At 39.9% G+C, this 57,148-nt stretch carries 68 protein-coding genes, 1 rRNA gene, 1 pseudogene and 2 other annotated features (1 of these 72 cut by a window edge); of the genes and pseudogenes, 1 reads left to right on the top strand and 69 read right to left on the bottom strand.

Annotated elements, in window-relative coordinates:
• The 66 genes and pseudogenes from truA to RZN25_07060 all read right to left on the bottom strand — a co-directional run.
• Positions 1-305: the beginning of a tRNA pseudouridine(38-40) synthase TruA gene (truA, locus tag RZN25_07385; protein MEQ6376649.1), read on the bottom strand. The gene continues 436 nt to the left of window position 1, outside the view; only the first 305 of its 741 coding nucleotides appear in the window; the start codon lies at positions 303-305; its stop codon lies beyond the left edge, outside the window.
• A 13-nt stretch (positions 306-318) separates the two neighbouring features.
• Positions 319-1,110, bottom strand: coding sequence for an energy-coupling factor transporter transmembrane protein EcfT (locus RZN25_07380; GenBank protein MEQ6376648.1), 792 nt, complete (start codon positions 1,108-1,110; stop codon positions 319-321).
• Positions 1,107-1,976: an energy-coupling factor ABC transporter ATP-binding protein gene (locus RZN25_07375; GenBank protein ID MEQ6376647.1), complete on the bottom strand. Its 870-nt coding sequence runs from the start codon at positions 1,974-1,976 to the stop codon at positions 1,107-1,109. The genes RZN25_07380 and RZN25_07375 overlap by 4 nt, the downstream gene beginning before the upstream one ends.
• Entirely contained in the window at positions 1,952-2,791 is an 840-nt protein-coding gene (locus tag RZN25_07370) for an energy-coupling factor ABC transporter ATP-binding protein (protein ID MEQ6376646.1), read from the bottom strand. Before RZN25_07370 ends, RZN25_07375 begins: the two co-directional genes overlap by 25 nt.
• A gap of 225 nt (positions 2,792-3,016) precedes the next feature.
• Positions 3,017-3,379 carry a 50S ribosomal protein L17 gene (rplQ, locus tag RZN25_07365; protein MEQ6376645.1) on the bottom strand — a complete coding sequence of 121 codons (363 nt, stop codon included), beginning with the start codon at positions 3,377-3,379 and terminating at the stop codon, positions 3,017-3,019.
• 48 nt (positions 3,380-3,427) lie between these two features.
• Entirely contained in the window at positions 3,428-4,372 is a 945-nt protein-coding gene (locus RZN25_07360; protein MEQ6376644.1) for a DNA-directed RNA polymerase subunit alpha, read from the bottom strand.
• A 179-nt stretch (positions 4,373-4,551) separates the two neighbouring features.
• Complete coding sequence (gene rpsK / locus RZN25_07355; GenBank protein MEQ6376643.1) at positions 4,552-4,947, bottom strand: 30S ribosomal protein S11; 396 nt, start codon at positions 4,945-4,947, stop codon at positions 4,552-4,554.
• 20 nt (positions 4,948-4,967) lie between these two features.
• The gene (gene rpsM / locus RZN25_07350; protein ID MEQ6376642.1) at positions 4,968-5,333 is read right to left on the bottom strand and encodes a 30S ribosomal protein S13; all 366 of its coding nucleotides are present in this window, start codon (positions 5,331-5,333) and stop codon (positions 4,968-4,970) included.
• A gap of 29 nt (positions 5,334-5,362) precedes the next feature.
• Complete coding sequence (gene rpmJ / locus RZN25_07345; protein ID MEQ6376641.1) at positions 5,363-5,476, bottom strand: 50S ribosomal protein L36; 114 nt, start codon at positions 5,474-5,476, stop codon at positions 5,363-5,365.
• 30 nt (positions 5,477-5,506) lie between these two features.
• The gene (infA, locus tag RZN25_07340; protein MEQ6376640.1) at positions 5,507-5,725 is read right to left on the bottom strand and encodes a translation initiation factor IF-1; all 219 of its coding nucleotides are present in this window, start codon (positions 5,723-5,725) and stop codon (positions 5,507-5,509) included.
• A pseudogene (locus tag RZN25_07335) lies at positions 5,703-6,036 on the bottom strand (KOW domain-containing RNA-binding protein). Before RZN25_07335 ends, infA begins: the two are co-directional and overlap by 23 nt.
• Positions 6,037-6,052: 16 nt before the next feature.
• Positions 6,053-6,799 (bottom strand): type I methionyl aminopeptidase, encoded by a 747-nt coding sequence (gene map, locus RZN25_07330; protein MEQ6376639.1) that lies wholly within the window; start codon positions 6,797-6,799, stop codon positions 6,053-6,055.
• Positions 6,796-7,449 (bottom strand): adenylate kinase, encoded by a 654-nt coding sequence (locus RZN25_07325; GenBank protein MEQ6376638.1) that lies wholly within the window; start codon positions 7,447-7,449, stop codon positions 6,796-6,798. Before RZN25_07325 ends, map begins: the two co-directional genes overlap by 4 nt.
• 38 nt (positions 7,450-7,487) lie before the next feature.
• Entirely contained in the window at positions 7,488-8,783 is a 1,296-nt protein-coding gene (gene secY, locus RZN25_07320; GenBank protein ID MEQ6376637.1) for a preprotein translocase subunit SecY, read from the bottom strand.
• Complete coding sequence (rplO, locus tag RZN25_07315; protein ID MEQ6376636.1) at positions 8,783-9,223, bottom strand: 50S ribosomal protein L15; 441 nt, start codon at positions 9,221-9,223, stop codon at positions 8,783-8,785. Before rplO ends, secY begins: the two co-directional genes overlap by 1 nt.
• A gap of 30 nt (positions 9,224-9,253) precedes the next feature.
• Positions 9,254-9,436: a 50S ribosomal protein L30 gene (gene rpmD / locus RZN25_07310; protein ID MEQ6376635.1), complete on the bottom strand. Its 183-nt coding sequence runs from the start codon at positions 9,434-9,436 to the stop codon at positions 9,254-9,256.
• Between the two features lie 13 nt (positions 9,437-9,449).
• Positions 9,450-9,950: a 30S ribosomal protein S5 gene (gene rpsE / locus RZN25_07305; GenBank protein ID MEQ6376634.1), complete on the bottom strand. Its 501-nt coding sequence runs from the start codon at positions 9,948-9,950 to the stop codon at positions 9,450-9,452.
• A 20-nt stretch (positions 9,951-9,970) separates the two neighbouring features.
• Entirely contained in the window at positions 9,971-10,333 is a 363-nt protein-coding gene (gene rplR, locus RZN25_07300; protein ID MEQ6376633.1) for a 50S ribosomal protein L18, read from the bottom strand.
• Between the two features lie 32 nt (positions 10,334-10,365).
• Positions 10,366-10,902: a 50S ribosomal protein L6 gene (gene rplF, locus RZN25_07295; GenBank protein ID MEQ6376632.1), complete on the bottom strand. Its 537-nt coding sequence runs from the start codon at positions 10,900-10,902 to the stop codon at positions 10,366-10,368.
• A gap of 29 nt (positions 10,903-10,931) precedes the next feature.
• Positions 10,932-11,330, bottom strand: a complete 399-nt coding sequence (gene rpsH / locus RZN25_07290; protein ID MEQ6376631.1) for a 30S ribosomal protein S8 — start codon at positions 11,328-11,330, stop codon at positions 10,932-10,934.
• Between the two features lie 30 nt (positions 11,331-11,360).
• Positions 11,361-11,546: a type Z 30S ribosomal protein S14 gene (locus tag RZN25_07285; GenBank protein MEQ6376630.1), complete on the bottom strand. Its 186-nt coding sequence runs from the start codon at positions 11,544-11,546 to the stop codon at positions 11,361-11,363.
• Between the two features lie 30 nt (positions 11,547-11,576).
• Entirely contained in the window at positions 11,577-12,116 is a 540-nt protein-coding gene (gene rplE, locus RZN25_07280; protein MEQ6376629.1) for a 50S ribosomal protein L5, read from the bottom strand.
• A 26-nt stretch (positions 12,117-12,142) separates the two neighbouring features.
• Entirely contained in the window at positions 12,143-12,454 is a 312-nt protein-coding gene (gene rplX, locus RZN25_07275) for a 50S ribosomal protein L24 (GenBank protein MEQ6376628.1), read from the bottom strand.
• Between the two features lie 36 nt (positions 12,455-12,490).
• Positions 12,491-12,859, bottom strand: coding sequence for a 50S ribosomal protein L14 (rplN, locus tag RZN25_07270; protein MEQ6376627.1), 369 nt, complete (start codon positions 12,857-12,859; stop codon positions 12,491-12,493).
• A gap of 43 nt (positions 12,860-12,902) precedes the next feature.
• Complete coding sequence (gene rpsQ / locus RZN25_07265) at positions 12,903-13,166, bottom strand: 30S ribosomal protein S17 (GenBank protein MEQ6376626.1); 264 nt, start codon at positions 13,164-13,166, stop codon at positions 12,903-12,905.
• A 21-nt stretch (positions 13,167-13,187) separates the two neighbouring features.
• A complete protein-coding gene (rpmC, locus tag RZN25_07260) occupies positions 13,188-13,391 on the bottom strand; it encodes a 50S ribosomal protein L29 (GenBank protein ID MEQ6376625.1) in 204 nt (67 codons plus the stop codon).
• Positions 13,381-13,815 carry a 50S ribosomal protein L16 gene (rplP, locus tag RZN25_07255; protein ID MEQ6376624.1) on the bottom strand — a complete coding sequence of 145 codons (435 nt, stop codon included), beginning with the start codon at positions 13,813-13,815 and terminating at the stop codon, positions 13,381-13,383. The genes rpmC and rplP overlap by 11 nt, the downstream gene beginning before the upstream one ends.
• A gap of 18 nt (positions 13,816-13,833) precedes the next feature.
• The gene (gene rpsC, locus RZN25_07250; protein ID MEQ6376623.1) at positions 13,834-14,475 is read right to left on the bottom strand and encodes a 30S ribosomal protein S3; all 642 of its coding nucleotides are present in this window, start codon (positions 14,473-14,475) and stop codon (positions 13,834-13,836) included.
• A gap of 3 nt (positions 14,476-14,478) precedes the next feature.
• Positions 14,479-14,820 (bottom strand): 50S ribosomal protein L22, encoded by a 342-nt coding sequence (gene rplV, locus RZN25_07245; GenBank protein ID MEQ6376622.1) that lies wholly within the window; start codon positions 14,818-14,820, stop codon positions 14,479-14,481.
• 19 nt (positions 14,821-14,839) lie between these two features.
• Entirely contained in the window at positions 14,840-15,118 is a 279-nt protein-coding gene (gene rpsS / locus RZN25_07240) for a 30S ribosomal protein S19 (protein MEQ6376621.1), read from the bottom strand.
• Between the two features lie 58 nt (positions 15,119-15,176).
• A complete protein-coding gene (gene rplB, locus RZN25_07235; protein MEQ6376620.1) occupies positions 15,177-16,007 on the bottom strand; it encodes a 50S ribosomal protein L2 in 831 nt (276 codons plus the stop codon).
• A gap of 31 nt (positions 16,008-16,038) precedes the next feature.
• Positions 16,039-16,329, bottom strand: coding sequence for a 50S ribosomal protein L23 (rplW, locus tag RZN25_07230; GenBank protein ID MEQ6376619.1), 291 nt, complete (start codon positions 16,327-16,329; stop codon positions 16,039-16,041).
• Positions 16,329-16,949, bottom strand: a complete 621-nt coding sequence (rplD, locus tag RZN25_07225) for a 50S ribosomal protein L4 (protein MEQ6376618.1) — start codon at positions 16,947-16,949, stop codon at positions 16,329-16,331. Before rplD ends, rplW begins: the two co-directional genes overlap by 1 nt.
• Positions 16,950-16,976: 27 nt before the next feature.
• Positions 16,977-17,597 carry a 50S ribosomal protein L3 gene (gene rplC / locus RZN25_07220; protein ID MEQ6376617.1) on the bottom strand — a complete coding sequence of 207 codons (621 nt, stop codon included), beginning with the start codon at positions 17,595-17,597 and terminating at the stop codon, positions 16,977-16,979.
• A 28-nt stretch (positions 17,598-17,625) separates the two neighbouring features.
• Complete coding sequence (gene rpsJ, locus RZN25_07215; protein MEQ6376616.1) at positions 17,626-17,934, bottom strand: 30S ribosomal protein S10; 309 nt, start codon at positions 17,932-17,934, stop codon at positions 17,626-17,628.
• Between the two features lie 1,064 nt (positions 17,935-18,998).
• Positions 18,999-20,189 (bottom strand): elongation factor Tu, encoded by a 1,191-nt coding sequence (tuf, locus tag RZN25_07210; GenBank protein ID MEQ6376615.1) that lies wholly within the window; start codon positions 20,187-20,189, stop codon positions 18,999-19,001.
• A gap of 136 nt (positions 20,190-20,325) precedes the next feature.
• Positions 20,326-22,404 carry an elongation factor G gene (fusA, locus tag RZN25_07205; protein ID MEQ6376614.1) on the bottom strand — a complete coding sequence of 693 codons (2,079 nt, stop codon included), beginning with the start codon at positions 22,402-22,404 and terminating at the stop codon, positions 20,326-20,328.
• A gap of 45 nt (positions 22,405-22,449) precedes the next feature.
• Positions 22,450-22,920 carry a 30S ribosomal protein S7 gene (gene rpsG, locus RZN25_07200; GenBank protein MEQ6376613.1) on the bottom strand — a complete coding sequence of 157 codons (471 nt, stop codon included), beginning with the start codon at positions 22,918-22,920 and terminating at the stop codon, positions 22,450-22,452.
• Between the two features lie 39 nt (positions 22,921-22,959).
• Positions 22,960-23,376 carry a 30S ribosomal protein S12 gene (gene rpsL, locus RZN25_07195; GenBank protein ID MEQ6376612.1) on the bottom strand — a complete coding sequence of 139 codons (417 nt, stop codon included), beginning with the start codon at positions 23,374-23,376 and terminating at the stop codon, positions 22,960-22,962.
• 108 nt (positions 23,377-23,484) lie between these two features.
• Entirely contained in the window at positions 23,485-23,736 is a 252-nt protein-coding gene (locus tag RZN25_07190; GenBank protein ID MEQ6376611.1) for a 50S ribosomal protein L7ae-like protein, read from the bottom strand.
• Between the two features lie 139 nt (positions 23,737-23,875).
• Positions 23,876-27,493 (bottom strand): DNA-directed RNA polymerase subunit beta', encoded by a 3,618-nt coding sequence (gene rpoC / locus RZN25_07185; GenBank protein ID MEQ6376610.1) that lies wholly within the window; start codon positions 27,491-27,493, stop codon positions 23,876-23,878.
• A 74-nt stretch (positions 27,494-27,567) separates the two neighbouring features.
• Positions 27,568-31,098: a DNA-directed RNA polymerase subunit beta gene (gene rpoB / locus RZN25_07180; protein ID MEQ6376609.1), complete on the bottom strand. Its 3,531-nt coding sequence runs from the start codon at positions 31,096-31,098 to the stop codon at positions 27,568-27,570.
• 385 nt (positions 31,099-31,483) lie between these two features.
• Positions 31,484-32,089: a class I SAM-dependent methyltransferase gene (locus RZN25_07175; GenBank protein ID MEQ6376608.1), complete on the bottom strand. Its 606-nt coding sequence runs from the start codon at positions 32,087-32,089 to the stop codon at positions 31,484-31,486.
• Between the two features lie 305 nt (positions 32,090-32,394).
• A complete protein-coding gene (gene rplL / locus RZN25_07170; GenBank protein ID MEQ6376607.1) occupies positions 32,395-32,760 on the bottom strand; it encodes a 50S ribosomal protein L7/L12 in 366 nt (121 codons plus the stop codon).
• Between the two features lie 60 nt (positions 32,761-32,820).
• On the bottom strand, positions 32,821-33,321 hold the full coding sequence (rplJ, locus tag RZN25_07165; GenBank protein MEQ6376606.1) for a 50S ribosomal protein L10: 501 nt from the start codon (positions 33,319-33,321) through the stop codon (positions 32,821-32,823).
• A gap of 38 nt (positions 33,322-33,359) precedes the next feature.
• Positions 33,360-33,497: a sequence feature (ribosomal protein L10 leader region), on the bottom strand.
• Between the two features lie 49 nt (positions 33,498-33,546).
• Positions 33,547-34,245, bottom strand: a complete 699-nt coding sequence (gene rplA, locus RZN25_07160) for a 50S ribosomal protein L1 (protein MEQ6376605.1) — start codon at positions 34,243-34,245, stop codon at positions 33,547-33,549.
• A 114-nt stretch (positions 34,246-34,359) separates the two neighbouring features.
• On the bottom strand, positions 34,360-34,785 hold the full coding sequence (gene rplK, locus RZN25_07155; GenBank protein MEQ6376604.1) for a 50S ribosomal protein L11: 426 nt from the start codon (positions 34,783-34,785) through the stop codon (positions 34,360-34,362).
• A gap of 404 nt (positions 34,786-35,189) precedes the next feature.
• Positions 35,190-35,723 carry a transcription termination/antitermination protein NusG gene (gene nusG, locus RZN25_07150; protein ID MEQ6376603.1) on the bottom strand — a complete coding sequence of 178 codons (534 nt, stop codon included), beginning with the start codon at positions 35,721-35,723 and terminating at the stop codon, positions 35,190-35,192.
• Positions 35,724-35,867: 144 nt separating this feature from the next.
• A complete protein-coding gene (secE, locus tag RZN25_07145) occupies positions 35,868-36,050 on the bottom strand; it encodes a preprotein translocase subunit SecE (protein MEQ6376602.1) in 183 nt (60 codons plus the stop codon).
• 30 nt (positions 36,051-36,080) lie between these two features.
• On the bottom strand, positions 36,081-36,230 hold the full coding sequence (gene rpmG, locus RZN25_07140) for a 50S ribosomal protein L33 (GenBank protein ID MEQ6376601.1): 150 nt from the start codon (positions 36,228-36,230) through the stop codon (positions 36,081-36,083).
• Between the two features lie 80 nt (positions 36,231-36,310).
• Entirely contained in the window at positions 36,311-36,964 is a 654-nt protein-coding gene (gene sigH, locus RZN25_07135; protein ID MEQ6376600.1) for an RNA polymerase sporulation sigma factor SigH, read from the bottom strand.
• An 82-nt stretch (positions 36,965-37,046) separates the two neighbouring features.
• Positions 37,047-37,556, bottom strand: coding sequence for an NYN domain-containing protein (locus RZN25_07130; protein ID MEQ6376599.1), 510 nt, complete (start codon positions 37,554-37,556; stop codon positions 37,047-37,049).
• A 2-nt stretch (positions 37,557-37,558) separates the two neighbouring features.
• Positions 37,559-38,302 carry a 23S rRNA (guanosine(2251)-2'-O)-methyltransferase RlmB gene (gene rlmB / locus RZN25_07125; protein ID MEQ6376598.1) on the bottom strand — a complete coding sequence of 248 codons (744 nt, stop codon included), beginning with the start codon at positions 38,300-38,302 and terminating at the stop codon, positions 37,559-37,561.
• Complete coding sequence (locus tag RZN25_07120; protein ID MEQ6376597.1) at positions 38,299-38,697, bottom strand: Mini-ribonuclease 3; 399 nt, start codon at positions 38,695-38,697, stop codon at positions 38,299-38,301. Before RZN25_07120 ends, rlmB begins: the two co-directional genes overlap by 4 nt.
• Entirely contained in the window at positions 38,697-40,100 is a 1,404-nt protein-coding gene (gene cysS, locus RZN25_07115; GenBank protein MEQ6376596.1) for a cysteine--tRNA ligase, read from the bottom strand. The genes RZN25_07120 and cysS overlap by 1 nt, the downstream gene beginning before the upstream one ends.
• A complete protein-coding gene (gene cysE / locus RZN25_07110) occupies positions 40,090-40,749 on the bottom strand; it encodes a serine O-acetyltransferase (protein ID MEQ6376595.1) in 660 nt (219 codons plus the stop codon). The genes cysS and cysE overlap by 11 nt, the downstream gene beginning before the upstream one ends.
• 747 nt (positions 40,750-41,496) lie before the next feature.
• Positions 41,497-41,710: a binding site (T-box leader), on the bottom strand.
• A 43-nt stretch (positions 41,711-41,753) separates the two neighbouring features.
• On the bottom strand, positions 41,754-43,214 hold the full coding sequence (gltX, locus tag RZN25_07105) for a glutamate--tRNA ligase (GenBank protein ID MEQ6376594.1): 1,461 nt from the start codon (positions 43,212-43,214) through the stop codon (positions 41,754-41,756).
• Between the two features lie 18 nt (positions 43,215-43,232).
• A complete protein-coding gene (gene ispF / locus RZN25_07100; protein ID MEQ6376593.1) occupies positions 43,233-43,715 on the bottom strand; it encodes a 2-C-methyl-D-erythritol 2,4-cyclodiphosphate synthase in 483 nt (160 codons plus the stop codon).
• On the bottom strand, positions 43,715-44,407 hold the full coding sequence (gene ispD / locus RZN25_07095; GenBank protein ID MEQ6376592.1) for a 2-C-methyl-D-erythritol 4-phosphate cytidylyltransferase: 693 nt from the start codon (positions 44,405-44,407) through the stop codon (positions 43,715-43,717). Before ispD ends, ispF begins: the two co-directional genes overlap by 1 nt.
• Positions 44,408-44,652: 245 nt before the next feature.
• Positions 44,653-45,741 (bottom strand): PIN/TRAM domain-containing protein, encoded by a 1,089-nt coding sequence (locus RZN25_07090; protein MEQ6376591.1) that lies wholly within the window; start codon positions 45,739-45,741, stop codon positions 44,653-44,655.
• A gap of 221 nt (positions 45,742-45,962) precedes the next feature.
• Entirely contained in the window at positions 45,963-47,030 is a 1,068-nt protein-coding gene (disA, locus tag RZN25_07085; GenBank protein ID MEQ6376590.1) for a DNA integrity scanning diadenylate cyclase DisA, read from the bottom strand.
• Positions 47,031-47,034: 4 nt separating this feature from the next.
• Complete coding sequence (gene radA, locus RZN25_07080; GenBank protein MEQ6376589.1) at positions 47,035-48,411, bottom strand: DNA repair protein RadA; 1,377 nt, start codon at positions 48,409-48,411, stop codon at positions 47,035-47,037.
• 390 nt (positions 48,412-48,801) lie between these two features.
• On the bottom strand, positions 48,802-51,249 hold the full coding sequence (clpC, locus tag RZN25_07075; protein MEQ6376588.1) for an ATP-dependent protease ATP-binding subunit ClpC: 2,448 nt from the start codon (positions 51,247-51,249) through the stop codon (positions 48,802-48,804).
• A gap of 15 nt (positions 51,250-51,264) precedes the next feature.
• Positions 51,265-52,335 (bottom strand): protein arginine kinase, encoded by a 1,071-nt coding sequence (locus tag RZN25_07070; protein MEQ6376587.1) that lies wholly within the window; start codon positions 52,333-52,335, stop codon positions 51,265-51,267.
• A gap of 1 nt (position 52,336) precedes the next feature.
• Positions 52,337-52,879, bottom strand: a complete 543-nt coding sequence (locus RZN25_07065) for a UvrB/UvrC motif-containing protein (protein MEQ6376586.1) — start codon at positions 52,877-52,879, stop codon at positions 52,337-52,339.
• A gap of 25 nt (positions 52,880-52,904) precedes the next feature.
• Entirely contained in the window at positions 52,905-53,369 is a 465-nt protein-coding gene (locus tag RZN25_07060) for a CtsR family transcriptional regulator (GenBank protein ID MEQ6376585.1), read from the bottom strand.
• A gap of 394 nt (positions 53,370-53,763) precedes the next feature.
• On the opposite strand from RZN25_07060, the gene cspD reads away from it, so the two are divergent.
• Complete coding sequence (cspD, locus tag RZN25_07055) at positions 53,764-53,964, top strand: cold-shock protein CspD (GenBank protein MEQ6376584.1); 201 nt, start codon at positions 53,764-53,766, stop codon at positions 53,962-53,964.
• 269 nt (positions 53,965-54,233) lie between these two features.
• Here the strand turns inward: cspD and RZN25_07050 are convergent, their stop codons facing one another.
• The 3 genes from RZN25_07050 to rrf form a co-directional block, all read right to left on the bottom strand.
• A complete protein-coding gene (locus tag RZN25_07050; GenBank protein ID MEQ6376583.1) occupies positions 54,234-55,430 on the bottom strand; it encodes an MFS transporter in 1,197 nt (398 codons plus the stop codon).
• Positions 55,431-55,543: 113 nt separating this feature from the next.
• Positions 55,544-56,236: an MgtC/SapB family protein gene (locus RZN25_07045; protein MEQ6376582.1), complete on the bottom strand. Its 693-nt coding sequence runs from the start codon at positions 56,234-56,236 to the stop codon at positions 55,544-55,546.
• Positions 56,237-56,934: 698 nt separating this feature from the next.
• Positions 56,935-57,050, bottom strand: a 5S ribosomal RNA gene (rrf, locus tag RZN25_07040).
• Between the last annotated feature and the right edge of the window lie 98 nt (positions 57,051-57,148).

Genomic DNA, 57,148 nt, shown 5'->3' with positions numbered 1-57,148 from the left:
GCATGGAACCTATCGGAAACTTCTTCTACATCTAACACAACAATGTCTGGTGGCAACATAGATTGTAATGCACGAATCCACTTATCAGAGGAGATGTTTAATTTTGTATCAAAATGTATGACTTGTCCTTTGGCGTGTACTCCCGCATCTGTTCTCCCAGAAGCTGTAATACGTGTAAACTCCCCTTTATGAATCCTGGTTAGAACCTTTTCTATTTCCTCTTGAACAGTTCTACCATTAGGCTGAACCTGGTAACCAGAAAAGAAAGTTCCATCATAGGAGATCGTGAATTTCATTCTTTTCATACAAACCACCTGCTTATTTGCGCAATATAAGTAATGCAATAAATAAAATGACTAAACTTAGCATAGAGAGATAATCATTTCTCTTAAGAACAAGTTCACGTAAACTTGTTCTTCCTTCTCCTCCACGGTATCCGCGAGCTTCCATGGCCATCGCCAATTCCTCTGCCCTTTTAAATGCACTAACAAATAAGGGGATTAACAATGGTACAACAGCTCTTAGTCTTTCGCGAAATGGCCCTGAAGCCAAATCAACTCCTCTTGATGCCTGAGCATGAGAAATTTTTTCTGCTTCCTGCATTAAAGTAGGTATAAACCGCAGTGAGATAGACATCATTAAAGCCAGTTCGTGTACAGGAAATTTAATTTTCTTTAATGGCCGAAGCATGCTTTCTATTGCATCGGTAATTTCAATAGGAGTAGTTGTTAAGGTTAGCAAGGATGTCATTAAAATTAACAAGAAAAATCTTATAGAAATTCTAACTCCTTGATAAATGGCTTCATCATAAATTTTAAATCCAAATAGATTAAAAACCACATCCCCTTGCTTTGTAACAAGCAAATGAAGGATAAAAGTAAAGGCTATTAAAAACCAAACAGGCTTTAGTCCCTTTAGAATAAATGTCGGATGAATTTTCGTTAGAAAAGCCGCATATAAAGAAAAAATGGAAAGTAGTCCATAGGTATAGGCGTTATTAGCCATAAAAATGATGATAATGAAAAAGAATACAACTGAAATTTTAGTTCGTGGGTCTAACCTATGAATCCATGAATCACCAGGTACATATTGCCCTATTACTGTATTCATTGATTAGCCCTCCGTTCTACCACATCACGAAGCCAAACGGCTAGTTCATGAATCGAATATTTTTCAAAGTCAAATTCCACCTGAAAACGAGTTTCAACTAATCTTATAAAATCAATAACTTCTGGAACATCTAACCCTACTTCGCGTAAAAATTCTTTCCCTTTAAATAAATCCAGTGGTTTAGAAGTGGTCACCATTTGTCCTTGATTCATAATCAGAATCTCATCTGTATAAGTTAAAGCATCCTCCATACTGTGAGTCACTAAAACAGTCGTTAAGGATTGCTCCTTATGAAGCCGGGAGAACATTTCCATAATTTCAAAGTGTCCGCGTGGATCAAGACCTGCTGTTGGCTCATCTAGAACGAGTATTTTCGGTTTCATAGCAAGTACACCCGCAATTGCCACACGCCTCATTTGACCTCCACTTAAGTCGAAAGGTGAGCGATCTAATAAATCTTTTGATAAACCCACTGCTTCGATCGCTTCTAAAATTCGATTCTCTATTTGTTTCTCAGGTACTCCAAAATTCTTCGGCCCAAAGGCAATGTCCTTTTTAACGGTTTCTTCAAATAATTGATGCTCTGGATATTGAAAAACAACCCCAACACGTTGGCGAAGATCTTTTAAGTTTTTAGGTTTCTCATCTGCAGTTAAAACAAAATCCCCAATCTTAACTTGACCTTCCGTGGGTTTTAATAAACCATTCAAATGCTGAATAAGGGTTGATTTCCCAGAACCAGTATGGCCAATAATACCAAAGAAAGCTCCTGAGGGAATATGAAAGCTAACCTCATTTAAAGCCCTATGTTCAAAAGGTGTATTGGGTTGATACGTATATCCTACTTTGTCGAAGATAATGTCCATAGTTTTTCCACCAATTCCTCATGGTTTAACGGTTCTCCCTCAATAGTAACACCAATATTTCTCAATTCATCAGTAACTTTAGTTACAAAGGGAATATCTAGTCCAATTTCTTTTAATTCATTAGAACTGGAGAAGATCTCTCTTGGACTTCCCTCTAACCATTTTTCTCCCTGATTCATGACAATAACCCGATCTGCAAGCATTACTTCTTGAAGGTCATGGGTAATGGTGACTACCGCTAGTTCTTTCTCTTTACGTAGATTTTGAATCGTTGATAAGATTTCCTTTCGGCCTCTTGGATCAAGCATTGCAGTTGCTTCATCCAAAATAACAATTTCTGGTGCAACTGCCATGACACTAGCTATTGCCACACGTTGCTTTTGTCCACCCGACAGTCGATGTGGCTCATGATTAGCATAGGCTTCCATCCCTACAGCTTTTAAACTTTCTTCAATACGTTGAATCATATCCAGTCGTGGAACGCCACGATTTTCTAATCCGAAGGCTACGTCATCCTTTACAGTTGTACCTACGAATTGATTATCTGGGTTTTGAAATACCATTCCAACTTTAGAACGTATATCCCAAATTGTCTCCTCACTCACGGATAATCCCCCTACTTGGATAGAACCACTTTGGGGAAAAATGAGTCCATTCATAAGTTTAGCGATTGTCGATTTTCCTGATCCGTTATGACCAATAATGGCTACCCATTCCTTGGGTTGAATAGTAAAATTAACCCCTTTCAACACTAGAGGCTCGTCTGATCTATACTTGAATTCAACATCTTTAAATGAAACTAATGGCTTGTCCATACCTTTTTTGTCCCTTCTTTTACTATTTCCCGGGTAATGAACACCTTATTTTCTTACTATAATAACAGGGGAAATAAATTAGGAGCTAGCAAAAAGCAAATAGTCTAAACAACAAAATTATTGTCGTTTCATCTACACTATCCATCTAAAATTAACGAATGATACAAAAAAAGGGCTGGGATCAACCGTATGTTGGTGTCCTGCCCTTTTCGTGCTACCGGTCTATTATACAAGCTCTATAATCACCGTTTTTGCTCCGTCTCCACGACGTTCGCCTACTTTCAGGATACGTGTGTATCCACCTTGGCGGTCTTGATAACGTGGAGCGACATCTGAAAACAGCTTTTGAACCGCATCTTGGTCGCCCTCTTCATTAGCCTTTGCATTATATAGAAATGCAGCTGCTTGACGACGCGCATGCATGTCACCGCGTTTTCCGAGTGTAATCATTTTTTCAACAGTTGAGCGAAGTTCTTTTGCCTTTGCTTCTGTTGTTTCTACTCTCTCATGAATAATAAGGTCAGTTGCTAAACCACGAAGTAGTGCCATACGTGGTGCAGTACGACGACCTAATTTACGTTGTGCCATTTAAAGTCCCCTCCTTTGCTGAGCACTTTTCTATCATTCTAAAAGGTATTATTCTTCTTTGCGAAGTCCTAAGCCAAGCTCTTCAAGCTTGTGCTTAACCTCTTCCAAAGATTTGCGTCCGAGATTACGAACTTTCATCATATCCTCTTCGCTCTTATGAGCTAGCTCTTGAACCGTGTTAATTCCAGCACGCTTAAGGCAGTTGTATGAACGAACAGATAAGTCAAGTTCTTCAATGGTCATTTCAAGAACTTTTTCCTTCTGATCCTCTTCTTTTTCAACCATAATTTCAGCATTTTGAGCTTCATCAGTTAAACCAACAAAGATATTTAAATGCTCATTTAAAATTTTAGCTCCTAAGGATACAGCTTCTTTAGGCCGGATGCTACCGTCTGTCCATACGTCCAACGTTAGCTTATCAAAATTTGCAATTTGACCTACACGAGTATTTTCTACTTGGTAAGTCACTCGAGAAACCGGTGTGAAAATAGAGTCAATTGGAATAACTCCAATTGGTTGATCCTCTTTATTGTTTCCATCTGCTGGACGGTACCCGCGACCACGTTCTGCTGTAATACGCATACGAAGATTTGCATTACTAGAAAGGGTAGCAATGTGGAGATCCGGATTTAAAATTTCTACATCACTATCATGGGTAATGTCAGCAGCTGTAACGGTTCCTTCTCCCTGTACATCGATTTCTAAAGTTTTCTCCTCATCAGAGTAAATCTTTAAAGCCAGTTTCTTCAGATTCAAAATAATAGTTGTTACATCTTCAACTACGCCTTCTACTGTTGAAAACTCATGAAGAACCCCATCAATTTGAACTGTTGTTACTGCAGCACCAGGAAGTGAGGATAAAAGGATACGACGCAAGGAGTTTCCTAATGTTGTTCCATATCCACGTTCAAGTGGTTCGATAACGAACTTTCCAAAAAAAGCATTATCGTTAATCTCAATCATTTCAATTTTCGGCTTTTCAATTTCGATCATCCAATAAAACCCTCCTTTAAAACGTCGAAACCTCGATTAGAACTAGTCTAACCGAAATTCCTCAGGTAGGCAGATCCAAATTCTGCACGGTTATCAACCATTCGTTTGTGCGATCTCGTGCTGTATTAGCCTATCATAACCCATTATAGACAGGGGTGACAAATTCTATACGGTACGATTTATACGCGACGACGTTTTGGTGGGCGGCAACCATTATGAGGAACTGGTGTCACATCTTTAATGGCTGTTACTTCAAGACCTGCAGCTTGAAGAGCACGAATGGCTGCTTCACGACCTGCGCCTGGTCCTTTTACTGTTACTTCAAGTGTCTTTAACCCATGCTCCATAGAGCTTTTAGCAGCAGCTTCTGCAGCCATTTGAGCAGCGAATGGAGTGGATTTACGAGAACCTCTAAATCCAAGTGCTCCTGCACTACTCCATGCTAGCGCGTTACCTTGAACATCTGTAACAGTAACAATCGTATTGTTAAATGTAGAGCGAATATGAGCTATTCCAGACTCAATATTCTTTTTTACACGACGTTTACGAGCAGTTGCTTTTGTTTTACGTGCCATGAATTAACTTACCTCCTTTATTACTTCTTCTTGTTAGCTACCGTTCTACGAGGTCCCTTACGTGTACGAGAGTTGTTCTTTGTTTTCTGTCCACGAACTGGGAGTCCACGACGATGGCGGACACCACGGTATGATCCAATTTCAATTAGACGCTTAATATTAAGGGAAACTTCACGACGAAGGTCTCCTTCAACTGTATGCTTTTCTACCGCTTTACGAATGTTTCCTAGTTCGTCTTCTGTTAAGTCACGAACACGAGTATCTTCAGAAACACCTGCTTCAGCTAAAATTTGCTTTGCTGTAGCTTTTCCAATTCCATAAATGTACGTTAAAGAAATGACAACGCGCTTTTCACGCGGAATGTCAACACCTGCAATACGTGCCATTTAGTCGTACACCTCCTTTTAAATTACAATTATCCTTGTTTTTGTTTGTGTTTTGGATTCTCGCAAATTACCATTACTTTTCCTTTACGACGAATAACTTTACATTTTTCACACATTGGCTTTACTGATGGTCTTACCTTCATCATCCATACCTCCTTCGTTAGGAGAATTCCTTATTTATAACGATACGTAATACGACCTTTGCTTAAATCATAAGGAGAAAGTTCAACCGTGACTTTATCCCCAGGTAAAATACGAATGAAGTGCATACGAATCTTACCAGAAACATGGGCGAGCACGGTATGGCCGTTTTCAAGTTCTACCTTGAACATTGCGTTAGGCAGGGTTTCAACGACGGTGCCTTCCATTTCAATAACATCGTCTTTCGCCATTAAGTTGATCTCCTTTCTTCAACCGAAACATACTTCTCTACAAATTTTGATATTGCAAACCGGAGTTTTCCATTAGTAACGCGACCTGTTTCCAGAAGGCTATTCTCTACTTCTCTTGAGATATAATCAGTTAGTTCAACATGTTGAAGATTTTTACGCTTCGGCTTATCATACTTTCGTTTCTCTCCGTCAGCAAGCAGAACAAAACGGTTATCAATTATACTGATAATGACAGCATATTGATCTGCCTCTCTTCCTTGAACCACACGAACAATTTGACCTATTCGTGGACCCGACTCAGATTCACTCAACAATAATCACCTTCGCTTAGGCTTTTGTTAGAATTTCAAAACCTTCTTCTGTAATAGCTATAGTGTGTTCAAAATGTGCACACATTTTACCATCAACAGTAACGACCGTCCAGTTATCGGCTAGTGTTTTTACATAACGTTCGCCTGCATTAACCATCGGTTCAATTGCTAAAACCATTCCCGGTTTCAATCTTGGACCTTTATTTGGAGGTCCATAGTGCGGAATTTGAGGGTCCTCATGTAAGTCTTGCCCTACCCCGTGACCAACATACTCCCTTACGATTGAAAATCCTTCTGGTTCAACATAACTCTGTATCGCATGTGAAATATTTGAGAGCCTCATCCCCGGTTTCGCTTCAGCTAATCCTTTAAAAAGAGAAGCCTCCGTTACGTCTAGAAGTTTTTGAGTCTCTTCATCAATTTCACCAACTGCATATGTCCAAGCAGAATCTCCGTGATATCCATTATACTTAGCACCTATATCAATGCTAATAATGTCACCATCTTTTAGCTTTCTGCTGCCTGGTATACCATGCACAAGCTCCTCATTGACTGAAGCACAAATGCTGCCGCGAAAACCATTATACCCTTTGAAAGACGGAATTGCATCTCTTCCTCGAATAAATCGATCAGCAATAGCATCCAGTTCCTTTGTCGTTATCCCCGGTTGAATATGCTTTTTCAATTCTTGATGAGTAAGAGCAACAATCTCACCTGCTTTTCGCATAATCTCAATTTCTCGCGGCGTTTTCGTGATTATCATGACTGCAAGCCTCCAAGCTTTGCATTGATATCTTCATATACTTTGTCGATTCCTTGATATCCATCTATTGTAACCAAGCAACCTTTTTGAGTGTAATAGTTCAATAGTGGTTGGGATTGTTCTACATTCACTTCCAAGCGTTTACGAACGGTTTCAGGCTTATCATCTTCCCGTTGAATAAGGTCTGAACCATCACGGTCACACTTTCCTTCCACTTTTGGTGGATTAAATTCAACATGGTAGGTAGCACCGCAAGTTGGACAAATACGTCGACCTGTTAGGCGTTCTACCAATTTATCCATATCAACATCGATGTGTAGAACGAAATCCAATTTTTTATTTAAATCGGTTAAAATGTCATCTAGCGCTTCTGCCTGTGCAGTTGTTCGCGGGAATCCATCTAGTAAAAATCCTTTATTACAATCCTCTTTGCTCAAACGTTCTCGAACAATTCCAATTGTAACTTCATCAGGAACAAGCTCCCCTTGATCCATAAATGCTTTAGCTTTTAAACCAAGTTCTGTTCCTTCCTTGATTGCATTTCGGAACATATCTCCAGTTGAGATATGAGGGATTTGGTACTTTTTAACAATCTTTTCCGCTTGGGTTCCTTTTCCGGCCCCCGGAAGTCCCATAAGAATTAGATTCAAAACGTTCCCCTCGCTCTCATATTTCATAACGTACAGGACTATTGTTTAATAAACCCTTTATAATGACGCTTTACAAGCTGACTCTCAAGCTGCTTCATCGTTTCGAGTGCTACACCAATTACGATGAGTAAGCTAGTTCCCCCAATTTGAACAGCCGGTGGCAGATTAGCCACAGATGCCAAAATTATTGGCAATACAGATACTGCTGCTAGGAAAATCGAGCCTACGAATGTTAAGCGGTACATGACACGAGTCAGATAAGTTTCGGTGTTTTTTCCAGGACGAATTCCAGGAATATATCCACCCTGATTCTTTAAATTTTCCGCCATTTGCTCTGGATTAACCTGAACAAATGTATAGAAATAGGTAAATGCAATAATTAGTGCTACGTAGATCAGCATTCCTATAGGTTGTGAATAATCAAAGATATATTCAATAGTTGAACCTATTTCCGAATCAGCAAAAAATCCAGCGATCGTTCTTGGGGCAATCATAAAAGAAATCGCAAAGATAACTGGAATAACCCCTGCAGCATTTACTTTTAAAGGTAGATGCGTAGAGTGTCCTCCTACTGGTGAACGATTTACCAGACGCTTAGCATATTGGACAGGAATTTTACGTAATGCTTGTTGTATAAAGATAACTCCTACTATGACTGCTAAGATGACTAGTAATAGGATGGCAACAATTACAATATTTAAGAATAGCGCATCCCCTGGATCTTCAAAGAATTGCGCGTAGATCTGATTAGCTCCATTTGGAATGCCTGCCGCAATACCACCGAAAATAATGATAGATATTCCATTTCCTACTCCATGAGCAGTAATTTGTTCTCCAAGCCACATTAGAAATGCTGTTCCACTTGTTAGTACGACAGCAATAATCACATATGTGCCAACATTAGGATTCACAATCAATGTGTTATTGGTTAGTGCATTGAATCCAATGGACATTCCAATTGCCTGAACAAACGCAAGTACTATAGTTCCATAGCGGGTAAACTGAGCTAACTTTCGACGCCCAACTTCACCTTGCTTCTTCCATTCTGTAAACTTCGGCACAACATCCATTTGCAATAGCTGCATGATAATGGATGCGGTGATGTATGGCATAATCCCCATCGCAAATATGGAGAATTGTTGAAGTGCACCACCACCGAATGTATTCAAGAAGCCAAAAACGTTGCTTTCATTCATAAAATCGATCGCGCCTTTGTTGGTAAACGGAACAGGGATAAACGTTCCGATTCGGAAGATGACAAGCATGAGTAAAGTAAAAATGATCTTACGTCGAATGTCACCTACACGCATAAAATTGGAGATTGTACGGAACATTAAATCACCTCAGTTTGACCGCCCGCTACTTCGATCGCCTCTTTAGCGGAAGCAGAGAACTTATGAGCTTTAACAGTTAGTTTTTTCTCAAGGTTACCCTTGCCTAATACCTTAATACCTGCTTGAAGCTTACTAATAACACCTTGCTCCAATAGAAGCTCTGGAGTCACTTCAGTACCATCTTCAAAGCGGTTTAATGTTTCTAGGTTCACTACTGTGTATTCCTTACGATGAATATTTGTAAATCCACGCTTGGGTAATCGTTGGAATAACGGCATTTGACCCCCTTCAAACCCAGGGCGAACTCCTCCACCAGAACGTGAATTTTGACCATTATGTCCACGACCGGAAGTTTTACCGTTACCAGAACTCATTCCGCGTCCTACACGGTTACGTTCCTTGCGAGCACCTTCAGCTGGCTTTAATTCATGTAGTTTCATGCGAGCACCTCCTCTTAGTACTATTCGTTATTAAACTTCCTTTACCGATACAAGATGGGATACTTTTGTTACTTTGCCGCGTACGGCTGGAGTATCATCATGAACAACGGTTTGATGGATCTTGCGTAGTCCTAAAGACTGAACGGTTGCACGTTGGTTTTCAGGACGTCCAATTACGCTACGAGTGAGGGTAATTTCTAATTTTTTAGCCAATGTCATATCCCCCCTATCCTAACAATTCCTCTACTGACTTACCGCGAAGCTTCGCAACTTCTTCTACACGCTTAAGTTCTTTTAACCCATTAACGGTTGCGCGAACCATGTTAATTGGTGTGTTAGAACCTAAAGATTTAGAAAGAATGTCGCCTACTCCTGCTAACTCAAGTACCGCACGAACAGGTCCACCAGCAATTACTCCTGTACCCTCAGAAGCTGGTTTTAACAAAATGTTTCCTGCGCCATAAATTCCAACAACTTGGTGCGGAATTGTTGTACCAACAATCGGCACTGTAATTAAGTTTTTCTTCGCATCTTCAATTGCTTTTCTAATCGCATCTGGTACTTCCTGAGCTTTTCCTGTACCAAATCCAACATGACCATTTTTATCTCCAACAACCACTAGTGCAGCAAAGCGGAAACGACGTCCACCTTTTACAACCTTGGCTACACGGTTGACTGTCACTACGCGTTCTTCCAGTTCCAATTTATTTGGATCAATTTGAAGCATTATTGTCCCTCCTTTTACAATTAAAATTCAAGACCGTTTTCACGTGCAGAATCCGCTAGAGCCTGAATGCGGCCGTGGTAAAGGTATCCTCCACGATCGAATACGACTACTTTATGACCATTTTCGGTTGCACGCTTTGCGATCAATTCGCCCACTTTTTGAGCTGCTTCGATATTAGAAGTGCTCTCAAGATTAAATTCTTTATCAACAGTTGATGCACTTGCTAATGTCACACCATTTTGATCATCAATAAGCTGAGCATAGATGTGTTTATTTGAACGATAAACATTTAGGCGTGGACGTTCAGCAGTTCCGAACAACGTACGACGAACACGCAAATGTCTCTTTTTACGAGTAGCATTTTTATTTTGCTTTGTGATCATCTAGGTCACTCCTTTCTGTTCCCTAACGAACGTTATTTCGCGGTTTTACCTTCCTTACGACGTACATATTCACCCTCATAACGAATCCCTTTACCTTTATAAGGCTCTGGCGGACGAATTGCACGGATATTAGCGGCAACAGCACCCACTAATTCTTTATCGATCCCTTTAACAGTGATCTTTGTATTAGCAGGAACCTCTATTTCAATTCCTTCACGCTTTTCAATTTCAACTGGATGAGAGTACCCGGCACTCACAACAACTTTATCGCCTTGCTTTTGAGCGCGGTAACCTACACCGATAATTTCTAGGTTCTTTTGGAAGCCTTCAGAGACACCTTGAACCATATTTCCAATTATACTACGAGTAGTACCATGCAGGGCACGATGTTCTTTTTGATCACTTGGACGAGATACAGTCAGAATGTTATCTTCTACCTTGATCTCCATGTCAGGGTGGAACATACGAGTTAATTCACCCTTCGGTCCTTTTACAGTAACTGTAGTGCCGTCAATTTTAACTTCAACACCACTAGGAATTTCTAATTGTTTTAAACCTACGCGAGACATTCATTGCACCTCCTGTCTAAAAGACTTGATTACCAAATGTATGCAAGCACTTCGCCACCGACGGATTCGCGGCGTGCTTCTTTATCAGTTAATACACCTTTTGAAGTTGAAACTACTGCAATTCCAAGGCCGTTTAGTACACGTGGAAGCTCTTCTGCTTTTGCATATACACGAAGACCTGGTTTACTGATACGCTTCAACCCAGTAATAACGCGCTCGTTATTAGCACCGTACTTTAGAAAAATACGCAAGATTCCTTGTTTATTATCTTCAACGAATTCATAATCACGAATAAAACCTTCACGCTTTAAAATGTCAGCTAATTCCTTTTTCACCTTTGAAGCAGGAATTTCTAGCTTCTCGTGACGTACCATATTCGCATTACGTATTCTTGTTAGCATATCCGCAATTGGATCAGTCATAACCATTTTACAATTACCTCCTTCCCTAAACGGGGTTTACCAGCTTGCTTTTTTTACGCCAGGAATTTGTCCTTTATAGGCAAGTTCACGGAAACAAATACGGCAAAGCTTGAATTTACGAATTACAGAATGTGGACGACCACAACGTTCGCAGCGAGTATATTCACGCACTTGGAACTTTTGAGTTCGTTTTTGCTTTGCAATCATAGATTTTTTCGCCACTGTTTTACCTCCTTTAATGGCTCTGATTGGTTATTTTTGAAATGGCATACCAAACTGAGCTAGAAGTTCACGAGCTTCTTCATCGGTATTGGCAGTTGTTACAATAACAATGTCCATTCCGCGAATTTTACTTACTTTATCGTAATCTATTTCAGGGAAAATCAATTGTTCTTTCACACCTAGTGTGTAGTTACCACGTCCGTCAAAAGCTTTCTTAGAAATCCCACGGAAGTCACGTACACGTGGTAGAGATACGCTAACTAGCTTGTGGAAGAAGTCATACATTCGATCTCCTCTAAGTGTCACTTTTGCACCGATTGGCATACCTTCACGCAAACGGAATGTTGCAATTGATTTTTTCGCCTTAGTTACTACTGGCTTCTGTCCGGAAATAAGAGCAAGTTCTTCAACAGCGCTGTCTAGTGCTTTTGAATTTTGAACTGCATCACCCACACCCATATTGATAACGATCTTCTCAATTTTAGGTACTTCCATAACAGAGCTGTAATTAAATTTACTCATCATTGATGGTACGATTTCTTCTTGATATTGACGCTTAAGTTCGCTCATCAAGTAGCCCTCCTTTCGACGCTTGATTATTTATCTAACGGTTGACCTGATTTTTTCGCAATACGAACCTTCTTGCCGTCTTTCACTTCATATCCGACACGAGTTGGTTCGCCTGATTTAGGATCGATTGGCATTACATTGGATACATGAACTGGTGCTTCCTGGTTAAGGATACCGCCTTGAGGATTATCTTGTGAAGGCTTTGCGTGTTTCTTCACTAGATTAATACCTTCTACAAGAACACGGTCCTTTTTAGGGTAAGCCTCTAAGATGGTTCCTTGTTTTCCTTTGTCTTTACCAGAGATCACCATGACTTTGTCACCTTTTTTTACGTGCATGTTTGGTGCACCTCCTTACAAGGCTAATATGAAACTTTATAATACTTCTGGTGCTAATGATACGATTTTCATGAATTTAGCATCACGCAATTCACGGGCAACTGGTCCAAAGATACGTGTTCCACGTGGACTTTTGTCATCGCGGATAATTACAGCTGCATTTTCATCGAACTTGATATAAGAACCGTCAGTACGACGAACTCCACTCTTTGTACGAACAACAACAGCTTTAACGACATCACCTTTTTTGACAACGCCTCCTGGTGTTGCTTGTTTCACCGAACAGACGATAACGTCCCCAATATTAGCAGTTTTACGGCCAGAACCTCCGAGAACCTTAATAGTCAATACCTCACGAGCTCCAGAGTTATCTGCAACCTTTAAACGAGTTTCTTGTTGAATCATACCGCATTTACCTCCCTTCGGAATCGGTCCGAACAAATCTAAATTAGATAATTACAGCTTCTTCAACGACTTCGATCAGACGGAAACGCTTCGTCTTAGAAATAGGACGAGTTTCCATGATTTTTACGACATCACCTGTTTTAGCCTGATTTTGTTCGTCATGAGCCTTAAATTTCTTTGAATACTTTACACGTTTTCCATAAAGCTTATGGAATTTATATGTTTCTACTAGCACTGTAATGGTTTGATCCATTTTATCGGATACCACACGTCCGGTGTAAACTTTTCGATAGTTACGTTCACTCATTTGAGGGTAACCTCCTCTCATTTATCGGTTATTAACTCCAACTTCACGTTCACGAACGACTGTTTTCATACGTGCAATTGATTTACGTACTTCTCGAATACGAGCTGTATTTTCAAGTTGTCCAGTGGCTAACTGGAAACGAAGGTTAAAGAGTTCTTCTTTCAAAGACATGACCTTTTGTTCAATTTCGGCAGTGGTTAGTTCTCTGATTTCATTAGCCTTCATTTATTTCACCACCAATTTCTTCGCGTTTTACGAACTTAGTTTTTACTGGTAGCTTATGAGCTGCAAGGCGCAAAGCTTCGCGAGCTACTTCTTCAGGTACTCCAGCAATTTCAAACATGATTTTGCCCGGTTTAACAACAGCAACCCAACCTTCAGGTGCACCTTTACCGGATCCCATACGTACTTCTAATGGCTTTGCGGTGTAAGGCTTATCAGGGAAAATTTTGATCCAAACCTTACCGCCACGTTTCATATAACGAGTCATAGCAATACGCGCCGCCTCAATTTGACGACTTGTAATCCATGATGCGTCAAGTGCTTGTAATCCATATTCACCGAAAGCTACTTCAGTACCACCTTTCGCACGACCTTTCATGCGTCCACGATGTTGCTTACGATGTTTTACACGTTTTGGCATTAACATAATGCTTTTCCCCCTTCCTTAGTCTTTTTTCTTAGTTGGAAGGACTTCTCCACGGTAGATCCATACTTTAACACCAAGCTTACCATAAGTTGTGTCAGCTTCTGCAGTTCCATAATCGATATCTGCACGAAGTGTATGAAGTGGTACAGTTCCTTCGCTATAATGTTCTGCGCGAGCAATATCCGCTCCGCCTAAACGACCAGATACTTGAGTTTTAATTCCTTTTGCTCCTCCACGCATTGCACGTTGGATAGCTTGCTTTTGAGCACGACGGAATGAGATACGGTTTTCTAATTGACGAGCGATATTTTCAGCAACTAATTTTGCATCGATATCAGCTTTTTTCACTTCTACAATATTAATGTGAACACGCTTGCCTGATAAGTCACTTAGCGATTTACGAAGTGCTTCTACTTCGGAACCACCTTTACCAATTACCATACCTGGCTTTGCGGTGTGAACTGTTATATTTACACGGTTCGCAGCACGCTCGATTTCTACTTTAGAAAGTGCAGCGTCCTTCAAACGAGCTTCGATATATTCACGAATCTTAATGTCTTCATGAAGTAAATCAGCATAGTCTTTACCAGCATACCATTTTGATTCCCAATCACGAATAACACCGATTCTTAGACCGACAGGGTTTACTTTTTGACCCACTAACTATCCCTCCTTCTTTTCTGATACCACTAATGTGATGTGGCTAGTGCGCTTGTTAATTTGACTTGCACGTCCCATCGCACGTGGTCTGAAACGTTTCAATGTTGCTCCTTCATTTACATAAGCTTCCGTAACTACTAAGTTGTCAGTGTCCATTTCATAGTTATGCTCTGCGTTCGCGATAGCAGATTTTAACACCTTTTCAACGATTGGAGAAGCTGCTCGTTGAGTATGACGAAGAATCGCCAATGCCTCACCAACTTCTTTTCCTCGGATTAGATCAACAACTAAACGCGCTTTGCGAGGAGCAATACGAACGGATCTAGCAATAGATTTAGCTTGCATGGATTATGCCCCCTCTCACTTAACGTTTTGTTTTCTTGTCATCACCAGCGTGACCTTTGTAGGTGCGTGTTGGTGCGAATTCACCTAACTTATGTCCAACCATATCTTCTGTGATATATACAGGCACATGTTTGCGACCGTCATAAACAGCGATAGTGTGGCCAATAAAGTTCGGGAAAATAGTAGAACGACGAGACCAAGTTTTAATTAATTGTTTTTTATCATCTTCATTAAGTTTTTCAACCTTACTCATCAAATGATCGTCAACGAAAGGTCCCTTTTTAAGGCTTCGACCCATAGTTTAACCTCCTTTCGTGATTGCGAGACGGCTAGGCCGCCTTTCAATCCCAAAAATCTTATTTTTTACGACGACGTACAATAAACTTATCAGAAGCTTTGTTGCGTTTACGAGTCTTGTAACCAAGAGTTGGTTTACCCCATGGTGACATTGGCGATTTGCGTCCGATAGGCGCGCGTCCTTCACCACCACCGTGTGGGTGATCATTAGGGTTCATTACAGAACCACGAACAGTTGGACGGATACCATTCCAACGAGAACGTCCAGCTTTACCAACATTGATAAGCTCGTTATCAAGGTTACCAACTTGACCTACTGTTGCACGGCAAGTTCCAAGAACTAAACGAACTTCACCAGACACTAGACGAATAAGAACATATTTATCTTCACGTCCTAGAATTTGAGCTTGAGCTCCTGCAGAACGAACAAGCTGTCCTCCGCGTCCTGGTTTTAACTCAACGTTATGAATTACTGTACCTACAGGAATATTATTTAATGGAAGTGCGTTACCTACCTTGATATCAGCATTTTCTCCTGATTCAATGACATCTCCTACTCGAATTCCTTTCGGAGCTAAGATATAACGCTTTTCTCCATCAGAGTAATTAATTAGTGCAATGTTTGCAGTGCGGTTTGGATCGTACTCAATTGTAGCAACGCGGCCTGGTATTCCATCTTTGTCGCGTTTAAAGTCAATGATACGATATTGGCGCTTATGGCCACCGCCCTGATGACGAACCGTTAGTTTACCCTGGTTGTTACGTCCACCACGTTTATGCAATGGAGCAAGCAGAGATTTTTCCGGCTTATCAGTAGTGATTTCAGCGTAATCAGATACTGACATTCCTCTACGACCGTTAGAGGTTGGTTTATACTTTTTGATCGCCATCTCCAGTTCCCTCCTTCTCTAGATTAATAATTTATACACCTTCAAAAAATTCAAGTTCTTTGCTATCAGCACTTAGTTTAACAATGGCTTTCTTGCGATCTGAACGATACCCACCGTAACGTCCCATACGCTTGAATTTACCTTTGTAATTCATTGTGCTTACTTTCTCAACTTTTACATCAAAAATCGTTTCAACAGCATCTTTGATTTCAGTCTTGTTAGCCTTTGGACTTACTTCAAACGTATACTTTTTCTCTGCCATAAGGTCAGCAGAACGTTCGGTAATAACAGGGCGTTTTATGATATCACGTGGTCCTTTCATTATGCAAGCACCTCCCCTGCTTTTTCAGCTGCATCCTTCGTTAAGATAAGAGCGTCATGCGTAAGCAAATCAAGCACGTTTACTTCGCTTACGTTAAGTGCTTTTACATTTTGTAGATTGTTAGAAGAACGGATTACGTTCTCTTCACGATCAGTTGTAACGATTAATGCAGATTTTACATTCAATCCATTAAGAACACTTAGAATATCCTTAGTCTTTGGTGCCTCAATAGATAATCCTTCTAGTACATAAATAGCATCTTCTTTTACTTTGCTAGAAAGCGCAGATTTTAATGCTAGACGACGCACTTTTTTAGGTAGTTTATAGCTGTAGGTACGTGGCGATGGACCAAATACAGTTCCGCCCCCTACCCATTGTGGTGAACGAATGGAACCTTGACGAGCACGACCAGTACCTTTTTGGCGCCATGGCTTACGACCGCCGCCACTCACTTCCGCACGATTTTTAACAGCATGAGTGCCTTGACGCATTGACGCGCGTTGCATTAAGACAGCTTCATGTAATACATGTGTGTTTGGTTCAATACCAAATACGGATTCTGAAAGCTCAACATCTCCAACCTTCGCTCCGGTTTGGTTATATAGTGCTACTTTAGGCATGACATATCCTCCCTTCCTTAATGGTTATTAGCCTTTTACTGCACTCGTAATTTTAACGAATGATTTTTTAGCTCCTGGAACATTTCCTTTAATAAGAAGCAAATTGCGTTCCGTATCTACACTTACAACTTCAAGATTTTGAATTGTAATTTGTTCTCCACCCATTTGACCTGGTAGGTTTTTACCTTTAAATACGTGCATTGGATCTACAGCACCCATTGAACCAGGACGGCGGTGATAACGAGAACCATGAGACATTGGTCCACGAGATTGGTTGTGTCTCTTAATAGAGCCTTGGAAACCTTTCCCTTTAGAAGTTCCAGTTACATCAATTTTATCTCCAGCTTCAAAAATATCTACCTTAATTTCTTGCCCTACTTCTGCAGGACCTGAATTACGGAATTCACGAACGAAGCGCTTAGGGCTTGTGTTCGCCTTTTCAGCATGACCCTTTTCAGCTTTGTTTGATCTTACTTCTTTTTTCTCAGCAAAACCAAGCTGAATCGCTTCGTAGCCATCGTTTTCCGCAGTTTTAACTTGTAGTACAACGTTTGATTCTGCTTGCACTACTGTGACAGGGACTAATTCGCCCGCTTCTGTAAAGATCTGCGTCATGCCGATTTTACGACCTAAGATTCCTTTCGTCATCCGTTACACCTCCTAAATTGTTTTCAAATTATAATTTAATTTCAATATCCACACCGGATGGAAGATCCAAACGCATAAGTGAATCAACCGTTTGCGGCGTTGGATTCACAATGTCAATCAAACGCTTGTGTGTACGCATCTCGAATTGTTCACGAGAGTCCTTGTACTTATGCACTGCGCGTAGAATAGTGTATATAGTCTTTTCCGTTGGCAACGGAATTGGACCAGAAACGCTTGCACCTGAACGCTTTGCAGTATCCACAATCTTTTCAGCGGATTGATCAAGAATACGATGATCATACGCCTTTAAACGAATACGAATCTTTTCTTTTGCCATTATTTTCCCTCCTTTATCGCCTATTTTTTTAAACAGACATTCTCCGCGAAAATTTCCCTCACACACTCTGCCATGGCAAAGGGGCCGGGTGTGTCAGCAACCTTCCGCATCATCGCCTTTTATGACCAACATTAAATATTATATAGAAATCGATAGATGATTGCAACCTTTACTATAAAAAAATATACCTAGAAAGGTTTAACAATTGTTTTCTTCATTCCTAGTTGCCTGTAAAAGTCAAAAAGAACGGCAAGTAGTATTATAACGAGGATTATGCGTAAATTCAAGGGTATCCAATAATTGCCGTTTTTAATTCCAAATTCCCATTTATCATGATTGCCAAACAAAAACATATATATAGTAGAAACTTTTTGGGGTATATTTGGAGGGTTATTGTATGACAACTTGATTTTGTGAGTCGATTGATGGTCTGGCGGCACGCAAAGGTTCTTTGTAGCACTTAACTAAGTTAATTTTCACATATATGCACAAGATTAATAAAAACTTGCACATAACAGCTGATTTTTATCACATAGAAATCTTTCCCCATCACATAAAAAGAGATTTCATCACTCAATGAATTCGTTTGGCACGGATCCTTCTATAATGGCACTATACATAGAAATACCGTCACATAAAACAATCTTTTTATCACATAAATTTTTGTAACCGTCTCGTAAATCTATTTATCGTCACGCAATCATTGATAGCAGCACGCAAAAGTATGTAATTGCACATAAACTTAACCCAAGCAAAGTAATTCCTCTAAAACCAGAAACCTGTGATATAAATAAGAAAAGCGCAAGCGCCCTCGATCATCGACGTAAGGCGGTGAGGCCCACAGGATGTGGGTCACGTAGGCGTTGCCACACGATGTGGCGGTTTTAGCCTACGATCCTCCGAGATAAAGGAAACACGGTTCACGAAGTGAATCGATGTTGACTTATCGATGGAGAGGAGGGAACCGACTCTAGTCGATAGGGCGCTGGAGCTAGACATATTTTATACTTTCTTATCTTGTAAAAAAGAGGCAGCCCTATTGGCTACCCCTTTAAAATTAACAATTATTTTTGGATAGAAGCTACTACGCCAGCGCCTACTGTACGTCCACCTTCACGAATAGAAAACTTAGTTCCTTCTTCGATCGCGATTGGAGAAATAAGTTCAACACTCATTTCAATGTTATCTCCAGGCATTACCATTTCAACGCCTTCTGGAAGACTAACAACACCAGTTACATCAGTTGTACGGAAGTAGAACTGCGGACGGTAGTTAGAGAAGAATGGAGTATGACGTCCACCTTCTTCTTTAGATAGAACATAAACCTCAGCTTTGAAGTTAGTATGAGGTGTGATTGTTCCTGGCTTCGCAAGTACTTGACCGCGGTTGATGTCATCGCGAGCAACCCCACGAAGTAGAGCTCCAATGTTGTCACCAGCTTCAGCAAAGTCAAGAAGCTTACGGAACATTTCTACTCCAGTTACAATAGTCTTAGATGGAGCTTCAGCAAGACCGATGATCTCAACTTCGTCACCAACTTTAACTTTACCTCGCTCAACACGACCAGTAGCAACTGTTCCACGTCCAGTAATTGAGAATACATCCTCAACCGGCATCATGAATGGCTTGTCAGTGTCACGCTCTGGAGTTGGAATGTACTCATCAACAGCCTCCATAAGTTCGAAGATTTTAGCTTCGTACTCTTCATCACCTTGAAGAGCTTTAAGAGCAGAACCTTTGATTACTGGTACATCATCCCCAGGGAAGTCGTATTCAGTAAGTAGGTCACGCACTTCCATTTCTACCAATTCTAGAAGTTCTTCGTCATCTACCATGTCAGTTTTGTTTAAGAATACTACGATGTAAGGTACACCAACCTGACGAGAAAGTAGGATATGCTCACGAGTTTGTGGCATTGGGCCATCAGCAGCAGATACGACTAGGATAGCTCCGTCCATTTGAGCAGCACCAGTGATCATGTTTTTAACATAGTCAGCGTGTCCTGGGCAGTCAACGTGAGCATAGTGACGGCTGTCAGTTTCATACTCAACGTGTGCAGTAGCGATAGTAATACCACGCTCGCGCTCTTCTGGAGCACCATCGATTTGGTCATAAGCCATTGCAGTACCACGATTGTATTTCTTATGAAGCGCAGTGGTGATAGCAGCTGTTAGAGTTGTTTTACCATGGTCAACGTGTCCAATAGTACCAATGTTTACGTGGGCTTTGGAACGATCAAATTTTTCTTTTCCCATTTAGAAGTTCCTCCTTTAAAATAAACAAAAGTTTATGTGTAATTAAAATTATGTTAATACCCAAAGTTTAAAGGAGTTATCCTCTAAACTTCAAGCTTCTAACAAAAGTTATACTTGATCCTGCTTAAAAAATCAATTATTGTCCTGAATTTTTCTTGATGATTTCTTCAGAGATGGATTTTGGGACTTCTTCGTAATGATCAAAGTGCATTGTATATGTTCCACGACCTTGAGTGTTTGAACGAAGTGCAGTCGCATAACCAAACATTTCTGAAAGTGGCACAAAAGCATTAACTACTTGTGCATTACCACGGGATCCCATACCTTCCACACGTCCGCGACGTGAAGTAATATCACCCATGATATCTCCCATATATTCTTCTGGGATTACTACTTCAACTTTCATCATTGGCTCAAGAAGAACTGGGTTACACTTGTTCTTAGCTGCTTTCAACGCCATGGAGGCAGCAACTTTAAATGCCATTTCACTTGAGTCAACATCATGGTATGAACCATCGTATAAAGTAGCTTTAAAATCGATTAGCGGGTATCCTGCTAATACTCCATTAGCAGCTGATTCTACGATACCTTGTTGAACAGGTCCGATATATTCACGAGGAACTACCCCACCAACGACTGCGTTAATAAATTCAAATCCAGCGCCTTCTTCGTTTGGTTCAAATTTAATCCAAACATGACCATATTGTCCGCGTCCACCAGACTGACGTACAAACTTTCCTTCCACTTCTGCAGAAGAACGGAATGTTTCACGATATGCAACCTGCGGAGCACCAACATTAGCTTCCACTTTAAATTCGCGACGCATACGGTCAACGATAATGTCCAAGTGAAGCTCACCCATGCCAGAAATGATCGTTTGACCAGTTTCAGGATTAGTTTCAGTTCTGAAGGTTGGATCTTCTTCAGCAAGCTTACCAAGGGCAACTGCCATTTTATCTTGGTCTGCTTTTGATTTTGGTTCAATAGCAACTGAGATAACTGGCTCAGGGAATTCCATAGACTCAAGTATTACAAGGTTTTTTTCATCACACAGAGTATCCCCGGTTGAAGTATCCTTTAAACCTACGGCGGCTGCTATGTCTCCAGAATATACCTTAGAAATTTCCTCACGGTGGTTTGCGTGCATTTGTAGAATACGACCTACACGCTCACGTTTTCCTTTTGTAGAGTTTTGTACATAAGATCCAGAATCTAATGTTCCAGAATATACTCGGAAGAATGTAAGTTTACCAACAAACGGGTCTGTCATAACTTTAAAGGCAAGAGCAGAGAATGGTTCGCTGTCATCTGCCTTGTGAGTAACTTCTTCCTCAGTTTCTGGAATGATCCCCTTAATTGGAGGAACGTCAGTAGGAGCTGGTAGATAATCAATAACAGCATCAATTAACAACTGAACCCCTTTGTTTTTAAAGGCAGAACCACAAAGTACTGGGTAGAACTCAACACTAAGGGTTGCTTTACGAACAGCAGCTTTAAGCTCGTCGTTTGAAATTTCTTCACCCTCAAGATACTTCATCATTAATTCTTCATCTAAATCAGCAACAGCCTCGATTAATTTGCCTCGATATTCTTCTGCTTGATCGATGAATTCTTCAGGAATGTCACGTGCATCAGTACGTGTACCTAAATCATCCTCATAGTAATAAGCTTTCCATTCTACAAGGTCAATGATTCCTTCAAACTCATCTTCCGCACCAATCGGAAGTTGAACTGGATGTGCGTTTGCACCCAATCTATCATGTAACGTTCCTACAGAATACAAGAAGTCAGCGCCGATCTTATCCATTTTATTCACGAAAACAATACGCGGAACGCCATAAGTTGTTGCTTGACGCCATACTGTTTCTGTTTGTGGCTCAACCCCTGATTGAGCATCAAGCACAGCCACGGAACCATCAAGTACGCGTAGGGAACGTTCAACCTCAACTGTGAAGTCTACGTGTCCTGGTGTATCAATGATGTTAATACGATGGCCTTTCCACTGAGCAGTTGTAGCCGCAGATGTAATTGTGATTCCACGTTCTTGTTCCTGCTCCATCCAGTCCATCTGAGATGCACCTTCATGAGTTTCACCGATTTTGTGGATGCGTCCTGTATAGAAAAGAATACGTTCGGTAGCAGTAGTTTTACCAGCGTCAATATGCGCCATGATACCGATATTTCGTGTTCTTTCCAAGGAGAATTCTCTAGCCATGAATCTTTCTCCTTCCTGCAATCTATTATAGTTTTATAATTGTTCTTACCAACGATAATGTGCGAATGCTTTGTTTGCTTCCGCCATCTTGTGCATATCTTCGCGCTTCTTCACAGATGCACCTGTATTGTTTGCTGCATCAAGAATTTCATTAGCTAGACGCTCTTCCATTGTTTTTTCTCCGCGTAGGCGAGAGTAGTTAACAATGTAACGAAGGCCAAGTGTTTGACGACGCTCCGGGCGTACCTCAACTGGTACTTGGTAGTTTGAACCACCAACACGGCGTGCGCGAACTTCCAAAACTGGCATAACATTTTTCAGTGCTTGTTCGAAAACTTCCATTGGATCTTTTCCACTGCGTTCCTGCACAAGTTGAAAAGCGTTATAAAGTATCTTTTGAGCCTTTCCACGCTGTCCATCAACCATTACTTGGTTAATTAGGCGGGTTACAAGCTTTGAATTATACATTGGATCTGGCAACACATCACGTTTTTGAACGGGTCCTTTACGTGGCATATGTTCCCCTCCTTTCACATCAAGTTATTCATACTTGCATTACTTTTTTTTCGGTCTCTTTGTCCCGTATTTGGAACGACCTTGCATACGACCTTCTACTCCAGCCGTATCTAAAGCTCCACGCACAATGTGATAACGCACCCCTGGTAAGTCCTTAACACGTCCCCCGCGGATAAGCACAACACTGTGCTCTTGGAGATTATGTCCAATACCAGGAATGTATGCTGTTACCTCAATTCCATTTGTCAAACGTACACGAGCATATTTACGAAGTGCTGAGTTTGGCTTCTTTGGTGTTAAAGTACCAACACGAGTACAAACTCCACGTTTTTGTGGTGAAGATTCATTTGTAAGAGATTTTTTGAAGCTATTGTATCCCTTGTTAAGTGCTGGTGAGTCTGACTTTTTAGTTTTTGAAGTACGACCTTTGCGTACAAGTTGATTTATTGTAGGCATCTTCTGTTTTCCTCCTTTCAGCGTTAAAAGTAATCCCACATATCCAGGTGGTTCATAATTAGGCAAAAAACAAAGTTTTCGCGTTTGGATACTTCCAATGCCAAAACTTTATTGCTTTATCGCCACAACAGTAGCTCCAACATCAATTCCACAAGCTTTTCCCAACCTCTTCATCGATGGAACTGATGAGTAAGGAATCCCAAGCTCATGTGCCAGTCGAAGAATTTTATTCGTGATATGCTGATCAGCATCTTCTGCAATCACGACTTCTTGGACCATGCTATTTTTCATAGCTTTAACAGTTTGTTTGGTCCCGATTATGAGATTTGATTGAGCCTGTGCTACTTTTTCATAAGACATTTCAATCCTCCAAAGTAACAAGGATAGTAGAGCACCTTGAATATATTATCATTCTATATTTTCAATGTCAACTAAATCTTGCAATTATTTATTAGGGTTTCAACCCTCTAGTCAGAGACTAAAGGGTTGAAGACTATCATTAAATTTGAGTAATGAATTCTTCTTCGTCAGTTTCAATGAAATCAGCAGGTTCTTCTTCCTTTACAGGGGTAATCTTACGATAACGACTCATCCCTGTTCCAGCAGGTACAAGCTTACCGATGATAACATTCTCTTTTAGACCTAGAAGTTCATCACGTTTTCCTTTAATTGCCGCATCCGTAAGAACTCTTGTTGTTTCCTGGAAGGAAGCAGCAGATAAGAAGGAATCTGTTTCGAGAGATGCTTTCGTAATACCAAGCATAATAGGACGACCAACAGCAGGTTGTTTTCCTTCCAACAATGCTTTTTGGTTAGCATCTCTAAACTGATGTACCTCGAGCAAGGATCCAGGTAGTACATCGGTGTCTCCAGAATCAATAACTCGGATTTTACGTAGCATTTGGCGAACCATAACCTCGACGTGCTTATCACCGATTTCAACCCCTTGCATACGGTAAACCTTTTGAACCTCTCGAAGTAAATATTCCTGTACACCTTCTACGCCAGTTACCTTAAGCAATTCTTTAGGGTCAACAGAACCTTCTGTCAATACTTGACCTGCCGCAATTGCATCTCCAATGGTAACTTTTAGTCGAGCATTGTATGGAACTGTATAAGATCGTTGCTCCACATCACCTTGAACAACAACTTCTTTTTTATCTTTCACTTCATTAATTTCCTTCACGTGACCATGAATTTCACTAATGACAGCTTGCCCTTTTGGATTACGGGCTTCAAATACCTCCTGGATACGAGGTAAACCCTGTGTGATATCGTCACCAGCAACCCCACCTGTGTGGAATGTACGCATAGTTAACTGTGTTCCAGGTTCCCCGATAGATTGAGCGGCAATGATACCCACTGCCTCACCAACTTCCACTTCTTTTCCAGTAGCGAGGTTACGTCCATAACATTTCTTACATACTCCATGCTTCGTGGAACATGTAAATACTGAACGGATGACCACTTCCTCTACACCAGCTTCTGTAATGATACGTGCTACGTCTTCTGTAATCACTTCATTACGAGTTGCAAGAACCTCATTTGTTTCTGGATGTAGAACCGTCTTAAAGGCTGTACGACCAATCAAACGATCAATTAATGGTTCAATTAACTCGTTACCCTCAGTTAGAGCACTAACTGATAAGCCGCGATCGGTACCGCAATCATCTTCACGAACAATAACATCTTGCGCAACATCTACAAGTCGACGAGTTAAGTAACCAGAGTCCGCTGTCTTAAGAGCAGTGTCCGCAAGACCTTTACGGGCACCGTGGGTAGAGATGAAATACTCAAGCACAGTCAATCCTTCACGGAATGAAGATTTAATTGGCAACTCAATAATTCGACCAGCTGGGTTAGCCATCAAACCACGCATACCCGCAAGCTGAGTGAAGTTAGAGGCATTACCACGCGCACCAGAGTCACTCATCATAAAGATCGGATTTCGTTCATCCAAGCTCTTCATGAGGCGATCCTGGATATCATCTTTTGCTTGTGACCAGATAGAGATGACACGCTCATAACGTTCGTCCTCAGTGATCAGACCTCGACGGAATTGTTTCAACACTTTATCCACTTTGCCCTGCGCCGCATCAAGGATTTCCTTCTTCTCAGGAAGAACCACAATATCTGCAACCCCAACAGTAATACCTGCTTTGGTTGAATATTTGAATCCTAAATCCTTCATTCGGTCAAGCATTCTTGAAGTTTCACTAATTTCAAAACGTTTAAATACTTCTGCGATAACGTCTCCGAGGATTCCCTTCTTGAAAGGAGAAATCGAATCACGTTTATCTAATTCCTCACGCACATTTGTTGCTTGATCAACAAAGTACATTTCTGGTGTTTTCACTTCTAAATTAAACCTTGTTGGTTCATTAATGTATGGGAAAGTGTCTGGTAAAATTTCATTGAAAATTAGTTTCCCAACAGTAGTTAGCAACAGCTGTTTGTTTTGCTTTTCAGTGAAAGTCTTGTTTTTCAAAGAACCTGCATAAACGGCTACTCGAGTGTGAAGATGAACAAATCCATTTTGATAAGCAATTACAGCTTCATTTGTATCCTTGAAGATCATTCCTTCACCAATGGCGCCCTTACGCTCCATGGTTAGGTAATAGTTTCCTAATACCATGTCCTGAGAAGGGGTAACAACTGGTTTTCCATCCTTAGGATTCAAAATATTTTGAGCAGCTAGCATTAGCAATCTAGCTTCTGCTTGTGCTTCAGCAGATAACGGAACGTGTACCGCCATTTGATCACCATCAAAGTCTGCGTTATATGCTGTACATACTAGTGGATGCAAACGAATCGCACGACCTTCCACTAGTGTTGGTTCAAAGGCTTGAATTCCCAATCTGTGAAGAGTTGGTGCACGGTTAAGCAACACCGGATGTTCCTTAATAACGTCTTCTAAGACATCCCATACTTCAGGGTGAATTCGTTCAATTTTTCTTTTAGCTGATTTGATATTGTGTGCAAGGCCCTTGGCTACCAGCTCCTTCATTATAAAAGGTTTGAATAGCTCCAAAGCCATTTCTTTAGGCAATCCACATTGATACATCTTTAAATTAGGTCCTACAACGATAACGGAACGTCCAGAGTAATCAACACGTTTACCTAATAGATTTTGACGGAAACGTCCTTGCTTCCCTTTTAACATATGAGAAAGAGATTTCAAAGGTCGGTTTCCGGGTCCTGTTACTGGACGTCCACGACGACCATTATCAATTAAAGCATCTACCGCTTCTTGAAGCATACGTTTTTCGTTTTGAACAATGATGCTTGGCGCACCCAGATCCAACAAACGCTTTAAACGATTATTACGGTTAATTACACGACGGTAAAGGTCATTCAAATCTGATGTTGCAAATCGACCACCATCTAACTGAACCATTGGACGAAGTTCCGGCGGAATAACCGGTAAAACATCCAATATCATCCAAGATGGATCGTTCCCAGAGTTACGGAAGGCTTCAAGAACTTCTAGACGCTTAATGGCGCGTGTACGACGCTGACCTTGTGCTGTCTTCAATTCTTCCTTCAATGAGCTTACTTCTTTATCAACATCAATATCTTTTAACAGCTTTCGAATAGCTTCTGCACCCATTTGCGCTTGGAAGCCTTGGGCGTACTTCTCACGATAAGCACGGTATTCCTTTTCCGAAAGAAGTTGTTTTTTCTCTAGAGCTGTGTCTCCTCCATCTGTTACTACATAAGAAGCAAAATAAATTACCTCTTCAAGTGCTCTTGGAGACATGTCTAGAACAAGACCCATTCGACTTGGAATCCCTTTGAAATACCAAATATGAGACACCGGGGCAGCTAACTCAATATGCCCCATGCGTTCTCTACGAACCTTAGCCTTTGTGACTTCAACGCCACATCGATCACAAACTACACCCTTATAGCGTACACGCTTATATTTTCCGCAATGACATTCCCAGTCTTTGGTTGGACCAAAAATTCGTTCGCAAAACAGTCCGTCCTTTTCAGGTTTTAACGTACGATAATTAATAGTTTCTGGTTTCTTAACCTCACCAAAGGACCAAGAACGAATTTTGTCTGGTGAAGCAAGACCAATTTTCATATACTCAAAATTATTTACATCTAGCAAGGGGCCTACCTCCCTAATAATCTTCGGGTTTTACCCTAAGCTTACATACAGGAACAATTTTGCTCAGCTTATGATTATTCAGATTCTAACTGTAATTTTTCTGCGGATTGTGTATCTTCGTCTTCAATGTCGCGAAGATCAATCTCTTGTTCATCGCTTGATAACATCTTTACATCCATTCCCAAGCTTTGAAGCTCTTTAATTAATACCTTGAAGGATTCAGGAACTCCCGGCTCAGGTACATTTTCACCTTTAACAATAGCTTCATACGTTTTCACACGACCAACCACATCATCTGATTTAACTGTAAGAATCTCTTGTAATGTATAGGCTGCCCCATACGCTTCAAGGGCCCATACCTCCATCTCACCAAAACGCTGTCCACCAAATTGTGCTTTACCACCAAGTGGCTGTTGCGTAACAAGTGAGTATGGACCGGTTGAACGTGCATGTAGTTTGTCATCAACCATGTGAGCCAATTTGATCATATACATGACGCCAACAGAAACACGGTTGTCAAATGGTTCACCTGTGCGTCCATCGTAAAGTACGGTTTTCGCATCACGCGCCATTCCAGCTTCTTCAAGAGTAGCCCAAACATCTTCTTCACGCGCTCCGTCGAAAACAGGAGAGGCAACATGAATACCGAGTTGTCTAGCGGCCATACCTAAGTGAAGCTCTAATACCTGTCCAATATTCATACGAGATGGCACCCCTAATGGGTTTAACATGATATCAATCGGTGTTCCATCTGGTAAATAAGGCATATCTTCTTCAGGTAATATTTTTGAAATAACCCCTTTGTTCCCGTGTCGCCCAGCCATTTTATCCCCTTCAGAGATTTTACGCTTCTGAACAATGTAAACACGGACTAATTGGTTGACACCTGGCGGTAACTCATCGCCATCTTCACGATTGAAGATCTTCACATCTAGAACAATTCCGCCTCCGCCATGAGGCACACGTAGAGATGTATCACGAACTTCACGTGCTTTTTCACCAAAAATAGCATGTAGAAGTCTTTCTTCAGCGGTAAGTTCGGTAACTCCTTTAGGGGTTACTTTACCAACAAGTAATTCTCCATCACTAACCTCAGCTCCAACACGGATAATTCCGCGCTCATCCAAATTACGAAGTGCGTCTTCACCTACGTTTGGAATATCACGTGTAATTTCCTCTGGTCCTAGTTTTGTATCTCTAGCCTCTGACTCATATTCTTCAATATGAACTGAAGTATAGACATCATCTTTTACAAGGCGCTCACTCATAATAATGGCGTCCTCATAGTTGTACCCATCCCAAGTCATGAATCCTACTAACACATTTCGTCCTAGAGCTAATTCACCAAGCTCCATAGAAGGCCCATCCGCGAGAATTTCACCTTTTGTAACTCGGTCCCCTTCACTTACAATTGGACGTTGGTTATAGCAAGTTCCTTGATTGGAACGAATAAACTTTTGTAAACGGTAACGGTCTGTGTCCCCTTTTACCTCTTTTCCATCCACAACGGAAATGCGACGAACGATAACTTCTTTTGCTTGAACACGTTCAACAATTCCTTCGTGGTGGCAAATGACGGCGGCGCCTGAATCTTTACCAGAAACATATTCCATCCCAGTACCAACAATTGGTGACTCGGGATTTAACAAAGGTACAGCCTGACGCTGCATGTTCGCACCCATTAAGGCACGGTTTGAGTCATCATTTTCCAAGAATGGAATACATGCAGTCGCAGCGGATACTACTTGTTTTGGAGATACGTCCATATAGTCAATTCGATCACGTTTAACGATGGTGTTTTCCCCACGGAAACGAGCAATAACCTCTTCATTTACGAAAGATCCATCGTCTGCCAACTTTGCATTTGCTTGGGCTACAACGTAATTATCCTCTTCATCTGCGGTCAAGTAGTCAATAAACTTAGTTACTTTACCTGTATCTGGATCCACACGACGGTAAGGAGTTTCTATAAATCCAAACTTATTTACTTTTGCATAGGATGATAGAGAGTTAATCAATCCGATGTTCGGACCTTCCGGTGTCTCAATTGGACACATACGACCATAGTGGGAGTAGTGAACGTCACGCACTTCAAATCCTGCGCGTTCACGCGTTAAACCACCAGGACCCAGGGCAGACAAACGTCTTTTATGCGTAAGTTCTGCTAACGGGTTAGTTTGATCCATAAACTGTGAAAGCTGTGAACTACCAAAGAACTCTTTAATAGATGCAATCACAGGTCTTATATTAATAAGCTGTTGTGGTGTGATCGACGCAGTATCCTGGATCGACATACGCTCACGAACCACTCGTTCCATTCTGGATAAACCAATGCGAAATTGGTTTTGTAGGAGTTCACCAACCGAACGAAGCCTACGGTTTCCTAAATGGTCTATGTCATCGGTATCTCCTACTTGATGTAGAATGTTAAAGAAATAACTAATAGAAGCTAAAATATCAGCAGAAGTGATGTTTTTAATAGAAGTATCAACCCCACCATTTCCTGTAACCGTTAAAAGTCGTTCTCCTTCAGGATCTGTTGGGTCAATAATCTTTACAGACTGTAATTTAATAACATCATTTAGTACGCCTTCATGTGGTTCTAACTCACGATCTCCCAAATTGATTTCCGAGCCTTCTAAATAAGGAAGTAAACGGTTTAGCATACGACGATCTATTTTGTCGCCTTTGCTACCCAATACTTCGCCAGTCTCAGGATCAACTAGAGTCTCTCCAAGAACTTGGTTAAACAAGCGATTTTTAATGTGAAGCTTCTTATTAATCTTATAACGACCAACATGAGCTAGATCATACCTCTTAGGGTCAAAAAAGCGAGAGAACAAGAGACTCTTTGCATTTTCAACAGTAGGTGGTTCGCCTGGACGTAATCTTTCATAAATTTCTAGTAGCGCTTTTTCGCTATTTTCGGTATTATCTTTTTCTAGAGTATTTCTTAAGTATTCGTTATCTCCAATTAGATCGATAATCTCTTGGTCTGTACCAAAACCTAATGCACGAAGCAATACGGTAATCGGAAGCTTTCTTGTTCGATCAATACGAACATGCACTACATCCTTGGCATCTGTTTCATATTCCAGCCAAGCGCCACGGTTAGGGATAACCGTTGCTGTGTACCCTTTTTTTCCATTTTTATCTACCTTAGAGTTAAAATAAACACTTGGTGAACGAACCAGCTGAGATACAATAACTCGTTCTGCCCCGTTTATTACAAAAGTACCTGTATCTGTCATCAATGGAAAATCACCCATAAACACTTCTTGCTCTTTTACTTCGCCGGTCTCTTTATTTAATAAACGAACCTTGACACGAAGAGGAGCTGAATATGTGACATCTCTCTCTTTTGATTCATCTACAGGATACTTTGGTTCTCCGAGACTATAATCAATGAATTCCAAGGAAAGATTACCCGTAAAATCTTCAATAGGTGAAATATCCTGGAACATCTCCTTCAAACCTTCTTCTAAGAACCAATCATACGAAGCTGTTTGAATTTCAATGAGATTTGGTAATTCTAGAACTTCACTGATACGCGCATAGCTTCTACGTTGGCGGTGTCGTCCATATTGAACTAGTTGACCTGTCAACTGATTCACCCCTCAAATCATGCATTTTTATTTCTGAATTTGACTTACGCCAAATCCTTAATGGCATTCGCCATTAAATCGCATTTCATAGGCATACTAAAATAGCTCGCACGGTTATCAATCATTTAATTTTACCGTCCAAGCCTATCTTCCAATCAAATTCCAAATTCCATCATTTGTCCACTTTTAGCTAGCTGAATTTCATAGAAAAAATATCTTCTATCTATGAAAACTACTCCAAGCATTTTTCGATTCTACCATTGTTTACTAAAAGCTCATGAATTATACACCCAATTGGAAAAATGAGAATTTGTGGATAATAAAAAAAATACTTGACAACAAATATCCACATTGGCATTTTTTTATAATAGCACAATGGAAATTTTCAGTCAAACTTTTTGGCCACAAGGACAAAGTAACCTTTATCTTTAACAACGGTATCTACTTCACCGAAAAACTCTTCCATTTTCTTTTTAGCAGAAGGGGCCCCTTGTTTTTTTTGAATAACAACCCATAATTGACCCCCTGAAGTTAATTTTTCAAAACTTTCTTCTAGCATCAGGTGAACAGTTTCTTTACCAGCTCGAATGGGGGGGTTTGTAATAATAGACGCAATCGGCTGTTGATGCACATCTTGCAAGCGATCGCTCTGCATTACCGTTGCGTTGGGAATGTGATTTTGGTTACGATTTATTTCAGCTAACTCTAATGCTCTTTCATTTACATCCACCAAAAGAAAAGCTTGGTCTGGAAACGCCTTCGCTAGAGATAAACCGATAGGTCCATACCCACATCCTAAATCAACATTAATTCCGTCGATCTCAGGTGGTTGATACGCATCTATTAAGACTCTTGATCCATAGTCCACTTCATTTTTAGAAAACACTCCATGATCTGTTGTGAATATAAATGAATGGTTTCGCAGCTGAAATGTAAAGTTTCTCTGATCACTTTTGGATTGTGGAGTTTTAGAATAGTAATGTTCGCTCATGTACTTCTCCTTTCGTTGATTGAAAATCACAAGGTAAATAAAGCACAAATACAAAGCGTGTTAATTGTGGATCACGAGAAAATTGAGGGATAAAGTGAAAATTGAATCAGCGGCCGTCCCCCACTGTCGTTAGCACCCAAGGGCATGACCTAAAAGCCCTTGAACCAATCGGACATTAACAGGCAATTTATCCCCCACCTACTCTTTTCTTTTCACTTAAGATTTGAGGTGGGGGTATTACCGCCCCGTTCATGTGGGATAAAGTAAAAATGAAAGCCCGCTAGATAGCGAGCTTTTCTCTAAAATTACTTAACTTCAACTTTAGCTCCAACTTCTTCAAGCTTAGCTTTAAGTTCTTCTGCTTCTTCTTTTGTAATACCTTCTTTAACAGGCTTCGGAGCACCGTCAACTAGTTCTTTAGCTTCTTTCAAGCCAAGACCAGTGATTTCACGTACAACCTTGATAACTTTAATCTTAGATGCACCAGTTTCAGCAAGGATTACATCAAATTCAGTTTGCTCTTCAGCAGCTTCGGCACCAGCAGCGCCACCAGCTACAGCTACAGGAGCAGCAGCAGTTACACCAAACTCTTCTTCAATTGCTTTTACTAAATCGTTAAGCTCAAGAACAGTCATTTCTTTGACTGCTTCGATAATTTGTTCTTTAGTCATTTTCATTTTCCTCCTTAAATAGCTAATAAAATTTTATTTTCGTATCTTATGCGACGAGCCTTATGCTCCTTCGCCTTCTTTTTGTTCTGCAACTGCTTTTGTAACATAAGCAAGATTGCGAATTGGTGCTTGAAGCACACTGAGTAGCATAGAAAGCAGGCCTTCGCGTGAAGGTAGGTCTGCAAGCTCCTTGATTTGATCAAGTGTAGCAACATTCCCTTCAATAACTCCACCCTTAATTTCTAATGCATCATGCTTCTTAGAAAACTCATTTAACACTTTAGCGGGGGCTACTACATCTTCGCTACTGAAAGCGATCGCTGTAGGACCAACTAGAGATTCGTTAAGTGCAGTTAGTTCTGCTTGCACAGTTGCGCGACGAGTCATTGTATTTTTGTAAACCTTGAATTCTACTCCAGCTTCTCGAAGTTGCTTACGAAGTTCAGTTACTTCCGCAACATCTAGTCCACGATAGTCAACAAGAATTGTTGATTTGCTATTTTGAAGCTTCTCAGCAATTTCAGAAACAAGCTGTTTCTTTTGCTCGATTACTTTGCTCATTCTTCCACCTCCTATTGATTGTTCATCATACCGCTCGCTCGTGCATGAAAAATGCCTCCATGTAGACATGGAGGCACAACATCATCAACAGTTTTCGTTCCTGTTTTCTATGAGCACACCTCGGTAGGATATTAAGCAAACGCACCTACTGTCTACGGTATAACGTATTCTATTTCACAACATTGAAGATTATATCGAATAATACAAGCAATGTCAACTTAGAAATTAACGACGCACTAATTCAGAAACATCAACTTTCACACCAGGGCCCATCGTAGAAGCAACAGCTGCATTACGCATATAAACACCCTTAGAAGATTGAGGCTTTACTTTTAATAAAGTTTCTGTAATAGCTTCGAAGTTTTCAACAAGCTTTTCTGTATCAAAAGATACTTTACCGATCGGCACGTGAACGTTAGAAGACTTATCCACGCGATACTCTACCTTACCAGCTTTAATATCCTTTACGGCTTTTTCTACTTCAAAAGTAACCGTTCCAGTTTTAGGGTTTGGCATTAAACCTTTTGGTCCAAGAACACGACCTAGTTTACCAACCTCTGCCATCATATCTGGAGTTGCTACGATCACATCAAACTCAAACCAACCTTGGTTAATTTTATTGATATAATCAGATTCTCCAACGTAATCTGCTCCAGCAGCTTCAGCCTCTTTCGCTTTATCTCCTTTTGCAAATACAAGCACACGTTGAGTTTTACCAGTTCCGTGTGGCAAAACAAAAGCGCCACGAATTTGTTGGTCTGCTTTCTTAGGATCTACTCCAAGACGGAAAGCAGCTTCTACTGTTTCATCAAATTTAGCTTTCGCTGTTTGCTTCACTAATTCAATTGCTTCTTTTACTTCATAAGCTTGAGTACGGTCAATTAGCTTTTCAGCTTCTGCATAACGCTTACCTTTTTTAGCCATATTCAATTTCCTCCTTGATTGTGGTTTTAACGGTTTTACCTCCCACGAATAAAGGTTGCGAAATGGAAACCCATCTTCGCAACCCTTTCCTCCATCTAGAGTGCTACTGTGGGTTTAATCTTCAATGACGATTCCCATACTACGCGCAGTACCTTCTACCATACGCATAGCCGCTTCAACGTCAGCAGCATTCAGGTCAGGCATCTTGGTTTCTGCAATTTCACGAACCTTATCGCGCTTTACAGTCGCAACTTTGTTGCGGTTTGGCTCCCCAGATCCTGATTCGATACCAGCTGCTTTCTTTAGAAGAACTGCAGCGGGCGGAGTTTTAGTGATGAATGTAAATGAACGGTCTTCAAACACCGTGATTTCAACTGGAATAATCATGCCAGCTTGATCTGCTGTACGTGCGTTGAATTCTTTACAAAATCCCATAATGTTTACACCCGCTTGACCTAATGCTGGTCCAACTGGTGGTGCCGGGTTGGCTTTTCCTGCAGGAATTTGTAGTTTGACAACTTTAATTACTTTTTTAGCCACGAGACACACCTCCTTAAGTCCGTGATGTGGTAACGGGGTTTGTCCCCTCCCACTCATTTATCTATCCTTGCCTTGGTTCGCGGCATAAAGAACATAAAAAATTTTAGCATTAATGCGTAGAGATTGCAAGTGCTAATTATAAATGAAAAGCCAAACGCCCTGTTCATCGACGTAAGGATGTTGACCTCATCGAGATTAAGGATCGTCGGTTAAAAACGTCACATTGTGTGACAACGCCGATGCGACCTACATCCTGCAGACCCATAGGATACACGATTCACAACGCGAATCGATGTTGACTTATCGACCCGAGATGAGGGACCGATTCTAGTCAATAGAGCTAGACTGATAAGAGGCTTGACCCTTATCAGACGCAACCTTATCAGACGCAACCCTTTCAGACTTTAAAGCTTTTCAATTTGAGAAAAGTCTAGCTCTACTGGAGTTTCTCGTCCAAACATGTTCACATGAACCTTTACCTTTTGCTTGTCTATATCAATATGTTCAATACTTCCTGTAAAGTTAGCAAAAGGCCCTTCTTTTACTCGAACGGATTCTTTCAACTCAAAGTCCACCTCAGTAACCGTTTCTTCCATACCCATGCGCTTCAAAATAACATCTGCCTCTTCCGGCAAAAGCGGAGTTGGTTTAGATCCAGATCCTGACGAACCAACAAACCCAGTTACCCCTGGAGTATTTCGAACGACATACCAGGAATCATCAGTCATAATCATTTCAGTTAAAACATATCCTGGAAATACTTTCTTCTTTGCAGTCTTACGTTTCCCGTTTTTGATTTCCGTCTCTTCTTCCTCAGGAACCATTACTCGGAAAATCTTATCCTGCATTCCCATTGAATCTACTCTTTTTTCAAGGTTTGTTTTGACCTTGTTTTCGTAGCCGGAATACGTGTGCATTACATACCATCTTTTTTCCATTGTCATATAGGACAAACTGGGTTGCCCTTCCCTCCCTACTTAATCTAATTCATAACGTTCACTTAATTTTTTGTAATTAAAAAACCCGTTAAACGGGTTTTCTCACCAAGATTCTATCTACATTATAGCATAACATATCCGACTTTATTCGAAAAACAGTTCAAGAAATGAAGAAATTCCAAGATCTACTACTGCAAAAAACACTGCAACAAACAAAACAGTTGCAACTGTTGTAATTGTATATTTCGTAAGTTCTTTTCTCTTAGGCCAACTTACTTTTCGCATTTCGCGTGCAATATCTTTAAAAAACTTTCCAATCTTCATGATGTTCCCCCCTATTTTCCCAAGCCTGGAACACTATTTTGTTTCCCGATGAAGGGTATGTTTCTCACATTTTTTACAATACTTTTTCACTTCTAATCTTTCAGGCTGACTTTCTGTATTTTTATAAGAACTATAATTACGTTGATAGCACTCTGAACAAGCTAAAATAAGTTTTTTCCTCATCACTAACACCCCAAAAGGGTTCTATTTATAGTCACTTCTCATAATGTAGCACGAGCTGTATAAAAAAGTCAATGACTTCCTTACAGTGAGATTTCACTTAACTCCAGATAACGTTCTAATTTTCTTTTCACTCGCTGTAAGGCGTTATCTATAGACTTTACATGCCGGTCCAATTCTAAAGAGATTTCTTGGTAGGACTGCCCGTCCAAATATAAATTTAGAACTTTTCTTTCAAGATCACTTAAAATTTCGGCCATTTTGAACTCCATATCTCCAAAACGTTCCTGATTAATAATCATTTCTTCAGGGTCTAAAGATTTTGCACCTGCAATCACATCTAATAACGTCCGGTCTGACTCTTCATCATAAATTGGTTTATCTAAAGATACATAGGAATTTAAAGGGATATGTTTTTGACGTGTGGCTGTTTTAATAGCTGTAATAATCTGACGGGTTACACATAATTCAGCAAAAGCTTTAAAAGAAGAGAGCTTGTCCATTTGAAAATCACGTATAGCTTTATATAAACCTATCATTCCTTCTTGAACAATATCCTCACGATCTGCACCAATCAAAAAATAAGTCCTAGCTTTTGCACGGACAAAATTTTTGTACTTATGGATTAAATATTCTAATGCATGAGTATCCCCAGCCTGAACAAGTTCAACAACATCTTCATCTGACAATTTCTCAAAAAAACCATTTTTCCAGTTTTCATCTTGTGAGTAATTCACGAAGGTATCCCCCTGAACGTAATTCCCTAAATATAGAAATATTATACAGGATGCGTCTCGTAAGCGTCAACATAAGTATTCCCTACTTTTCCCCTCTTCTCCATCTTTCAAAAACCTCTAACACATCTTTGGAGATTGGAATTTTAGAATGATGAACAACTTCTTTTTGCTTTTTAACTTCCTTTCTGATATCTGTTTCTACTTCCTCCATCTCCAACAGAAGCTCCCTTGCAGACTTTCGAAGTGCTCCTTGAGCGAAGATTGTACGTTGTTCCGTATAGTCCGAAGTAGCCACATACACTTGATTTTTTACGTTTTTAATTTTTTTGACTAACCGCTCGATACATTCGTCTGCTGTCTCATTCTCACGTGTAAAAACAACTTCGACTTTTCTTGTTTTAATTTTCTTTTCATTCCCTTTTACAAAGTGAGCATCAAAAACTACAATTACTCGAAACCCAGTAATCGCTCGATATTCAGACATATAATCAATTAACTTATCTCTTGCCTGCGCTAAATCCCTCTCCCTAAGATTACGCAAATCAGACCATGCGCCAATGATGTTATAACCATCGACGATCAAGGCATCCATTTTCAATCACCTATAGGATTGCGTTTCCTATAAACTTCATACATGAGGAGAGAAGCTGCAACTGATGCATTCAATGAAGTGACCTTCCCCTTCATTGGGAGTCGAATCATCCAATCGCAATTTTTTTGCACGAGACGACTAATCCCTTTGCCTTCACTACCAATAACTAAAGCAAGGGGTAATGTTCCATCAAGTTCTCGATAATCCTCTTTACCTTCCGCATCAGTACCAACCACCCAGACTCCCTTTTCCTTTAATTCATCGATGGTTTGTGAGAGGTTGGTTACTCTTACTACGGGCACATATTCAATAGCTCCTGTTGAGGCTTTAGCCACTGAAGCTGTTAATCCCACAGATCTCCGCTTCGGAATAATAATACCGTGAGCTCCTACCGCATCCGCTGTACGCAAAATCGATCCAAGATTGTGAGGGTCCTCCAGCTCATCAAGTAGAAGAAAGAAAGGTGCTTCCCCTTTTTCATTCGCTTTAGCAAACAAAGCATCCAAAGTGGAATATTCATAGGCAGCTACCGAAGCTGCAACTCCCTGATGATTTCCTTCAAACATTTGATCTAACTTCTTCTTGGGCACCTGCTGAACAATCGTATTATTTTGTTTGGCTAACTGTTGTATTTGCTTTGTTGCTTGAAACTGAAGGTGCTCCGCTATCCATATTTTATTCATTTCTCGGCCTGACCGTAATGCTTCTAACACTGGATTCTTTCCAATAATCCATTCTTCACTCACTGGGAATCGCTCCTTTCTACAGACTTGATGGCTAATTCTACGAGATCAATAAGTCTTTCATTTTGATGGGAAAAATATAAGTATCCTAATAACGCCTCGAACGCAGTACTGTATCGATAGGTTTGCACATCGGTGTTTTTAGGAACTGAACCCGATTTTGCATTTCGTCCCCTTCGAACAACAGCTACCTCTTCTTCTGACAACAGCTGATCTTCTATCCATTCACGCAAAACCCTTGCTTGAGATTTAGCAGACACAAAGCGGACCGCACCTTCGTGTAGGCGCTGCGGCATGACTTGACCACTTCGTATCAGATGTTCTCTAACATATTGCTCATATAGGACGTCCCCCATATAAGCCAGAGTTAAGCTTTTCATTTGTTTAGCATCCACCATTATGATCCTCTTTTCCAACGAGTTCCCTGTGGTGTATCCTCTAACATTATATTTTTCTCCTTCAACAAATCACGAATTTCGTCTGCTCTTTGAAAATTCCTATCCTTTCTTGCCTGGATACGCTCCGCAATTAAAGAATCAATTTCCTCGTCTAAAAGTTTTTCTTCTACTTTCAGCATAATCCCTAACACGTTAGCAATCTTTTCAAAGGCCTGTTGAAAACTTTCAATGGTTTCTTTAGAAGTATGCCCTTGTTGTAGATAGACATTACTTTCCTTTGTTAAATCGAACAGAACAGCAATGGTGTTTGCTGTATTAAAATCATCGTCCATTTCCTCTTCAAAACGTTGAATAAACTCATCAATCTTTGCGTTAATTTCTTCTTCCTCTTTACCAAATCCTGTAGACGAATGTTTTCGATGCTCTAAATTCTGATAGGCATTGCGGATCCGATCTAATCCGTTTTTCGCACTATCTAATAACTCATCACTAAAATTAATAGGATGACGATAATGGACACTAAGCATAAAGAAACGAACAACTTGTGGATCATGTTTTTGAATCATTTCATTCACTAAAATAAAATTTCCTAGAGACTTAGACATTTTTTCATTGTCGATTTTCAAATAACCATTATGCATCCAGTAGTTAGCAAACTTCTTTTCGTTCAATGCCTCAGACTGCGCAATCTCATTTTCATGATGAGGAAAAGTGAGGTCTTGCCCTCCGGCATGGATATCAATTGTATCCCCTAGGTATTTCTTAGCCATAGCTGAGCATTCAATATGCCAACCAGGACGACCTTTACCCCATGGACTCTCCCATGAAATTTCTCCAGGTTTCGCTTGCTTCCAGAGGGCAAAATCCAGTGGATCATCCTTTTTCTCTCCCACTTCAATACGTGATCCCGCACGTAATTCATCGATAGATTGATGTGATAGTTTTCCGTATTCTTTGAAAGAACGGGTGCGATAATACACGTCGCCCTCAGATTCGTAGGCATAACCCTTTTTGACCAAAGTATCAATAAAGGCAATGATCTCTTCCATATTTTCTGTTACTCTTGGATGATCAACGGCCTCTTTTACGCCAAGGGCACCTACATCTTGTTTATAGGAATCGATAAAGCGTTCGGCTAACTGCGGAACTTCCTCACCCAATTCATTGGCCGCTTTAATTATTTTGTCATCCACATCGGTAAAGTTTAGGACATAGTGAACATCATAATTTTGGTATTCAAAATATCTTCTCACGGTATCAAAAACAATGGCTGGCCTAGCGTTCCCTATATGAATATAATTATAGACGGTAGGACCGCATACATACATTTTTACTTTTCCTTCTTCTATAGGAGTGAAGACTTCTTTCTTTCGTGTTATCGTATTATATAATTTAATGGCCATGGGTCCTTTCCTCCTTACGTTCTAACTCTTCCTGTAGTTTTTTTATTTCTTCTTCCATTTTGTTCATTCGGTCTAAAACTGGATCTGGTAGCTTGTGGTGATCAAGGTCACGACGCACTTTTTTGCCATCTTGTATAACGACTTGCCCAGGGATACCAACCACGGTAGAATTTGGTGGCACATCATGTAATACGACAGAACCCGCTCCAACCTTTGAATTCTCTCCAATAACAATGGAACCTAAAACTTTTGCTCCTGTTGCTATTAAAGCATTATCCTTGATTGTTGGATGACGCTTTCCTTTTTCTTTTCCTGTCCCTCCAAGAGTTACCCCTTGAAAGATGGTAACATTATCTCCAATTTCGCAAGTTTCCCCAATAACGACTCCCATCCCATGATCGATAAAAAACCTTCTACCAATTTTAGCACCAGGATGAATTTCAATCCCTGTAAAAAAACGGCTTACCTGGGAGATAACTCTAGCTAAAAAGAAAAATTTACGCTTATATAACGCATGGGCCAATCTATGATTCCAAATCGCATGAAGCCCCGAATAGGTTAATACAACTTCAAAATAAGTCCTTGCTGCAGGATCCTGATCAAAAACAACATCTACATCATCTTTTAACATTCGATAGATTTTTTTCATCCTGTTCCCCCCTTTATTCTCCTCTTCCACATAAAGTAAAACTTCAATCAGAGGCCGTCCCCACCACCTACTCTTTTCGTTTCACTTAAGATTCGCGCTAAATAGTTTATTGTAGCTTTCTGTCCTGTATCTCAAAGGAAACACGGTTCACACGGGCTCGCCCATTCGGTGTTGCAAATCATTTCGGTGGGACGAGTAATCGCAGTCCCAGGATGTCGCGTTTTTAACCGAACCTCCTTCATCGATAATGACTGGAGGGAACCGACTCTAGTCGATAGGCTGCCCCTCGAAACAAGAAAATCGCTTGTTTCTGCGAAGAACCTCTAAGTAGATTTCCTTACTCGGGGCGAAGATTACTCGAGGAAGCTTTTTCGCTGGAGCTAGACAAATTTTATACTTTTGTATGAAAATAGACCCTGTAAAACTTTTGTTTACGTGATCAAGTCACAATAGATGGTACTTCTATACCGTCACAACCCGTTTCTTATGCAGGGTATCCTTTTTCAGGATCCACCAATGTATATTTCGACCTGGTCATATTGTTATTAAAGGTATTCCCAAAGATTAGGAATCCATTTTCATGGTAGATGGTGGCTCCGCGAAGCGAGCCATAATGATTTCTTATCTTTTTAGAAAAACTCGGCTTATCACCAAGTCCTAACGGCGAAAGCATTAGTTTTACTTATACTATTAACCGGCTAAAGTTGCAGCTGATAGTATAAAAAAATGCGTCTCTGTACAGTACTGTACAGAGACGCTTTTCGCGCGGTTCCACTCTGTTTGAGAGAATTCTCTCCAACTTATCCCTTGATAACGGCTGGTACCGCTCTTATTTACTTAGTTTCAATAAGAGACTTCCGAGGTGCATTTCAATTAAGTATCCTTATAACCACTCTCAGCCATGGTGATTATTCTCTGGATAAGGAACCCTTAATCTACTTCTCCCCATCAACGTTCAAAAATATTGTACTACTACTATATTACATTCCTTTTAAAAAGTGAAATTATTTATTTAGCACATTTAAAACTTGTTCTATACGATAAACCACCACTTCTTGGCCTAATAAGTATAGGGTATCGTTTAAGTCACGGCCATGGGTTTGTCCAGTAGCTGCAACACGAATCGGCATGAACAGGTTCTTTCCTTTTTGGTTGGTTTCTTTTTGGGTTGCCTTAATTGCTCCTTTTATGGAGTCCGAACGATATTCTTCTACTTGTAGAAGCTGATTCTTAAACTCCTTTAAGACTTCTGGAACTGTCTCCCTGTTAAGAACTTCCATTGCTTCCTCTGGATACCCGACCTCTTTTTTGAAAAAGAGATCTGTAAGCTCCACAATTTCTGCTCCATAGCTTAATTGCTCCTTATATAAGGCGATTAAATCTTTAGCCCACTCTTCAGATTTCCCCTCAAGCAAACCCGCTTTCTTCAAAAAAGGTAGCGCTAATGTAACAATACGACCTAAATCAGCGGATTTAATGTATTCATTATTCAACCATTTTAATTTAGTTGGATCAAAAACCGCTGGTGATGTAGCTAAACGATTAGGATCAAAAATTTTAATAAATTCTTCTCTGGTATAGATTTCTTCTTCGCCAACTGGTGACCAACCAAGAAGAGCAATATAGTTAAATAGAGCTTCTGGTAAGTATCCCAAATCAGCATATTGTTCAATAAATTGAATAATGGATTCATCCCGCTTACTCAATTTCTTTCTTTGCTCATTAACGATTAGCGTCATATGTCCAAAGGTCGGAACATCCCATCCAAGAGCCTCATAAACCATCATTTGCTTAGGAGTGTTGGAGATGTGATCCTCCCCACGAAGAACATGTGTAATTTCCATGAGGTGGTCATCAACCGCTACCGCAAAATTATAGGTTGGAATTCCATTTTTCTTTCGGATGACCCAGTCACCAAAGTCATTCGATTCAAATGAAATATCTCCCTTGACCATATCCTTAAAGCGGTAGGTCCTATTCTCAGAAACTCGAAGACGAATACTTGGTAAACGTCCCTCTTCTTCAAATTGCTTTTGTTGTTCCTCTGTTAGATCGCGATGTGCTCCTGAATATTTTGGAATTAATACACCCTGAGCCTTCTGTTCCTCTCTTTCTTGCTCCAATTCTTCTTCTGTCATATAGCATTTATACGCAAGTCCGCGTTGCAATAGTTCGTCCACGTATTGGTTATAGATATTTAACCGGTCGGTTTGACGATATGGTCCAACTGGTCCACCAACATCCGTACTTTCGTCCCAATCAATCCCGAGCCATTTTAGCCATTTCATTTGGCTCTCTTCTCCACCTACAACATTTCTCTTGTCATCTGTATCCTCTATACGAATAATAAATTTCCCATTTGTACTCCTAGCAAATAAATAATTAAATAATGCGGTTCGTGCATTACCAATATGCAAATGCCCAGTTGGACTTGGAGCGTATCTTACCCGAATTTCCTGTGCCATTTTATCATTCTCCCTTCTTTACTTCGGTTTTTTCTGTAAAAGGACTACTGCTTGTGCCGCTATACCTTCTTTCCTTCCAGTAAAACCTAACTTTTCTGTCGTAGTTGCCTTCACATTGACTTGGCTAACCTCACACTGAATCAACTCCGCAATTTTACTACGCATCTGTCCGATATAGGGGGCCATTTTAGGCGCCTGAGCAATAATAGTACAGTCCACATTTCCTATTTCATAGCCTTCCTGCTCTATTAGTTGCCACACATGCTCCAAAAGTTTTTTGGAATCTGCATCCTTGTAGGCTGGATCTGTATCCGGGAAGTGCTTTCCAATGTCTCCCGCTCCAATGGCACCAAGACACGCATCCGCGACAGTATGGAGTAGAACATCTGCATCTGAATGCCCTATAAGTCCTTTCTCGTAAGGAATTTCCACACCACCAATAATACAAGGTCTTCCTTCCACTAGCTGATGGACGTCGAACCCTTGTCCAATTCGAAACATTATATATTGCTCCTTCCCATTTTTTCTCTTTTGTTTAAAATCCATTCGGCCATTTCTAAATCATCCGGTGAAGTTAGCTTTATGTTTGATTTTTCTCCTTCAACTATAGCAACCTTGTATCCATATTTTTCAGCTAAAGAGGCATCATCTGTCCCTAGGAAACCCGCTTCTACTGCTCTTTGATGTACCTTTTCAATCAATGAATAATGAAACGCTTGTGGGGTTTGGGCAGCCCACAAATAACTTCTATCAAGAGTATGTAGCTGTTTTTCTTTGGTGGATTTAATAGTATCAGTCACTTGAGTTGCTAATAATGCAGCTCCGACCTCTTCTGCTTTCTTCACTAACAAATGAATTTTATCATGGGTAACAAATGGGCGTGCTCCATCATGGATCAAAATAAGATTTTTCAGAAGAGCTTTCCCTAAACCCGCTCGTACACTGTCTTGTCGTTCTCCCCCGCCACTAATCAGTGAAATAGGAGTTTTATAATTATGTATTTGTGCAGAAATTAAATCTTTTTCTTCCGGATGATGGACAAGAATGATCCTCTGACACCAATCATCCCTTTCAAACACTTCTAATGTATGATGAAGTATCGGTTTTCCTTGTAATGGTATCCACAACTTATTCATTCCCGCCTTCATTCTCTTACCTTTTCCAGCAGCAAGAACAATGACTTCATAATCCATAAGGCACCAACCCGCCTTTTTTAAAAATAAAGTAAAACTTCAATCAGCCGTCCCCACTGATTGTTAGCACTCACCTAAAAGCCCTTGAACCAATCGGACATTTACCAGCAGTTATACCCCACCTACTCTTTTTGTTTCACTTAAGACTTGAGGTTGAGGTATTACAGACCGTTCATGCGGGATAAATGGAAAGAAAAAGCTGACCATTAACAGTCAGCTTTTCATCCTCTATTGTTATACCTCTTTTATAATGCTTTTTCAAGTAGTTTAGGCTTTGCAAAAATCATTCGTCCGGCACTTGTTTGTAGCACGCTTGTAACAAGGACCTCGATGGTTTTTCCAATATAGTTTTTGCCTTCTTCTACTACGATCATAGTCCCATCATCAAGATAAGCAACACCTTGTTTTTGTTCTTTTCCATCTTTGATTACTTGAACGGTTAGTTCTTCACCAGGTAATACTACCGGTTTAACCGCATTGGCCAAATCATTAATGTTAAGGACTTGAACATTTTGAAATTCACATACTTTATTAAGATTAAAATCATTAGTGACTACTACACCATTAATGACTTTCGCTAATTTTACTAGCTTGCTATCTACTTCTTGTATATCCTCAAAATCGCCCTCATAAATCTCTACGCCAATACGAATTTCTTTTTGCATACGGTTTAAAATGTCTAATCCTCGACGACCGCGATTTCTTTTAAGGACATCAGAGGAATCAGCAATATGTTGCAACTCTTCCAAAACAAATTGCGGGATTAATATGGTTCCTTCTAAGAATTGTGTTTGGCAGATATCCGCAATACGCCCATCAATAATGACTGAAGTGTCTAAAATTTTGACTTTAGGCATAGAGGATCCTTCTGATTCAAGATCTTCATTAGCCTTCATATTCTTCTTTTCCTTCTTAGGTATATGTGTCATAAATTCATCTTTACGTTTAAAACCAACTTGGAATCCAAGATAACCCAATAGGGCTGTCGTAAAAATAGGTACAACTGTTTTAATAACATTAATATCAATACCTCGCAATGGGAGATTAATTAAATAGGCAACTACTAGACCGATAATTAATCCTAAGCTCCCAAATAACAAATCACCTAAGGGGACCTTGACCAGGGTTTCCTCTACCCATAGCAAAAACCCAACAATATAATTCACAGACCAAAAAGTTAATAAATATAATATAAGTGCCCCTGCCACCATCCCAGTATAAGGGGATGTTACCCATCCAGAATCAGTAAAGTTATCTACTAAATCAGGAAAGTATAGATACCCAATAGTACCTCCGGCAACTATGAAAAATAACTGTACAATACGTTTGAGCACTGTATTCACCTCCTGCTACTCAGTATCTCCATTCTTTTATAAAACTAACCCAACTTCTATAATAAAATCTAGCGAAAAATCTATTTTATTTTCGAAATAAAATCCCATGGATATGTTAAAAATCCTATATTATATTAAGAAAGCGTAGCATATTTTACAATTATAGTCAAATAACAAAAGCTTAACATTTTACCACACAGTTTTTTGCTAGTCAATTTTTCCTAAATGTGACGATCAACAAATAATTGCTCTTGAATACGGTCCAATCCTTCTTTAATTTGCCTAGCTCTCACCTCTCCTATCCCTTCTACCTTTGTCAGTTGCTCAACTTGCCCCTTAATTATTCGGTTCAATGCGCCATACTCACGTACTAAACTAGCTATAATTGGCAAAGGAAGTCTAGGGATTTTAAGTAACATGCGATACCCTCTAGGTCTTATTGAATCTGTTAACTTAGTTGATTTTGGGAAACCAAGCAAGCGGAGGATTTGCTCTTCTTTATGAAATTGGAAATCAATGTTGTCCTTCATACTAATTAACATTTCCTCTGCTTGCTCAGTAGCATGATAATCTTTGATCACCCAATAAGCTTCTTCCTCTATATCTGACATTATCTCAGAAAGCTGTAGCTCAATTAAACGCCCTTCTACCCCAAGCTCAATACTATAATTACATACCTCTTCTTTTATTCTTAATACCATCTCTGTTCGATGAATCACTCGTAGTACATCATAAAAAGTAACCATATCCTCAAACTCTAGCGCTCCAAGATTGGTCAACCCTTGAGTCAATACATGCTTATATTTTTCAAGCGTTTGGATGGCTTGATTTGCTTTTGTTAAAATCACATCCATATCTCTTAGCGCATATCTAAACTGACCTTTATAAAGAGTGATCACATTTCTTCTCTCAGATATAGCAATCACTAAATGGCCCGTTTCTTTTGCCACTCTTTCTGCTGTACGATGTCTCATCCCCGTCTCATCTGAATCAATAGCAGGGTTAGGAATTAATTGAGCATTCGCACGCAATATACGTTCACCTTTCTTACTTAGAATAATCGCTCCATCCATTTTAGCTAACTCAAATAGATGAGCAGGTGAAAAGACGGTGTCAATTACAAAACCACCATCTACAATGGTATTTAGGTGCTCACTTTCTCCAATGACAATTAATCCCCCGGTATTTGCGCGTAACACAGAATCTATCCCTGCACGTAACGGGGTACCAGGAGCAACCGATTTCAAAATTTCACCAGGAGTTGTCTCTTGATGTAAGTCTTTCACCATGGATTTATCCTCCTAACGCCTCTTTCAAAGCTTCCTTGACCGTGTCAACACCAATGATTTCTATTCCCTCTGGAACAGTCCAACCGCCAATGTTTTTACTTGGTAAAATAACTCTTTTAAACCCCAGTTTTGCAGCTTCTTTTACTCGTTGTTCAATTCTTGCAACCCTTCGAATTTCACCAGTCAGCCCTACTTCCCCAATAAAAACATCCTCAGGATTGGATGGTTGATCTCGGAAGCTTGAAGCTATACTTACAGCAACCGCTAAGTCAATGGCTGGTTCATCTAGCTTTACCCCTCCCGCTACCTTTACATAGGCATCCTGATTCTGCAATAATAAACCTACCCTTTTTTCTAAAACAGCCATTAACAACGGAACACGATTATGGTCTAAACCTGTTGCCATTCTTCTGGGATTTCCAAATGCCGTTGGAGATATGAGAGCTTGTATTTCTACTAAAACAGGTCTTGTTCCTTCCATCGAGGCAACGATCGTTGATCCAGAAGCACCTCGTGACCTCTCCTCCAAAAATATTTCCGAGGGATTAGCTACTTCCACTAAGCCTTCTTCCTTCATTTCAAAAATTCCCATTTCATTTGTACTTCCAAACCTATTTTTCACACTTCTAAGTATTCGAAACGTATGGTGTCTCTCACCTTCGAAATAAAGAACGCTGTCAACCATATGTTCCAAAAGTCTTGGACCTGCAATGGAGCCTTCTTTTGTGACATGACCCACAATAAAAATAGCAATTCCTTTACTTTTAGCTATACGCATAATCTCACTTGTGCATTCTCGCACTTGTGAAACACTGCCTGGAGCCGATGCGATTTCGTCCCGATAGATCGTTTGAATGGAGTCAATTACAACAAAAGAAGGTGAAAGTTGATCAATGGTTTGCCCAATTAATTCTAAATTTGTTTCCGATAATACATAGAGCTCATCCCCTGCTATTTCTAATCGATCTGCTCTTAATTTTGTTTGTTTAGCGGATTCTTCTCCAGAAATATAAAGAACCCTTAAGCCTTTCGTGGACAGTTGTGCGGAAATTTGTAATAGGAGTGTTGATTTGCCAATGCCCGGGTCACCACCAACTAAAACCAGAGAACCTGGTACTATCCCCCCTCCTAATACACGATTAAATTCTTTCATATAGGTTGTAACTCTTGGTTCTTGAGAGGATTGGATTGCTGAAATTTTTTCGGGTTTTCTTGTAGAATCATTCACTTGAAATGTGGTTGGACGTCTTCCTGAGCTTTTTGTAATAAATGTCTCCTCTACTAGAGTATTCCACTCATGGCATCCAGGACATTTCCCCATCCATTTAGGAGATTCATAGCCACATTCCTGACAGACATATTTTGTTTTTACTTTTGCCATTTTACCTCTCCTTTTTAAGAGCAGGGACTTGCTTTAAAACTATTTTATAAGCTCCTCTTTTAGTATAACGTTTGAATGTTGTAAAACGTTGCAAAAAAAATGCTAAAAATCATTATTTTTTATTAGAAAACTTGGCATTCGCCAAGCCTTTGTGGCGAATGTCTTAGTTGCACTTATGCAAATAGGAAAGTTTTATACTTTTCTTATCTTTTAAGAAAAGCGCAAGCGCCCTTGATCGGGGGAAAAAACTTTGAAGATTACTCGATGTTGCTTTTTCGCTGGAGCTAGACAGATTTTATACTTTACTATCTTTCAAAATGGGAATCCCATTTTCACTTCAACTCATAAATAGCGGATACTATTAAAAAATCGGAAGGAAAATCCTTCCGATTATTTAGCAACCTCCGTAGAAGCTATAACATATTCTCCCTTATCATTTACATCAATGGTAATGTGCTCTCCTTTATGAACATTATCCTTAAGTAATTCCTCCGAAAGTAAATCTTCTACGTTCTTTTGAATAGATCTACGTAAAGGACGAGCTCCATATTCGGGATCAAAGCCTTCATTTGCGATTTTCTCAATAGCTTTATCTGTTAAAGTGATTTCGATTTCTTGTTCTTTTAAACGTTTCTTCAACTGGTCTGCCATCAATGTTACAATTTCTTTCATGGTATTTTTTTCCAAAGAATGGAAGACAATGGTCTCGTCAATTCGGTTTAAGAATTCTGGACGGAAGGACTTTTTCAATTCAGTCATTACCTTATCCTTCATATCTTTATAACCCTGCTCTTCATCACCTAAAGTAAATCCAACATACTTGTTTCGTTTTAACTCGTTGGCCCCTACATTAGAAGTCATGATTAACACCGTATTTCTAAAATCAACCGTTCTGCCTTTAGAATCAGTCAAGCGTCCATCTTCTAGTACTTGAAGAAGAATATTAAACACTTCAGGATGAGCCTTTTCAATTTCATCTAATAAAATAACTGAATATGGTTTTCTTCTTACTTTTTCGGTAAGTTGCCCACCTTCCTCATATCCTACATATCCAGGAGGTGACCCAACTAGCCTTGAAGTAGAGTGCTTTTCCATGTATTCTGACATATCAATGCGAATCATAGCGTCCTCTTCACCAAACATAGCTTCAGCTAAAGCACGTGCAAGTTCTGTTTTCCCAACTCCTGTAGGTCCTAGGAAAATAAATGATCCGATTGGTCTCTTTGGATCTTTTAACCCGGCTCGCGCGCGACGAATCGCTTTCGAAATAGATTTCACTGCCTCTTCCTGACCTATCACCCGACTGTGAAGAACCTCTTCTAAGTTTAATAACTTTTCTCCTTCTGCCTTTGTTAGTTTGGAAACAGGGACTCCGGTCCAACTAGATACAATAGAAGCGATATCTTCCACTGTTACTTCAGAATTTTCTTGGCCTTGCTTTTCTTTCCATTTGTTTTGAGTCTGCTCTAGCTCATCACGAAGACGCTGTTCTGTATCTCTAAGAGAAGCAGCTTTTTCAAACTCTTGACTCTGAACAGCGGCATCCTTCTCCTTACGAATCTCCTCAAGTTTGGATTCTAATTCTTTCAAGTTTGGAGGAGCAGTGTATGAACGAAGACGTACTTTAGAAGCCGCTTCATCAATTAAATCGATTGCCTTATCCGGCAAAAATCGATCCGAGATATATCGGTCAGATAGTTTGACCGCTTGATCAATCGCTTCATCTGTTATACTTACACGATGGTGTGCCTCGTAGCGGTCACGTAAGCCTTCTAAAATTTGAATAGATTCCTCGATATTCGGTTCATCCACTTGAATAGGTTGGAAACGACGCTCTAATGCTGCGTCCTTTTCAATATACTTTCTATATTCATCAAGGGTAGTAGCACCAATACATTGAAGTTCCCCTCGTGCTAAGGACGGCTTTAGAATATTGGATGCATCAATAGCCCCTTCAGCTCCACCAGCACCTATTAAAGTGTGAAGCTCATCTATAAATAGAATAATGTTCCCTGCTTGGCGAATTTCCTCCATCACCTTTTTCAATCGGTCCTCAAACTCACCTCGATATTTTGTACCAGCAACTACTGTACCCATATCCAAGGTCATAACTCGCTTATCTCGCAGAATCTCCGGTACTTCATTATTAACAATCTGTTGAGCCAATCCCTCTGCAATCGCTGTTTTACCAACACCAGGTTCCCCAACTAATACGGGGTTGTTTTTTCTACGACGACTTAGCACTTGAATCACTCTTTCGATCTCTTTGCTTCGGCCGACAACGGGGTCAATATTCCCCTCTTTGGCAATTGCAGTTAAATCTCTAGCTAATGAATCTAAGGTTGGTGTGTTAGCGTTCGTAGCCTGCCTTGCGCCTGCCCCATTCGAATTTGAACTCGATTCATTGCTTCCAAGTAATTGAAGAACCTGTTGACGGGCTTTGTTTAGGCTAACCCCGAGGTTATTTAATACCCTTGCAGCAACACCTTCTCCTTCACGGATTAATCCAAGCAAAATATGCTCCGTACCTACATAGGAATGACCAAGCTTACGTGCTTCATCCATGGAAAGCTCTATGACCTTCTTTGCTCTTGGTGTATAGTGAATGGTTTGAGAGACTTGGTCACCATTTCCAATTAATTCTTCCACTTCTTTTTGAATTTTATCTGCTTCCAACCCTAAAGCATTGAGTGCTTTAGCAGCAATGCCTTCTCCTTCTCGTACAAGCCCTAACAAAATATGTTCGGTACCAATATTATTATGGCCAAGTCGAACTGCTTCTTCTTGCGCTAGAGCTAATACCTTTTGTGCACGTTCTGTAAATCGTCCAAACATCATACCAAATCCCTCCTATTAATCACTTTTCTCTAAATGTAATCGTTCACGGATTAATTGTGCTCTTCGTATATCTCTTTCTTCTGGTGTCAATGATTTTTTTGCAAACTGCTGCAAGAAGCCGGGCTGAGTTAATGTCATCAATTCATTTAATATACTTCTAGATACATTTTTAAGTAATCCGAGATCAATCCCTAATCGCACATCAGAAATACACTTGGATGCTTCTTTCGACTCCATTATACGACTGTGCTCTAACGCGCCATAAGAACGGAAGATTCGGTCTTCCAGCTGTATTCCCGACTTACTCATTAAAATATGACGCGCGTTTCTCTCTTGTTCAATAAGTTGCTTCACTACACTTTGAAGGTCTTCCGCAATATCTTTTTCCGATTTACCTAGGGTAATTTGGTTGGAGATCTGAAATATATTTCCTAAAGCTTCACTGCCCTCTCCATAAATCCCTCTTACCACTAATCCTAGCTGGTTGATCGACGGTACTATGCGATTCATTTGTTGCGTGATCACTAAAGCAGGAAGATGCATCATCACGGATGCTCTTAAACCAGTTCCCACATTCGTTGGACAACTTGTTAAGTATCCTCTTTTTTCATCAAAGGCATAATTGATTTTTTCCTCGAGCCAATCGTCAATTTCAGATGCTTGAGTTAAAGCCTTCTCTAATTGAAAGCCTGGGAAATACAATTGTATGCGTAAATGATCTTCTTCATTAATCATGATTGAAACTTGTTCATTTTGTGAGATCAAAACCGCACTATGCTCCGAGTGGTCCGTTAATAAAGGACTGATGAGATGCTTTTCTACTAATACCCGTTTCTCGATCGGTTTTAGATCCTTCATTTGAACAAGCTCAAAATTTCTATATCCAAGAAAGGACTGCTTCTCATATTCTTGTTTAAAAAAATCGAGTATTTTTTCTAAGTTTTTATCAGAAGCAATCATTGGAAATGGAACCTGAGCAAAATTACGCGCTAATCGTATCCGACTGCTTAAGACAATATCACTATCTGGACCTTCCTCTTGCATCCAAGGGCTAATCGCCTGATTCATAAATTGCTGCAAGGACATCTTACTTTCCCTCCTCACCATTAGTTTGAAGTGACTGTTCAATCAAACGTATTTCATCCCTTACCTGAGCAGCCTGCTCAAATCTTTCTTTTTCTACTAAGGATTGGAGAAGGGCTTTCTTTTCCTCTATTTCTCGTTTTAAATGAAGATTTCCTCCCACTCTTTTGGGGATTTTCCCTTCATGTTTTGTGTTTCCACTATGAACACGCCTTAATATTGGATTTAGATGTTCATCGAACTCCTCATAACAATGAGCACAACCAAACTTCCCAATTCTCCTAAATTCGTCAAAGGTTAAGCCGCAATGCTTACAAGTAGGAATTTCTGATTTAGATGTAGAATCAGAGCTTTCCTCGACCTGACTAGAGTCCATATGAAATAATCCAGACAACAGATGATGAAGGGAAAACATACTCTCATCGTTCGATACATAACCCTTATCTAATGCGCATTTTTCACATACATGTATTTCTTTCTTCTTGCCATTTACAATCTGGGTGAAATGGATTGTCGCAGGGCGTTCATGGCACTCATTGCATTCCATTTTCCTTCCCCCTTAACCAAAGGATTTATTGTTTATATTTTAGTGTTGAAAGCATGGCCAATAGCATTCTGGCCCGTAGCTCATCTCTTAATGGTAATTGTACGGATATTACTGTTCGATCCAACACCACCAACATGAGCCTCGCCTCTCGATTTGTAATTATTCCTTCTTCCAAGAGTCGATGAATTATATCTTCAGAAGACTGTTGAGCAATAGAACCGTTAATTAATTCCATTAAGTGATTAATTAAATGGGCTTTATCCTGATGTTTCACACGAATAATCCGAATATAACCCCCACCTCCACGCTTACTTTCTACTATATATCCTTTTTCCACAGTAAAGCGGGTATTAATCACATAATTTATTTGCGAAGGTACACACTGAAATTGATCAGCTATTTCAGACCTTTTAATTTCAATTACATCACTTTGACTGGACTCTAACACTTTTTTTAAATAGGCTTCAATAACATCAGAGATATTTCGCATGGCCTCCTCCTTATCTGACTTTGACCATCTTTGACTATATACTTTATTATACCTCTTAATAGTTCACCTGCAAACATTCTGCTTGAAAATAGGATTGACTTTTTTTGTCTATTCTATAAGGAAAAATATATGACAAATGATTACTTTTCTTTACCTTTTGCGCCAAAAAGCGAAACTACAATCAGTGGAGCGCTCAAGGGTATAACCTAAAGTCCCTTGAATAATCCTGTCTACTCTTTTCTTTTTTACTTAAGATTTGAGATGGAATACTACCGATCGTCACCCAAGATAAATAAATTACGAATTTTCTCGTTTAAAAACGAGACATAGTGGTAATACTAACAATGCAAGATAAAATTGCAATATTATGCATTATGCACTAGGAGGCACAAAAGTGGAACATGGAAAAGTAAAATGGTTTAACAGTGAAAAAGGTTTTGGATTTATTGAAAGAGAGGGTGGAGACGACGTATTCGTACACTTCTCTGCTATTGAAGGTGATGGATATAAAACGTTAGAAGAAGGACAAGAGGTTTCTTTCGACATCGAAGAAGGACAAAGAGGCCCTCAAGCATCAAACGTCCAAAAAGTATAAAGATCAACGTCTTTATAATAAGCAGGCTCCAATTGGGGCCTGCTTTTTTGTACCCAGATAAGAAAGTATAAAATTCATCTAGCTCCAGCGAAAAATCATCATCGAGTAATCTTCGTAGTTTTTTCCTGAGTAAGGAAAGCTACATAGCGCTACTTCGCAGAAACAAGTGCTTTTCTTAGTAATATCGAAAAAAACGAGAATGCGTTTGTGTTTTTAAGCGAGATCACCTAAACGGAACCCGTTAAAATGCTTCCAACTTCTTTTTTGTCCTACACTGATTTAGAGATAACACGATCTTTTAAAAGGAAATAAATATAGAAAATTATAGCCAAGGATACTGATAATGCACCTGCTAAATAAATGGTCCCATACCCAAACCAATGTCCAATCTGGCCAAATAAAATGGCGCCTACTCCTACTCCTAAGTCAAAAAAGGAAAAAAATGTAGCGTTAGCCATACCTTTTCGGTTTTGTGGCGCCTGTTCTATAGCCCAAGCTTGAAGCGCAGGTTGTATAGTACCAAATCCTAATCCATAAACAATTGCTGCAAGATACAGGATATAACTATTAGGTAACCACGAAAGTAAAAGCATAGCAATAAGAATTAGAATTGTACCGGGGATGAAGATGGCTTGATGCCCTTTACTATCATAGATCTTCCCAGCAAAAGTACGTGATAACATAAGCGCTAAAGCATAAAACAAGAAATACAACTCAATTCCTGCAATATCCTTTTGAACTGCATAAAGTGGCAAGAAAGATGCTATCCCACCAAAAGTTACTGTAATGAAAAATAATAGAAAAGATGGCTTTAATGCGCTTTTTTCATAAATATCAAATTTAAGCGGAGTCGTCTTTTCAGGATTTTGTTCTACTTTCTTATAGCGAATTTTGGAAGCTAACAAAAATGCTATTAGTCCCAAGGCTCCACAAATTATAAAAAGATATTGAAATGACAAAAAACCTGCTAAGGCTAGCCCGAGAGTCGGACCGAGAGCTAAAGCAAGGTTCCCTGAAAGCCCATAGTATCCCATGCCTTCTCCACGTCTTTTTGGTGGAATAAGGTCCGTAGCAATTGTTCCAGCTGCTGTTGTTGAGAATCCCCAGCCTACCCCTTGAATGATCCTTAATAAAAGCAAAAGCCAAATGCCCATGGCAAATCCAAAGGAACTAACAGATAAAACAAATATAATAAGTCCAGTTAAATAAACGAAGCCTCTTCCTTTCGATTCCAATGCATGTCCTGCAAATGGTCGTAAAAGAAGGGCTGAAAATGTAAATATTCCTACTACCATACCAATTAATTGATCATTCCCACCCAAATGTTCGACAAATAAAGGAATAGTAGGTAAAGTCATTTGGAACCCTAAAAAAATAAAAAAGTTAGAAAAACAAATTAAGATAAAATCTTTTGTCCATATTTTTTCTTTACCAGAATGCAAAGTTTCTCCAGTTGTATCAGGCATGATAAGTCTTCCTCTCTCCATTTAACATTCTGTTTTATTGTACATCTATTCCTGAGTATTCACCACCCAATCAGCTTTTTATCTATATTTGTTTATAGTATACAAATTTACGACTAATGATGCTCAAATTCAACACCTACATTTTTCAAGTTCATTAATTCATCAAGTATCTTGCTGTTATATAGGGATTGTTCAGCATCAAGCTCAATAACTACATCTCTTTCCTCTGCACTCTCACGCTCTACTCTAATCTTACGAACAGAAATATCCATTCTTTCAAAGATGGATAAAATTTCTGTGATTTTTACCTCATTCCTTATTTTTAACCTAACAAATTTATTATTTCTCTTACGAGTAACAACAGATTCTATTCGATTTAAAAACACTAAGCTTAATAAAATTACGATAGTTGTTAATATAGCAGCTGGATACATTCCTGCTCCTATAATTAAACCTAACCCGGCAACTGTCCAAATAGAAGCTGCAGTTGTTAAACCTCTAATGGTTACACCATGGACCATAATTGTTCCAGCACCTAAAAACCCAATTCCACTAATTACATAGGAGGGAATCCGAGCAGGATCAAATCGAATATTCTCATGATCATTTAAATATGGAGAAAACCCAAATAGGGAAAGGAGCATCATTAAACATGATCCTACCGCAACAAGTATATGCGTTCTAAGTCCTGCATCATGATTATTTAGTTCTCTTTCAAATCCAATTATCCCACCTAGTAAAGCTGCAATTATTATTCTAATGGCCATTATCCAAAAATCATCATTGATAAAATAAGAAATATTCAATACTAAACTCCCCCTAGAGGTTCTCTTTATCATTGTATGACTATGAGTATATACTTTCCTTTAAAAGATTATGCTCAAACTTCTTTATTCATGATTTTGGTTAATTATCCAAAAATGGTTATGGTAATGTGGTTGTTGGAAGAATAGTTTTTTCTTTCTGATGAGTACCACGATTCTTAATTTGTAGCCCAACTGGGTTTATCCTTGAGTTTAAGTTTAAATACTGCCATTCTTACTAAATTGCTGCTAGGCTTTTTTGGGTGGCGAACTGGGGCATTGAGTGACAGCCGTTTTTCATTCATTTTCTTTTATTGTTTGGGTTGGGTGCTAAATGTGGTGGTTGGGTGCTAATCTTTTAGCTTGAGTGACGATTTGATTCATTGGGTGACAGTTTCAGAAATTTAAGTGCTAAAACCCTTGATTTGCGTGACGGTTTTGGGAGGGATAGTGCTGTTATATAAGAATAAGTGCTACGATCCTTAATTGAGTGCCGCTAACCCTATTTGGGTGATGAATTAGTTCATTAAGTGATAAGTAAATTCTCTAAAATCATTAATTTAATACAACCATTCGGATTTGGGTGCTAAAACTTCTGTTTAGGTGCTCATTTTCATGGTTAAGCGCTAACTTAAATTGATAAAAAAAAATCAAAACGAAAAAGGATGATCTCTCCATGGAGAAACCATCCTTTTCTTTTAGCCTGGCGACGTCCTACTCTGGCAGGGGCAATGCCCCAACTACCATCGGCGCTGACGAGCTTACCTTCCGTGTTCGGCATGGGAACGGGTGTGCCCTCTTCGCCATTACCACCAGACAAATTCCCACAAGATGTGGGTCATGCAGACGTTGCCACAGGATGTCTGCGAACCTTATTTCTTGCACCCTAAAAACTGAATAAGATGACATGAGTTT

The organism is Bacillaceae bacterium S4-13-56 (assembly GCA_040191315.1).
Taxonomy (GTDB): domain Bacteria; phylum Bacillota; class Bacilli; order Bacillales; family JAWJLM01; genus JAWJLM01.
Note: the sequence above shows the minus strand (reverse complement) of the source record. Positions and strands in the feature narration are given on the sequence as shown.

What these genes read in the sequence shown, in the direction of transcription:
- RZN25_07380 (MEQ6376648.1), bottom strand. Translation starts at nt 1,110, where the DNA reads ATGAATACAGTAATAGGGCAATATGTACCTGGTGATTCATGGATTCAT.
- RZN25_07375 (MEQ6376647.1), bottom strand. Translation starts at nt 1,976, where the DNA reads ATGGACATTATCTTCGACAAAGTAGGATATACGTATCAACCCAATACA.
- RZN25_07370 (MEQ6376646.1), bottom strand. Translation starts at nt 2,791, where the DNA reads ATGGACAAGCCATTAGTTTCATTTAAAGATGTTGAATTCAAGTATAGA.
- rplQ (MEQ6376645.1), bottom strand. Translation starts at nt 3,379, where the DNA reads ATGGCACAACGTAAATTAGGTCGTCGTACTGCACCACGTATGGCACTA.
- RZN25_07360 (MEQ6376644.1), bottom strand. Translation starts at nt 4,372, where the DNA reads ATGATCGAAATTGAAAAGCCGAAAATTGAAATGATTGAGATTAACGAT.
- rpsK (MEQ6376643.1), bottom strand. Translation starts at nt 4,947, where the DNA reads ATGGCACGTAAAACAAAAGCAACTGCTCGTAAACGTCGTGTAAAAAAG.
- rpsM (MEQ6376642.1), bottom strand. Translation starts at nt 5,333, where the DNA reads ATGGCACGTATTGCAGGTGTTGACATTCCGCGTGAAAAGCGCGTTGTC.
- rpmJ (MEQ6376641.1), bottom strand. Translation starts at nt 5,476, where the DNA reads ATGAAGGTAAGACCATCAGTAAAGCCAATGTGTGAAAAATGTAAAGTT.
- infA (MEQ6376640.1), bottom strand. Translation starts at nt 5,725, where the DNA reads ATGGCGAAAGACGATGTTATTGAAATGGAAGGCACCGTCGTTGAAACC.
- map (MEQ6376639.1), bottom strand. Translation starts at nt 6,799, where the DNA reads ATGATAATCACGAAAACGCCGCGAGAAATTGAGATTATGCGAAAAGCA.
- secY (MEQ6376637.1), bottom strand. Translation starts at nt 8,783, where the DNA reads ATGTTCCGTACAATCTCCAATTTTATGCGTGTAGGTGACATTCGACGT.
- rplO (MEQ6376636.1), bottom strand. Translation starts at nt 9,223, where the DNA reads ATGAAACTACATGAATTAAAGCCAGCTGAAGGTGCTCGCAAGGAACGT.
- rpsE (MEQ6376634.1), bottom strand. Translation starts at nt 9,950, where the DNA reads ATGCTTCAAATTGATCCAAATAAATTGGAACTGGAAGAACGCGTAGTG.
- rplR (MEQ6376633.1), bottom strand. Translation starts at nt 10,333, where the DNA reads ATGATCACAAAGCAAAATAAAAATGCTACTCGTAAAAAGAGACATTTG.
- rplF (MEQ6376632.1), bottom strand. Translation starts at nt 10,902, where the DNA reads ATGTCTCGCGTAGGTTTAAAACAATTAGAAATTCCTAGTGGTGTTGAA.
- rpsH (MEQ6376631.1), bottom strand. Translation starts at nt 11,330, where the DNA reads ATGGTTATGACTGATCCAATTGCGGATATGCTAACAAGAATACGTAAT.
- rplE (MEQ6376629.1), bottom strand. Translation starts at nt 12,116, where the DNA reads ATGAGCGAACTTAAGCGTCAATATCAAGAAGAAATCGTACCATCAATG.
- rplX (MEQ6376628.1), bottom strand. Translation starts at nt 12,454, where the DNA reads ATGCACGTAAAAAAAGGTGACAAAGTCATGGTGATCTCTGGTAAAGAC.
- rplN (MEQ6376627.1), bottom strand. Translation starts at nt 12,859, where the DNA reads ATGATTCAACAAGAAACTCGTTTAAAGGTTGCAGATAACTCTGGAGCT.
- rpsQ (MEQ6376626.1), bottom strand. Translation starts at nt 13,166, where the DNA reads ATGAGTGAACGTAACTATCGAAAAGTTTACACCGGACGTGTGGTATCC.
- rpmC (MEQ6376625.1), bottom strand. Translation starts at nt 13,391, where the DNA reads ATGAAGGCTAATGAAATCAGAGAACTAACCACTGCCGAAATTGAACAA.
- rplP (MEQ6376624.1), bottom strand. Translation starts at nt 13,815, where the DNA reads ATGTTAATGCCAAAACGTGTAAAACATCGTAAGCAACATCGTGGACGC.
- rplV (MEQ6376622.1), bottom strand. Translation starts at nt 14,820, where the DNA reads ATGCAAGCTAAATCTATTGCTAGATCCGTTCGTATTGCTCCTCGCAAA.
- rpsS (MEQ6376621.1), bottom strand. Translation starts at nt 15,118, where the DNA reads ATGGGTCGAAGCCTTAAAAAGGGACCTTTCGTTGACGATCATTTGATG.
- rplB (MEQ6376620.1), bottom strand. Translation starts at nt 16,007, where the DNA reads ATGGCGATCAAAAAGTATAAACCAACCTCTAACGGTCGTAGAGGAATG.
- rplW (MEQ6376619.1), bottom strand. Translation starts at nt 16,329, where the DNA reads ATGAAAGGACCACGTGATATCATAAAACGCCCTGTTATTACCGAACGT.
- rplD (MEQ6376618.1), bottom strand. Translation starts at nt 16,949, where the DNA reads ATGCCTAAAGTAGCACTATATAACCAAACCGGAGCGAAGGTTGGAGAT.
- rplC (MEQ6376617.1), bottom strand. Translation starts at nt 17,597, where the DNA reads ATGACGAAAGGAATCTTAGGTCGTAAAATCGGCATGACGCAGATCTTT.
- rpsJ (MEQ6376616.1), bottom strand. Translation starts at nt 17,934, where the DNA reads ATGGCAAAAGAAAAGATTCGTATTCGTTTAAAGGCGTATGATCATCGT.
- tuf (MEQ6376615.1), bottom strand. Translation starts at nt 20,189, where the DNA reads ATGGGAAAAGAAAAATTTGATCGTTCCAAAGCCCACGTAAACATTGGT.
- fusA (MEQ6376614.1), bottom strand. Translation starts at nt 22,404, where the DNA reads ATGGCTAGAGAATTCTCCTTGGAAAGAACACGAAATATCGGTATCATG.
- rpsG (MEQ6376613.1), bottom strand. Translation starts at nt 22,920, where the DNA reads ATGCCACGTAAAGGACCCGTTCAAAAACGTGATGTGTTGCCAGATCCA.
- rpsL (MEQ6376612.1), bottom strand. Translation starts at nt 23,376, where the DNA reads ATGCCTACAATAAATCAACTTGTACGCAAAGGTCGTACTTCAAAAACT.
- RZN25_07190 (MEQ6376611.1), bottom strand. Translation starts at nt 23,736, where the DNA reads ATGTCTTATGAAAAAGTAGCACAGGCTCAATCAAATCTCATAATCGGG.
- RZN25_07175 (MEQ6376608.1), bottom strand. Translation starts at nt 32,089, where the DNA reads ATGAGCGAACATTACTATTCTAAAACTCCACAATCCAAAAGTGATCAG.
- rplL (MEQ6376607.1), bottom strand. Translation starts at nt 32,760, where the DNA reads ATGACTAAAGAACAAATTATCGAAGCAGTCAAAGAAATGACTGTTCTT.
- rplJ (MEQ6376606.1), bottom strand. Translation starts at nt 33,321, where the DNA reads ATGAGCAAAGTAATCGAGCAAAAGAAACAGCTTGTTTCTGAAATTGCT.
- rplA (MEQ6376605.1), bottom strand. Translation starts at nt 34,245, where the DNA reads ATGGCTAAAAAAGGTAAGCGTTATGCAGAAGCTGAAAAGCTAATTGAC.
- nusG (MEQ6376603.1), bottom strand. Translation starts at nt 35,723, where the DNA reads ATGGAAAAAAGATGGTATGTAATGCACACGTATTCCGGCTACGAAAAC.
- rpmG (MEQ6376601.1), bottom strand. Translation starts at nt 36,230, where the DNA reads ATGAGGAAAAAACTTATTTTAGCTTGTTCAGAGTGCTATCAACGTAAT.
- RZN25_07130 (MEQ6376599.1), bottom strand. Translation starts at nt 37,556, where the DNA reads ATGGATGCCTTGATCGTCGATGGTTATAACATCATTGGCGCATGGTCT.
- RZN25_07120 (MEQ6376597.1), bottom strand. Translation starts at nt 38,697, where the DNA reads ATGGTGGATGCTAAACAAATGAAAAGCTTAACTCTGGCTTATATGGGG.
- cysS (MEQ6376596.1), bottom strand. Translation starts at nt 40,100, where the DNA reads ATGGCCATTAAATTATATAATACGATAACACGAAAGAAAGAAGTCTTC.
- cysE (MEQ6376595.1), bottom strand. Translation starts at nt 40,749, where the DNA reads ATGAAAAAAATCTATCGAATGTTAAAAGATGATGTAGATGTTGTTTTT.
- gltX (MEQ6376594.1), bottom strand. Translation starts at nt 43,214, where the DNA reads ATGGCACAGGAAATTCGGGTAAGATACGCTCCAAGTCCAACTGGGCAT.
- ispF (MEQ6376593.1), bottom strand. Translation starts at nt 43,715, where the DNA reads ATGTTTCGAATTGGACAAGGGTTCGACGTCCATCAGCTAGTGGAAGGA.
- ispD (MEQ6376592.1), bottom strand. Translation starts at nt 44,407, where the DNA reads ATGGATTATGAAGTCATTGTTCTTGCTGCTGGAAAAGGTAAGAGAATG.
- disA (MEQ6376590.1), bottom strand. Translation starts at nt 47,030, where the DNA reads ATGGTGAAAGACTTACATCAAGAGACAACTCCTGGTGAAATTTTGAAA.
- radA (MEQ6376589.1), bottom strand. Translation starts at nt 48,411, where the DNA reads ATGGCAAAAGTAAAAACAAAATATGTCTGTCAGGAATGTGGCTATGAA.
- clpC (MEQ6376588.1), bottom strand. Translation starts at nt 51,249, where the DNA reads ATGATGTTTGGACGATTTACAGAACGTGCACAAAAGGTATTAGCTCTA.
- RZN25_07070 (MEQ6376587.1), bottom strand. Translation starts at nt 52,335, where the DNA reads ATGTCCTTGCAGCAATTTATGAATCAGGCGATTAGCCCTTGGATGCAA.
- RZN25_07065 (MEQ6376586.1), bottom strand. Translation starts at nt 52,879, where the DNA reads ATGGAATGCAATGAGTGCCATGAACGCCCTGCGACAATCCATTTCACC.
- RZN25_07060 (MEQ6376585.1), bottom strand. Translation starts at nt 53,369, where the DNA reads ATGCGAAATATCTCTGATGTTATTGAAGCCTATTTAAAAAAAGTGTTA.
- RZN25_07050 (MEQ6376583.1), bottom strand. Translation starts at nt 55,430, where the DNA reads ATGCCTGATACAACTGGAGAAACTTTGCATTCTGGTAAAGAAAAAATA.